At 42.6% G+C, this 57671-nt stretch carries 49 protein-coding genes (1 of these 49 running past the window's edge); 25 read left to right on the top strand and 24 right to left on the bottom strand.

The features are described 5' to 3' along the window. The first annotated feature begins 9 nt into the window (after positions 1–9). The 5 genes from ACEQZT_RS06955 (at position 10) to ACEQZT_RS06935 (ending at position 5477) form a co-directional block, all read left to right on the top strand. Positions 10–597 (top strand): HupE/UreJ family protein, encoded by a 588-nt coding sequence (locus tag ACEQZT_RS06955; RefSeq protein WP_370088596.1) that lies wholly within the window; start codon positions 10–12, stop codon positions 595–597. A gap of 21 nt (positions 598–618) precedes the next feature. Beyond that, a complete protein-coding gene (locus ACEQZT_RS06950) occupies positions 619–2865 on the top strand; it encodes a M1 family metallopeptidase (protein ID WP_370088594.1) in 2247 nt (748 codons plus the stop codon). Between the two features lie 92 nt (positions 2866–2957). Then, positions 2958–3752, top strand: coding sequence for a hypothetical protein (locus ACEQZT_RS06945; protein WP_370088592.1), 795 nt, complete (start codon positions 2958–2960; stop codon positions 3750–3752). A 13-nt stretch (positions 3753–3765) separates the two neighbouring features. Continuing rightward, the gene (locus ACEQZT_RS06940; RefSeq protein WP_370088591.1) at positions 3766–5145 is read left to right on the top strand and encodes a sensor histidine kinase; all 1380 of its coding nucleotides are present in this window, start codon (positions 3766–3768) and stop codon (positions 5143–5145) included. A 50-nt stretch (positions 5146–5195) separates the two neighbouring features. Beyond that, complete coding sequence (locus ACEQZT_RS06935; RefSeq protein ID WP_370088589.1) at positions 5196–5477, top strand: DUF427 domain-containing protein; 282 nt, start codon at positions 5196–5198, stop codon at positions 5475–5477. Here the strand turns inward: ACEQZT_RS06935 and ACEQZT_RS06930 are convergent. Then, complete coding sequence (locus tag ACEQZT_RS06930) at positions 5474–6673, bottom strand: DUF4105 domain-containing protein (RefSeq protein ID WP_370088587.1); 1200 nt, start codon at positions 6671–6673, stop codon at positions 5474–5476. The two genes, ACEQZT_RS06935 and ACEQZT_RS06930, sit on opposite strands and share 4 nt — an antisense overlap. A gap of 26 nt (positions 6674–6699) precedes the next feature. On the opposite strand from ACEQZT_RS06930, the gene ACEQZT_RS06925 reads away from it, so the two are divergent. Beyond that, positions 6700–7722 carry an SPASM domain-containing protein gene (locus tag ACEQZT_RS06925; protein WP_370088585.1) on the top strand — a complete coding sequence of 341 codons (1023 nt, stop codon included), beginning with the start codon at positions 6700–6702 and terminating at the stop codon, positions 7720–7722. A gap of 34 nt (positions 7723–7756) precedes the next feature. Continuing rightward, complete coding sequence (locus ACEQZT_RS06920) at positions 7757–9730, top strand: thiamine pyrophosphate-dependent enzyme (protein WP_370088583.1); 1974 nt, start codon at positions 7757–7759, stop codon at positions 9728–9730. Between the two features lie 4 nt (positions 9731–9734). Here ACEQZT_RS06920 and ACEQZT_RS06915 read toward each other — a convergent pair whose 3' ends face one another. Together ACEQZT_RS06915 and ACEQZT_RS06910 are read right to left on the bottom strand one after the other, a co-directional pair. After that, positions 9735–10130, bottom strand: coding sequence for a hypothetical protein (locus ACEQZT_RS06915; protein ID WP_370088581.1), 396 nt, complete (start codon positions 10128–10130; stop codon positions 9735–9737). Between the two features lie 2 nt (positions 10131–10132). Next, positions 10133–10747 (bottom strand): porin family protein, encoded by a 615-nt coding sequence (locus ACEQZT_RS06910; RefSeq protein WP_370088579.1) that lies wholly within the window; start codon positions 10745–10747, stop codon positions 10133–10135. A gap of 94 nt (positions 10748–10841) precedes the next feature. Between ACEQZT_RS06910 and ACEQZT_RS06905 the strand changes: the two genes are divergently transcribed. Next, positions 10842–11822, top strand: a complete 981-nt coding sequence (locus tag ACEQZT_RS06905; protein ID WP_370088577.1) for a gliding motility lipoprotein GldB — start codon at positions 10842–10844, stop codon at positions 11820–11822. Here ACEQZT_RS06905 and ACEQZT_RS06900 read toward each other — a convergent pair. Beyond that, positions 11811–13013 (bottom strand): glycosyltransferase family 4 protein, encoded by a 1203-nt coding sequence (locus tag ACEQZT_RS06900; RefSeq protein WP_370088575.1) that lies wholly within the window; start codon positions 13011–13013, stop codon positions 11811–11813. The two genes, ACEQZT_RS06905 and ACEQZT_RS06900, sit on opposite strands and share 12 nt — an antisense overlap. Positions 13014–13130: 117 nt before the next feature. On the opposite strand from ACEQZT_RS06900, the gene ACEQZT_RS06895 reads away from it, so the two are divergent. Next, entirely contained in the window at positions 13131–13676 is a 546-nt protein-coding gene (locus tag ACEQZT_RS06895) for a hypothetical protein (RefSeq protein WP_370088573.1), read from the top strand. On the opposite strand, the gene nth is transcribed toward ACEQZT_RS06895, so the two are convergent. The 3 genes from nth to ACEQZT_RS06880 form a co-directional block, all read right to left on the bottom strand. Beyond that, entirely contained in the window at positions 13671–14315 is a 645-nt protein-coding gene (gene nth, locus ACEQZT_RS06890) for an endonuclease III (protein ID WP_370088571.1), read from the bottom strand. The genes ACEQZT_RS06895 and nth overlap by 6 nt on opposite strands. 97 nt (positions 14316–14412) lie before the next feature. Then, positions 14413–14640, bottom strand: a complete 228-nt coding sequence (locus tag ACEQZT_RS06885; protein WP_370088569.1) for a hypothetical protein — start codon at positions 14638–14640, stop codon at positions 14413–14415. Further along, the gene (locus ACEQZT_RS06880) at positions 14615–15214 is read right to left on the bottom strand and encodes an RNA polymerase sigma factor (RefSeq protein WP_370088567.1); all 600 of its coding nucleotides are present in this window, start codon (positions 15212–15214) and stop codon (positions 14615–14617) included. Before ACEQZT_RS06880 ends, ACEQZT_RS06885 begins: the two co-directional genes overlap by 26 nt. A gap of 178 nt (positions 15215–15392) precedes the next feature. Between ACEQZT_RS06880 and uvrA the strand changes: the two genes are divergently transcribed. Beyond that, entirely contained in the window at positions 15393–18185 is a 2793-nt protein-coding gene (gene uvrA / locus ACEQZT_RS06875; RefSeq protein ID WP_370088565.1) for an excinuclease ABC subunit UvrA, read from the top strand. 13 nt (positions 18186–18198) lie between these two features. Here uvrA and ACEQZT_RS06870 read toward each other — a convergent pair whose 3' ends face one another. Continuing rightward, positions 18199–18600: a TerB family tellurite resistance protein gene (locus ACEQZT_RS06870; RefSeq protein WP_370088563.1), complete on the bottom strand. Its 402-nt coding sequence runs from the start codon at positions 18598–18600 to the stop codon at positions 18199–18201. A 170-nt stretch (positions 18601–18770) separates the two neighbouring features. On the opposite strand from ACEQZT_RS06870, the gene tpiA reads away from it, so the two are divergent. The 11 genes from tpiA (at position 18771) to ACEQZT_RS06815 (ending at position 37755) form a co-directional block, all read left to right on the top strand. Next, the gene (gene tpiA / locus ACEQZT_RS06865) at positions 18771–19535 is read left to right on the top strand and encodes a triose-phosphate isomerase (RefSeq protein ID WP_370088561.1); all 765 of its coding nucleotides are present in this window, start codon (positions 18771–18773) and stop codon (positions 19533–19535) included. After that, on the top strand, positions 19535–20359 hold the full coding sequence (prmA, locus tag ACEQZT_RS06860) for a 50S ribosomal protein L11 methyltransferase (protein WP_370088559.1): 825 nt from the start codon (positions 19535–19537) through the stop codon (positions 20357–20359). Before tpiA ends, prmA begins: the two co-directional genes overlap by 1 nt. A gap of 54 nt (positions 20360–20413) precedes the next feature. Then, on the top strand, positions 20414–25369 hold the full coding sequence (locus ACEQZT_RS06855) for a hypothetical protein (RefSeq protein WP_370088558.1): 4956 nt from the start codon (positions 20414–20416) through the stop codon (positions 25367–25369). Positions 25370–25437: 68 nt separating this feature from the next. Continuing rightward, positions 25438–26805, top strand: a complete 1368-nt coding sequence (locus ACEQZT_RS06850) for a dipeptidase (protein WP_370088556.1) — start codon at positions 25438–25440, stop codon at positions 26803–26805. Between the two features lie 3 nt (positions 26806–26808). Next, complete coding sequence (locus tag ACEQZT_RS06845; RefSeq protein WP_370088554.1) at positions 26809–28743, top strand: thioredoxin family protein; 1935 nt, start codon at positions 26809–26811, stop codon at positions 28741–28743. Positions 28744–28761: 18 nt separating this feature from the next. After that, positions 28762–30069: a peptidoglycan DD-metalloendopeptidase family protein gene (locus tag ACEQZT_RS06840; RefSeq protein WP_370088552.1), complete on the top strand. Its 1308-nt coding sequence runs from the start codon at positions 28762–28764 to the stop codon at positions 30067–30069. Positions 30070–30164: 95 nt separating this feature from the next. Further along, positions 30165–30842: an OmpA family protein gene (locus ACEQZT_RS06835; RefSeq protein ID WP_370088550.1), complete on the top strand. Its 678-nt coding sequence runs from the start codon at positions 30165–30167 to the stop codon at positions 30840–30842. Positions 30843–30858: 16 nt separating this feature from the next. Further along, positions 30859–32910 carry an OmpA family protein gene (locus tag ACEQZT_RS06830; protein ID WP_370088548.1) on the top strand — a complete coding sequence of 684 codons (2052 nt, stop codon included), beginning with the start codon at positions 30859–30861 and terminating at the stop codon, positions 32908–32910. A 62-nt stretch (positions 32911–32972) separates the two neighbouring features. Next, positions 32973–34373 (top strand): aldehyde dehydrogenase family protein, encoded by a 1401-nt coding sequence (locus ACEQZT_RS06825; RefSeq protein WP_370088546.1) that lies wholly within the window; start codon positions 32973–32975, stop codon positions 34371–34373. Positions 34374–34389: 16 nt separating this feature from the next. Continuing rightward, positions 34390–34791 (top strand): hypothetical protein, encoded by a 402-nt coding sequence (locus ACEQZT_RS06820; protein ID WP_370088544.1) that lies wholly within the window; start codon positions 34390–34392, stop codon positions 34789–34791. 78 nt (positions 34792–34869) lie between these two features. Next, complete coding sequence (locus ACEQZT_RS06815) at positions 34870–37755, top strand: AsmA-like C-terminal region-containing protein (RefSeq protein ID WP_370088542.1); 2886 nt, start codon at positions 34870–34872, stop codon at positions 37753–37755. Between the two features lie 20 nt (positions 37756–37775). Here the strand turns inward: ACEQZT_RS06815 and rodA are convergent, their stop codons facing one another. The 6 genes from rodA to ACEQZT_RS06785 all read right to left on the bottom strand — a co-directional run bounded on the left by rodA (position 37776) and on the right by ACEQZT_RS06785 (position 44524). Continuing rightward, positions 37776–39044, bottom strand: a complete 1269-nt coding sequence (gene rodA, locus ACEQZT_RS06810) for a rod shape-determining protein RodA (RefSeq protein WP_370088541.1) — start codon at positions 39042–39044, stop codon at positions 37776–37778. Beyond that, a complete protein-coding gene (locus tag ACEQZT_RS06805; RefSeq protein WP_370088539.1) occupies positions 39013–40836 on the bottom strand; it encodes a penicillin-binding transpeptidase domain-containing protein in 1824 nt (607 codons plus the stop codon). The genes rodA and ACEQZT_RS06805 overlap by 32 nt, the downstream gene beginning before the upstream one ends. Beyond that, the gene (locus tag ACEQZT_RS06800) at positions 40833–41348 is read right to left on the bottom strand and encodes a hypothetical protein (RefSeq protein WP_370088537.1); all 516 of its coding nucleotides are present in this window, start codon (positions 41346–41348) and stop codon (positions 40833–40835) included. Before ACEQZT_RS06800 ends, ACEQZT_RS06805 begins: the two co-directional genes overlap by 4 nt. Further along, the gene (gene mreC / locus ACEQZT_RS06795; RefSeq protein WP_370088535.1) at positions 41345–42145 is read right to left on the bottom strand and encodes a rod shape-determining protein MreC; all 801 of its coding nucleotides are present in this window, start codon (positions 42143–42145) and stop codon (positions 41345–41347) included. Before mreC ends, ACEQZT_RS06800 begins: the two co-directional genes overlap by 4 nt. A 7-nt stretch (positions 42146–42152) precedes the next feature. Beyond that, positions 42153–43184, bottom strand: a complete 1032-nt coding sequence (locus ACEQZT_RS06790; RefSeq protein WP_370088533.1) for a rod shape-determining protein — start codon at positions 43182–43184, stop codon at positions 42153–42155. An 89-nt stretch (positions 43185–43273) separates the two neighbouring features. Continuing rightward, positions 43274–44524 (bottom strand): TAXI family TRAP transporter solute-binding subunit, encoded by a 1251-nt coding sequence (locus ACEQZT_RS06785; protein WP_370088531.1) that lies wholly within the window; start codon positions 44522–44524, stop codon positions 43274–43276. Between the two features lie 242 nt (positions 44525–44766). Between ACEQZT_RS06785 and ACEQZT_RS06780 the strand changes: the two genes are divergently transcribed. Beyond that, complete coding sequence (locus tag ACEQZT_RS06780; protein WP_370088529.1) at positions 44767–46677, top strand: hypothetical protein; 1911 nt, start codon at positions 44767–44769, stop codon at positions 46675–46677. Here ACEQZT_RS06780 and ACEQZT_RS06775 read toward each other — a convergent pair. Then, positions 46674–46847, bottom strand: a complete 174-nt coding sequence (locus ACEQZT_RS06775; protein WP_370088527.1) for a hypothetical protein — start codon at positions 46845–46847, stop codon at positions 46674–46676. The genes ACEQZT_RS06780 and ACEQZT_RS06775 overlap by 4 nt on opposite strands. Positions 46848–47026: 179 nt before the next feature. Between ACEQZT_RS06775 and gdhA the strand changes: the two genes are divergently transcribed. Next, positions 47027–48376, top strand: a complete 1350-nt coding sequence (gdhA, locus tag ACEQZT_RS06770) for an NADP-specific glutamate dehydrogenase (protein WP_370088525.1) — start codon at positions 47027–47029, stop codon at positions 48374–48376. Here the strand turns inward: gdhA and ACEQZT_RS06765 are convergent. Then, entirely contained in the window at positions 48373–48969 is a 597-nt protein-coding gene (locus tag ACEQZT_RS06765) for a class I SAM-dependent methyltransferase (protein WP_370088523.1), read from the bottom strand. The genes gdhA and ACEQZT_RS06765 overlap by 4 nt on opposite strands. Before the next feature lie 9 nt (positions 48970–48978). Next, positions 48979–49353 (bottom strand): Hsp20/alpha crystallin family protein, encoded by a 375-nt coding sequence (locus tag ACEQZT_RS06760; protein WP_370088521.1) that lies wholly within the window; start codon positions 49351–49353, stop codon positions 48979–48981. Between the two features lie 203 nt (positions 49354–49556). On the opposite strand from ACEQZT_RS06760, the gene ACEQZT_RS06755 reads away from it, so the two are divergent. Together ACEQZT_RS06755 and ACEQZT_RS06750 are read left to right on the top strand one after the other, a co-directional pair. Continuing rightward, positions 49557–50144 carry a hypothetical protein gene (locus tag ACEQZT_RS06755; RefSeq protein ID WP_370088519.1) on the top strand — a complete coding sequence of 196 codons (588 nt, stop codon included), beginning with the start codon at positions 49557–49559 and terminating at the stop codon, positions 50142–50144. Between the two features lie 87 nt (positions 50145–50231). After that, the gene (locus tag ACEQZT_RS06750; RefSeq protein WP_370088517.1) at positions 50232–50891 is read left to right on the top strand and encodes a LiaI-LiaF-like domain-containing protein; all 660 of its coding nucleotides are present in this window, start codon (positions 50232–50234) and stop codon (positions 50889–50891) included. A 44-nt stretch (positions 50892–50935) separates the two neighbouring features. Here the strand turns inward: ACEQZT_RS06750 and ACEQZT_RS06745 are convergent, their stop codons facing one another. From ACEQZT_RS06745 to nadC, 7 genes are all read right to left on the bottom strand, one after another. Next, the gene (locus ACEQZT_RS06745; RefSeq protein WP_370088515.1) at positions 50936–53695 is read right to left on the bottom strand and encodes a prolyl oligopeptidase family serine peptidase; all 2760 of its coding nucleotides are present in this window, start codon (positions 53693–53695) and stop codon (positions 50936–50938) included. Positions 53696–53781: 86 nt separating this feature from the next. Next, positions 53782–54396: a LysE family translocator gene (locus tag ACEQZT_RS06740; protein WP_370088513.1), complete on the bottom strand. Its 615-nt coding sequence runs from the start codon at positions 54394–54396 to the stop codon at positions 53782–53784. Next, positions 54393–55415 carry a hypothetical protein gene (locus ACEQZT_RS06735; protein ID WP_370088511.1) on the bottom strand — a complete coding sequence of 341 codons (1023 nt, stop codon included), beginning with the start codon at positions 55413–55415 and terminating at the stop codon, positions 54393–54395. The genes ACEQZT_RS06740 and ACEQZT_RS06735 overlap by 4 nt, the downstream gene beginning before the upstream one ends. Before the next feature lie 5 nt (positions 55416–55420). Then, entirely contained in the window at positions 55421–55930 is a 510-nt protein-coding gene (locus tag ACEQZT_RS06730; RefSeq protein ID WP_370088510.1) for a hypothetical protein, read from the bottom strand. A 76-nt stretch (positions 55931–56006) separates the two neighbouring features. After that, positions 56007–56483, bottom strand: a complete 477-nt coding sequence (locus ACEQZT_RS06725) for a regulatory protein RecX (protein WP_370088508.1) — start codon at positions 56481–56483, stop codon at positions 56007–56009. 1 nt (position 56484) lies between these two features. After that, positions 56485–56964, bottom strand: a complete 480-nt coding sequence (locus ACEQZT_RS06720) for a YcxB family protein (protein WP_370088506.1) — start codon at positions 56962–56964, stop codon at positions 56485–56487. A 54-nt stretch (positions 56965–57018) separates the two neighbouring features. Next, positions 57019–57671, bottom strand: partial view of a carboxylating nicotinate-nucleotide diphosphorylase gene (nadC, locus tag ACEQZT_RS06715; RefSeq protein ID WP_370088504.1) — the 3' portion only. Its footprint extends 205 nt past the window's final position; only the last 653 of its 858 coding nucleotides appear in the window; its start codon lies beyond the right edge, outside the window; it ends in the stop codon at positions 57019–57021.

Here is a 57671-nt window from a genome sequence, read left to right as displayed (position 1 = left end):
CGCTACCCCATGAGTGAGTTTAGCTTGTATTACGGACTGGGCCTGGACCATATTTTGGATGTAAATGGCTATGACCATATCCTCTTCGTTGTGGTACTATGTGCCCTCTACCAGTCCACCGACTGGAAAAAAGTTTTGATTCTCATCACAGCATTTACCATTGGTCACTCCATCACATTGGCGCTGGCCACTATGCGGGTGATCAAAATCAATGCAGACCTGATTGAGTTTCTAATCCCGGTGACGATTCTTTTCACAGCCATATCCAACCTCTTCACAAAGGAGGAGCGAATCGCTGAAGGAAAAATCTGGAGGAATTACGGCTATGCCGGCTTCTTTGGGCTCATCCACGGGCTTGGTTTTTCCAATTATTTGCGTGCACTTCTTGGCAAGGACGAAACAATCATTCTGCAGCTTTTTGCCTTTAATGTAGGATTAGAGGTAGGTCAAATAATAATCGTTGGATTATTTCTGATCGTTAGCTTCATTTTCGTCGGAATTGGAGGAGTGAGCAGAAAAGACTGGAAAATGATCATCTCATCAGCAGTGGGTGGAATCGCACTCATGCTTATGCTGGACACCAATTACTTGAATTAAACATTATTAATTAAAGCAACTATGAAGAATAGCATTCTACTTATCGTAGCGTTTTTGGTAAGCACTGTGGTAATGGCACAGGATCGAAAACAAAAAGACACGGAGTGGGAACAAAAGTTTGAGCAGCTGGGAACCATGCTGCCTACCCCCAACACCTACCGAACGGCCTCAGGAGCTCCGGGGCACCAGTACTGGCAGCAAAAGGCCGACTATAAAATGAAGATTACGCTGGACGACAACAACCAGACGATCACCGGTAGTGAGACCATTACATATTACAACAACTCTCCTGACAACCTGGAGTACCTGTGGGTGCAGCTGGATCAGAATATGAGAGCGAAAGATTCTGACTCTCCTTTAGTTGGGCAGAGCAGCATGAGAGATACCTTGAGTGCTTTTGCGGTGTTCCGATTGACTGGCGATGAAGACTATGATGGTGGGTTCAAAATCAAATCTGTAAAGAGTGGTAGTAGCGACATGAGCTACATCATCAACAAAACCATGATGCGAATAGACCTTGCCAAGCCATTGAAGTCTGGCGAAAACATAACTTTCAGCATCGATTGGATGTACAACATCAACAACCGAATGACGGATGGTGGACGATCAGGGCTAGAGTACTTCGAAGAAGATGATAATTATCTCTACACCATCGCTCAGTTTTTCCCTAGAATGGCTGTTTACATCGACAATGAAGGATGGCAAAACAAGCAGTTTTTAGGTAGCGGGGAGTTTGCACTTACCTTCGGTGATTACGAGGTAGAGCTGACCGTACCTTCAGATTTTATTGTTGGTGCTACTGGTACCCTACAAAATCCCAATGAGGTACTGACTGCTGAGCAGAGAGAGCGATTTGAGCAGGCGAAGAAGAGCTATGACAAGCCCGTGATCATCGTAACCGAAAAAGAGGCGAGAAAAAACGAAAAGACTAAAGCGACTGGCACTAAAACCTGGAAGTATAAAGCTGAGAATGTAAGAGATTATGCTTTCTGTGCATCGAGAAAATTCATCTGGGATGCCATGGCTGTGAAGCTTAGCGAGGGCAATGAGCCATTGGCTATGTCTTACTATCCAAAAGAAGGAAACCCGCTTTGGGAAGAGTGGTCAACGATAGCAGTAAAGCAAACGCTTGAGACTTACTCCAAATTCACGATCGAGTATCCTTACCCGGTTGCAATCTCCGTTCACACGGCATCCATTGGTATGGAGTACCCAATGATCTGCTTTAACTACGGTCGCCCAGATCCTGACGGCACCTACTCTGATGCCAAGAAACACGGAATGATCTCGGTAATCATCCACGAAGTAGGACACAACTTCTTCCCGATGATCATCAACTCTGATGAGCGTCAGTGGACCTGGATGGACGAAGGCTTGAATACTTTTGTGCAGTATCTCACAGAGCAGGAGTTTGATGATAACTACCTCGATTACGAGTATCCATCAAGAAGAGGCCCTGCTCACAAAATTGTCGATTACATGCGAGGTGAAAATGGTTTGGTACGTCCTATCATGACCAACTCTGAGCAAATTCGTCAGTTTGGGTCCAATGCCTATGCTAAACCGGCAACAGCATTGAATCTACTTAGAACGACAATAATGGGTCCAGAGCTTTTTGATAAAGCATTTAAGACCTATGCAGAACGATGGGCATTTAAGCACCCAACTCCCGCTGATCTTTTCCGAACACTGGAGGATGCCTCCGCTGTGGACCTTGACTGGTTTTGGAGAGGATGGTTCTACGGCACTGACTATGTGGATGTAGACCTGGCAAATGTTCGATGGTTCCAGATGCAAACCGAAGAAAACGGACTTGAGACTAAGAACATCAAAGGAGCAGGTCAGGGCATTGATGGAAAGAACGACGGCAAAAAAGATTTTGGCAGTGCTCCTCAGCCATTTGTATTCCAGGAGTGGAATGGTGGCTTGGGTGAATATCGCCAGTCCATGGATCAGAATAAAATCAAGAAGTCAGCAGAAGGGAAAAACTTTTATGAGCTGACGCTTAAGAATCAAGGTGGACTGGTTACGCCCATCATCATTCAGTGGACTTATGTAGATGGTACAGTAGAGATGGAGAAGATTCCTGCAGAAATCTGGAAAATTGATGAAAAGGAAGTGAAAAAGGTTTTCATCAAGAACAAAGAAGTAGCTAAAATTGTGATCGATCCTGATCAAATGACTGCTGATGCGTATACTGACAACAATGTGTACCCACGATCAAACGAAGGTGATCGATTCGAGCAGTTTAAAAAAGGTAAGGATTGATCTATAAAAAAACGCAACCAACCTAAACTAAAGGGAGACTGTCATGGTCTCCTTTTTTTATTTCCTATATTTATTGGATTGATAAACAAGCTATGAAAAACACATTAATCCTATTAACTCTTATCATTCTAGCCTCATGCTCAACAGGGTCATCCTCGAGCGAAAGTTCAGATTCCACCGCAGTGGTAAGTGAGTTTATTGAGTACAACAATCCTCCTGCTGAAGGTTTTAATCAGGAAGGATCCGACCTTCTTGCCACCTTGCTTGCCGACAAATCTATGCAGGCCATGGGTGGAAGACAGGCGTGGGACAATACTCGTTTCATTAGCTGGAACTTCTTTGGTCGCCGAGATCATGTGTGGGACAAATGGACAGGGGATGTAAGAATAGAGGAACCGTCTAGCGATCTCACGATTCTTATGAATATCAATACTAAGGAAGGCAAAGTGATGAAGGGCGATACAGAAGTGACCGATTCATTAGATTTCTACCTTCAACGGGGCTATGAGCTGTGGGTAAACGACTCCTACTGGCTGGTGATGCCATTTAAGCTGAAAGATTCAGGGGTTACCCTAAAATATCTGAGAGAAGACACGACCCTGACCGGAGATCGTGCGGACGTTATAAGTCTGGCGTTTGAAGATGTGGGTGTCACCCCACAAAACGTTTATGAAGTATGGGTAGACACTGACTCAAAGTTGGTCACACAGTGGGCTTATTATCCGGACTCCACTGCGCTGGAGCCTCGCTTTATCACCCCTTGGGATGATTATAAAAAGTACGGTGACATTATGCTATCCGGAGACAGAGGAAAGTATGCGCTGACGGATATAAAAGTATTGGAAGAGGTGCCAGAAGGAACATTTGATGAATTTTCTATAAACTGATCGCTGGCTCAAAATGCTTCCTCAGCCAGTATTAATCGTCATTGTTCAGTATGTGGTGCAAGCCCTGATGGCGCTTGTTATCATGTTGATTTTGCGCAAGTTTTTCCGGCAGTATAAAAATGACTTTTTTAGATACTGGTCTTGGAGCTGGCTCGCCCTTTTTGTGAATATGATCGGTTCCTGCGTTGCATTGGCAAACGCATTTCTTCTCCCTCTCGACCATCCATTCAGACTAATCATCTCTATGATAACTGTTACGGCCAGTTTTTTACAGATAGCCTGGCTATATGCTGGTACTAAAGAAATCAGTCGCACACGGAAAATCAACCAAAAACAACTTCGACTCTTAACGATCCTCATTATTCCTATTTCAATCATTTTGGTGATGATCCATTTTCAAAATCCTGACGGAGGAGATTATAGAATTTTCTATCGGGTAGGAATAAAATCGCTTTTGGCCGGAGTAATTTTTGGTATCTGTGCCAGCATGCTTTGGAAAATCAGCAAAACAGGAATTGGAATCAGGTTTATCATCTTTTCCTTTCTGCTCTACGGACTTCTACAGATCAATTATTTTCTGGTAACGTTCTTTGAGATTGTTAACATCCCTTATGGAGTGGAGCTTCCATACTTTATGGGAGCCGTGGATTTATTTCTCCAATCCCTAATGGGTCTGGGGATGATCATCAGTGTACTGGAAATAGAACAGCACAACCTGAAAAAAGCCAATAGTGAACTAGACACCTTCCTATACCGATCCTCACATGACCTCCGAGCTCCACTTACTACCATTTCAGGAATTGTCTCCGCTATTAAGCTCACCGACGACATCCATAAAAAGGAAGAGTTTTTAGATGCCATCCAGGGCAGACTGGATCAGGCTGACAATGTGATCAGAGACATCATTACTTTAAGAAAAGGTCAAAAAACAGATTTGAGTATTGTTGAATTAGACCTGAAAGAAGAAATCACTAAGGAGTTTAATTCATTGATTGAGCCAAATGGCACTCATCCTAAAATAGAAATAACCAGCACTGAGAATACGAGAATCAAAACAGATCCGGCAAGACTTCATACCATCCTAACCAACATCTTATCCAACTCAATTAAGTATCATAATTACGAGACAAAAAACCCTCAGATCAACGTAGAAATCAAGAATTCTGAAAAAGGATATCACATTACCATAGAAGATAATGGGGCGGGTATAGATGAAAAACACCTCCCGAAAATCTTCGATATGTTTTATCGTGCGAGTAAATCATCGAATGGAACCGGGTTGGGACTATACCTCGTCAAAGATGCCTTGGAACATCTGGGCGGAAGCATTCAGGTATCATCCCAAAAAGGAAAAGGAACGACATTCGGCATTCATTTGCCCGATCATGCATAAACCTTTTCCATAAAAAGCTGATTATTTGTATATAACCAAACAGCAAAATCATGAAAGCAATTTGGAATGGTCAGGTAATAGCCGAGAGTGATGATACCGTAGTGGTAGAAGGAAATCACTATTTCCCACCTTCATCTATCAAAAAGGAGTTTTTCAAGGAAACGGATACACATACGTTGTGCCCATGGAAGGGAACTGCCAGCTACTACACAGTGGAAGTGAATGGCGAGGAAAATAAGGATGCAGCCTGGTACTATCCTGAGACCAGCGAACTAGCCAAAAATATCAAAGGATATGTGGCCTTCTGGAATGGAGTGAAAGTGGAAAACTAAGCTTTCCCGTTTGTTGACAGCTTCACCTTGGGCTTTCTCAGATGATATGAAAGGTAGAAACTTCGGAGAACAAGTGTCAAAACAAACGGCACCAATGCCTGATGAATAGGTTGCAGCAAAAATCCCCAGACTAGCAATAGACCGCAGTACCAATAGGCAAACACTTTAAAATATATTCTGAAGAAGTTTCTTAGTTTCTCTCTGGCTGTGAAGAAGATTAATGGGAAGTGGAAGGGTATCGCCCAGAGAATGTCCAGATTATTCTTAGACATATGCTCTGTGCCTATCCATAAGTAGACAACCCACCAGCCAACAAAACCTGCAAAACCAAAAAGGATTACGTCAATCCACTTTGTACGCTTCTCAAACTTGAGATTGCGGTGGGTGATAAGTCCTGTGATGAAAAAGAGGATTACAAAAAAATTGAAAGGGGTGATCAAGACTGAAAGCGAGCTTTCCTCGTCTGGTATAAATGCATCCACAGACTCTTTCACCAATGGTATCTCTTCACCATCTCGCTCAATTGTTGCGCCTGAAAAAGCCTTAAATATGTATGGAGGCAAAAACATATACTCCTCAGCTGTAGCTTCCTGATCCACCTCTGAGCCAAGTCCAATATCAATCCCAAAGTCACCCCAATCCTGTTGACCCAAGTAATCATTCATCAGCTGACGAAAGGTCTTGCCATCTTCCTTATAGGATAAATCAAAAGTGATCCTTCCTGGAAAATTCTCTTGAACAACATCTCTTATTTTCGTAGCACAATTGTCATACACATAATGATACAGGTACTCGGCGTTTTCGGGTTTGGCGTTGTTTTGCAGATAGTCGAAGAGTTGCTGTTTCTCCGCTTGAGTAAGATTGAGGTATTGTAGTTTGATATACCTTTTTAGGTATCGCTGCACTTTGTAGGCTCTATCCCAGTTGCGGACGCCCACTCGATATTTAAGCAACCCTTTGGCAAAATTGAGAAAGAAGTTTTCCTGATTGAAGTCGTATAGTCCGTAATCATAAAACCAATCGATCCCAATCTCCGGATCTACTACTCTAAAGCCATTGTGACCGAATGCAGACCATGGCTCACCCTGATACGGGCCAATGGTCACCACTGCGATTTCAGCGCTTTCAGAAAGCCTGAACTGAGCCTGAGTGAATGAAGAAATGAAAATTAGAAGGCCAAGGAATAAGAATCTCATGATTCAGGTGTTTACTTTGTTTCTTTATGTTGGTCAATCTACACGATAGCATTTCGCTCACTTCAAAGCTAACGCCAAAAAGGCTATCCAACGCCTTGAAAATCTGGCGAAGCTATCAACGATCACAACGATCAGGAAATCCAAACATTTCAGGCCTGCCTATCAGCATGGCCATAGAGCCTACCACAGCCTGCAACCTAAGATGCCCAGAGTGCCCTAGTGGATTACGTTCTTTTACTCGCCCCACTGGCAAGCTTAATGTTTCGCTTTTCGAAAAAATCATGCAGGAGGTGAGCGATCACCTGCTTTATCTGACATTTTACTTCCAGGGAGAACCCTATTTAAATCCACAATTTCTCGAAATGGTCGGTGTGGCTAATAGGCATAAAATCTATACCACTACCTCCACCAATGCTCACTTTCTTGATGATGAAAACGCCAGAAAAACAGTAGAGTCCGGTCTAAACAGGCTGATCATTTCCATCGATGGTGCCTCACAGGAAACTTATGAGTCATACCGAAAAGAAGGAGACCTCACGAGGGTTTTGGAGGGTACAAAAAATATTTTGAAGTGGCGCAAGAAGCTAAAATCAAAAAGCCCAAAAGTGGTTTGGCAATTTTTGGTCGTCAAGCCAAACGAACATGAAATTCCTAAAATCAAGCGGTTGGCAAAAGAGTATGGTGTAGATAAAGTAGCGTTTAAGACGGCCCAGATTTACGATTATGAAAATGGAAGTGATTTAATTCCTACCATAGATAAATACTCCCGATACAGACCCAACGCAGATGGCACCTTTTCCATCAAAAACGAACTGGAAAACAAGTGCTGGAAGATGTGGCAAAGCTGTGTGATCACCTGGGATGGACAGGTCATCCCATGTTGCTTTGATAAGGATGCTAACCACAGCATGGGCAATGTGTCTGAAAAATCATTTGATGAAATCTGGTTTTCAAAACCCTATCAAAACTTTAGAAAAGCCTTGTTAACCTCTCGATCAGAAATAGAAATTTGTAAAAACTGCACTGAAGGGCTAAAGGTTTGGGCATGATGCACTTATTTCGCACTTCAATTCACGCTACTTTATGAAATTCGATCGTAAAAATCGTACTGACGAAGAACTACTTGCCATACATAAGGAGTTGGTCACTCCCAGACTCATTGAAGAGAAAATGCTGATTCTCCTTCGTCAGGGGAAAATCAGCAAATGGTTTTCAGGCATTGGTCAGGAAGCGATTTCCGTCGGTGCGGCATTGGCCCTAAATCAGGAAGAGTACATTCTCCCGATGCACCGAAATCTTGGAGTCTTTACTACAAGAGGCGTTCCTTTTCAGCGACTATTCTCGCAGTTTCAGGGCAAAATGAGTGGCTTCACAAAAGGTAGAGATAGAAGCTTTCACTTCGGCACACAGGATTACAATATTGTTGGAATGATCTCGCACCTCGGTCCTCAAATGGGGATCGCAGATGGGATTGCGCTTTCTCACCTGTTGAGAAAAGAAGAAAAAGTAAGTCTGGTTTTCACCGGAGATGGTGGCACCAGCGAGGGGGATTTTCACGAAGCAGTGAATGTGGCGTCAGTTTGGAAGTTGCCTGTCATTTTCGTGATTGAAAACAATGGCTATGGACTTTCCACACCGAGTCGTGAACAATTCAATTTTGACTCGTTTGTAGTAAAAGGTCCTGCTTATGGAATGGAAGCTTACAGTGTTGAAGGCAACTCTATTCTTGAGGTTTTGAATGAACTGGAACCTCTTGTAGAAGACATCCGTAAGAATCCACGCCCAATCATATTCGAAGCAAAAACATTCCGTATGCGTGGGCATGAGGAAGCGTCAGGCACCAAGTATGTGCCAAAGGAACTCATGGAAAAGTGGGCCAAAAAAGATCCTGTCAAAGGATTTGAAAGCTTCCTGATCAAAGAAGGCGTTTGCACCAATGATCAGATTGCAGAGATCAGAAAAAGCATTCAAAAAGAAATAAATGAGGCGGTAAAAGGAGCGTTTGCCGAAGAAGCAATCTTAGCCAATGTGGAGACTGAACTGGCGGATGTTTATTTTCCTTATGAGCAAAAGATCATAGAGCCAAAAGGCAAGGAATCCGAGAAACGATTTGTAGATGCGATATCAGATGGTCTAAAGCAATCTCTGGAAAAACACCCTGAGCTCATTGTCATGGGTCAGGATATTGCCGACTATGGTGGGGTTTTCAAGATCACTGAAGGTTTTATGGAGCAGTTTGGAAAAGAGCGAATCCGCAACACGCCGCTTTGCGAAGCAGCAATTGTTGGAACCGGGCTGGGGCTTAGCATTGCGGGGATGAAGGCTGTTGTAGAGATGCAGTTCGCCGATTTCGTGACGGAAGGGTTTAATCAAATTGTAAACAATCTGGCCAAGATTCATTATCGGTGGGGCCAAAATGCAGATGTGGTGGTGCGGATGCCTACGGGTGCAGGTGTAGGTGCAGGTCCATTTCACTCTCAATCCAATGAGGCTTGGTTTTTTCATACGCCAGGATTGAAGATTGTCTATCCATCCAACCCTCACGATGCAAAAGGACTACTGGCGGCCGCCATTGAGGATCCGAACCCTTATTTGTACTTCGAGCATAAGGCTCTCTACAGGTCACTTTCTGGAAACGTGCCTGATGCCTACTACACAACTGAGGTTGGTAAAGCGGTGGTCAATAGAGAGGGTTCTGACCTTTCCATAATTACTTATGGTATGGGTGTACACTGGGCTAATAAGGTAGCCGATGAATTCGATGCTTCCGTAGAAATCATCGACCTGAGAACGCTACTTCCCTGGGATAAAGACACGGTGATGGATTCAGCCAGAAAAACCGGTCGAGTACTGGTTCTTCATGAAGATTGCCTCACCGGGGGAATTGGCGGAGAGATTGCAGCCTGGATTTCGGAACATTGCTTTGAGCACCTGGATGCACCTGTGATGAGAGAGGCAAGCCTCGACACACCCGTTCCATTTGCGGCAGATTTGGAGCGAGTCTTCTTAGCTAATTCGAGATTGAAGGAAAAGGTTGAAAGTTTACTGGCCTACTAACTGCTCACAAAACTGCATAAATAAGGAATCCTCCCAACAGGAAACTAAAAGGTGATATTAATCGCACTTTAGTCGGGGAGAGTAACGAAGCGCTCCATAAGGCATATTGGTGATGCAATCGCCTGGGAATGAGATAAAGTATAACCGACGTGGCAATCATAAAATATCCCAGGTAAAAAAACACTTGAGGATATCTGGATAAGTCTGAGTAAACGACTAGTGAAATTGCAGGTATAAGTCGAATAGTGATCTCAGCATAATTAATCAGGTTTGTACTAGCGGCTTTTCTGAGAACAGCCAATGCTTTTGAAGGTGTAAATAGCATTAAAAAACCAACGTAGATAATAAATAGTCCGAAAGCTATCACCACATATCTAGCTAGTTCATGATCCCAGCTCATTGCTAGAACTTCACACCCAAATCAATCGAGAAAACGGTGTTTCTAAGTTGGAGGTCTTCAAAGGCCGCCTCGGCTTCCTTCACGGTGTTTACCAAACCTCGCTGGTATGAAAACCCACCGAAAAGTGTAGTGTTGATGCCAGCACGATATTCTATGCCTGCCCCGAGAATAACCGGAATGTCTATCGGATTAAATTTTTCGACAGTAGTGTAGGAAGGATCCTCCTCTTCATTGAAAACTAAAATTTCGAGAGCCGAACCTATCTGAAGAAATCCTTTTACATCAGGAGCAATCTCATTGGTAAAAAGCTTAAGTGTAGCAGGTATTTGCAGGTATTGCAATTTATACTCTTCCTCCACTGTCCCGGTAGCATCCCGAAAAGCTACTCGTTTTGGCAGATAAATCAGTCCGGAGCTTAAAAAGTATGTTTCAGATAATGTTTGGTCAGCAACCAGACCCACAGAAAATTTCATTTTCGAGCCATCGTTTTCAACAGTCTGAGCTTGATTTTTAGCTCGGTTGGAAGCTACAACTGGTGCCAGCTTTAAGCCCAGCTTGACCTGTGCCATTGAACCAAATGATCCTAGAATGAAAAGTAAGAAAAGTAATTTCTTCATCGTTAATTTATTTTTCTGGAAGTGCAGAGATAAAAAACTATCTCACTGCCTAAACAATCTGAGCTGCCTAAATTTGCTCCCAAAAATAGATAGTATGCGAGTAGTCCTCCTAATGATTTGCCTTGTTTTCTTAGCATCATGCAATAGTCAAACTTGTAGAGATTCTGTTGACCCACAGAAAGTGATACTGGAAGTTCAGCGACTCGAACAGGATTTGTTTAGTTGCAAATCCGCAAAAGAGGTTGAAGCCTTTCTCAAAAAGAATCCGGACTTTGCACAATTCTTCCTGCATTCAGATCAGTATCCATCTGATTCAATTTTGGCCGATCGAATGTTTGGGTTAATTCAAAACCCATCCATTGATACGCTGTATCAAGAGTCAGTCGAGGCATTTAAAAACTTTGATGAGGTCGTACAAACGCTGGAAGAAGGTCTGGGTAGATTGAGGGTTTACTATCCAAAAGAAATTTCACCTCTGATACAAACTGCGGTGACAGGACTTTACAATGACCTATTTATTTCCAATGAGCACATTATGATCGGAATGGATTTTTTCATTGGAGAGGGTGCGTCTTATAAGCCTCAGCAAATCCCCAATTATATTTTAAAAAGGTACACCACAGATCACCTGGCTTCCAGCATTTTACAATTTATCTCCAGCCAGTTTATCACTACAAGCAACGGAGACGAAATGCTTGCCGAAATGATCGACTATGGGAAGTCATATTACTTACTTAGCAAAATTCAGCCATGCACACCAGAACGAATCTTGATTGGATATAGCGAAGAAGAATGGGAAGATGTGTTTGATCATGATGCAATCATCTGGGCAAACTTTATTGAAAATGAGCTACTCTATGAAACCAACCACCAGATGAAGCAGAAGTTTCTTGGAGAGCGACCAAATGTCTATGAAATTGGTGACAAGTGCCCTGGACGAATTGGTAGATGGCTAGGGTGGCAAATTGTAAATGCATATGCTGCAAAAACAGGTGCCACAGTAGAACAAATAATGGCAGAAAAGAACTATAACAAAATCTTTACCCAGTCAGGATATAAACCGTCAGGCGGTTAGGATATAAACCTCTGATTCTGTCACCTCAAACTTGTATTCGTTGTTGAGAATTTTTAGCAGTTTGGTTACCTGAATATCTTTATCGTAATAAAGTTCAGCTAGTTTGCGTCCATTTCGCTGGTACTTAGCCAGCAATTCCGGAGACTCTAAAAACACTTTTAGTTTTCGCACAAAGGCAGTCTTGGAATATGGATTGTGATGGAAGCCACATTTGTTCTTTGCGATTAAATTTTTGATCCAGCCATCAAAGTTGATAATGGTCAATTTGCCTGCTGCCAGCGAATCAAAGAATTTATTTGGACTGCCTGTACCGAGCACTTTTACATCTTTAAAAGAGACATACACGGCATCACTTTTTGCAAGTAGATTCTTCACACATTGTTTACTTGAGTGCGGATAGAAAGAAACATTTTTTAGTCGCTTAGCAGAATTCCGCAACCGCTTCATCTCAGATCCATACCCAATGACATTGAAGTGTACTGGTAACGCAGCATCGCTGCTCTGCTTCGCCGCATCCAAAAAGTACTCCAGATGGTTCGCCTTGCCGATCGCTCCACAATAGGTAATCTGAAATTTATTGTTCTCACTAAAATCTCCGATACTATACTCTGCCTCAAAAAAAGAGCAGTCAGCCATGTTAGGAATTACATACACTTTAGTATTTGGGCACACCTTCTCTATATAATTCCTTATTGAAGGGGATAGTGCGATAACTTTATCAGCCTCAAAGTAAAATCTCTTTTCCAGCGAATAAAGCCACTTCTTTACCCATCTATTTTTTATGACTCCCATTTGAACAGGTGCTTCCGGCCATAAATCACCTACCTCAAAATAATAGGGGAGATCCAATTCCTTTTTCAGATAAGTCGCAATAAACCCAGTGGTCAATGGGGTGGTCATCACGTAAGCAAGATCGTGCTTTGAGAGTTTTTTAGCTTCTTTTCTGGCGAACCTTACAAAAAGATAAAATGACCACAGGCGCTGGAAAAAACCATAACTATTGTCGTAAAGAACTGGCAAATAGTGAACTTCAATACCATCTACCTTTTTTACTTCATAAGCCGCATTGTGCGCAGTGATCATGGTCACTTCATGGCCAGCATCTACTAGTCCCTTGGCTAGATAGTAAGATCGGATAGAGCCTCCTTCCTCAGGAGTTTTAAAATATTGGTGGACGTATAGAATTTTCATTCTCACGGTAAAGATTAACCATAAATAAATAGATTTTTTTTCTTTTCGAAGAAGCTCATGAATCAATCGTTTTATTTAATTCGCAAACAGTTAACTGAATAATTACCTAATACCATTATGAAAAAAATAATTTTATCGATTTTTTTGACCTCCGCAATGTTTTTAGTAACCGCCCAGGAGGCAACTCAGCAAGGAAATGTTTTATTTGAAGTGGGCCTAACACCTCTCGGAACAGAAACCCTAATGAAAGGAAACAGTACGGGCTTTGCATTAATGTCTGTAGATGGATCAACGATCTTTTCTATAGGGGCAGAAGCTGGTTTCTTTGTTAAGGACGATTTTGCATTGAAGTTTGGATTAGGTTATACCGATTTGGACGGAACGAACTATTTCAGCTATAAACTCGGAATCAAACAATATATGAATGGAGCTGTACCTGTTCAAGTTGATTTAACCGGAGCGACCTGGGAAGATTTTGAAGGATTTGGGGGTTCTGTTGATACGCCAGATCCGCTCTGGCTAGGCCTTCAATTCGGTTATGCAGCTTTTCTTAGTGATGATATTTCGTTCGAGCCTACTTTGAGATATAACATTAGTATGAATCAGGATTTTTCAGATCAAAATATCCTGGAGCTTCGATTTAGCTTCGCAATTTTCTTATAAAAAATTCTTCTCCCAGTATTTACAGAAATGTGTGATCTCACATTTCTCACATTGTGGCTTTCTGGCTAGGCAAACGTACCTTCCATGTAAGATCAACCAGTGATGAGCTCGTGAAATATATTCCTCGGGGATGTGTTTCACGAGTTGCTTTTCCACTTCAAGTGGTGTTTTGGCAGTTTGAGTAACTAATCCCAATCTCTTCGATACCCGAAACACATGGGTATCCACCGCCATGGCAGGCTGATTATAAAGAACCGAAACAATTACGTTAGCCGTTTTTCTTCCTACCCCTTGCAGAGAGGTTAGCTCTTTGATAGTAGTAGGAATTTCTGAATTGAATTCTTCTACAAGTCTCTTACTAAGAGATAATAAATGCTTAGTCTTATTATTCGGATAGGACACACTGCGGATATATGGAAACAATTCGTCAAAGTGACTGGCTGCCATGTGTTCCGGGGTTGGAAAATCTCTGAACAGCGCAGGCGTAACTTTATTGATCCTTGCATCAGTACATTGCGCGCTCAGCACCACTGCAACAAGTAGCTCAAACGGATTGGAATATTGAAGTTCGGTTTCCGGTTGGGGATAAGATTCAGAAAAGTACTTGACGAATGCTTCGTATCGCTCCTTCTTGGTCATCGTCTAAAATTAGAATAGAATTTTGTGTCACACTGAGCTTGTCGAAGTGTTTATCTTAAAAAAACAGGTTTCGACAGGCTCAACCTGACAATTCTATCTAAATAGACTGAAGATTCTTCGAAGCGTACAATATTCTGGACACTACCGCCTCAGGTGCCTTCATTGAAAAATTTTCAATGAGCCCTTTCGCCTCATTTAATTCAACCAACCTTGCTCGGAGTTCCATGTCAGCACACAGCGATTCCCTCATCTCTAATCGCTCGTCCTCATTTACCTCGTCGTATAGAAATCTTACTAAATCATCTTCTGTAAAGGTTTTTGTCATACGCGTTTTGGGTTTGCTCAAACTTTTTTCTCAAGTTTATCAAAGCATACCTCATCCTTCCTAGCGCCGTATTGATACTTACATCTGTCGCATCAGCAATTTCCTGGAAGCTCATTTTCATGTAGTGTCGCATAACCAACACCTCACGTTGTGAGTCCGGTAAATCTTTGATGTAGGCTTTTAGAAGGTTGTAGGTATCTTGTTTAATATGTTCTTCTTCAATAGACGACTCTGAGAAATCGAGCGTATTAAACACGCTGCTTCCATCCTCCATTACGATCATCGGATAGCGCTTCGCTTTTCTGAAGTGGTCTATGGACAGGTTATGAGCGATTCTTAGAATCCATGGAAGGAATTTTCCCTCCTCGTTATACCTGCCGGATTTGATGGTACGTATAGCTTTAATGAAAACCTCTTGCAAGAGATCCTCTGCAGTGTACCTGTCTTTTACTATTAAATAAATGGTGGTAAAAACCCTGTCTTTATGACGATTGAGGAGTTCCTCAAATGCCTCTTCGTTTCCGCCAATGTAGCGGGATAGCAATTCGCTATCGTTCAAACTTGTCTTATTCATGTAATTCACCTGTTTGTTAACGTAGAGGTCTATATCATATTGTAGGGTTTAGGGTTAGAAATAATTTTACGCGGCAAGAATATAAAATTTAAACAACTCGCAAAAGTCTGCACCTTATTTTTGCGCCACTCGAACCGAATTCCTTAGTTAGTGTTTCATAGACAGGCATACCCCTAAAATGGTTGGAAAAATCGACGATCTGGATCCAAAAGAATACATCATCATCAAAGGTGCTCGGGTGAATAACCTGAAAAATCTGGATGTGGCAATACCCCGAGATCAGCTGGTGGTGATTACTGGTTTGTCCGGTTCGGGGAAATCTTCGCTGGCATTTGATACCCTCTTTGCTGAAGGTCAACGGAAATATGTTGAGAGCTTAAGTTCGTATGCGCGTCAGTTTTTGGGAAGGATGGAAAAGCCGGAGGTGGACTATATCAAAGGAGTCGCTCCTGCAATTGCAATCGAACAAAAAGTTTCTTCGCGAAACCCAAGGTCTACCGTTGGTACCACTACCGAGATTTACGATTACCTGAAACTTCTCTTTGCCAGAATTGGAAAAACAATTTCACCTATATCCGGAAAAGAAGTAAAGAAAGACACGGTAACTGATGTAGTGGATTACATACTCTCTCACGAAGAAGGGGCTAAGTTGATGATTACTACCCCGCTGAAGCAAAAAGAAAAACGTACGCTCACGAAAGAGTTTCAAATTCTGATGAGCAAAGGGTACAATCGAGTGCTTATCGACAAAGAAGTAGCTTTTATTCAGGATGTACTGGATAGTAAAGAAACTCCGAAGGGAAACGTTGAAATTCTCATCGATCGGGCCGTAGTTCAGAATGATGAAGCGACACAATTCCGTTTGGCCGATTCTGTGCAGACGGCATTCTTTGAGGGCGAAGGCGATTGTTTTGTTACAATTGTTGGTAAAGACAAAAAGAAATTTTCAGATCGATTTGAATTGGATGGGATCAGATTCGAAGAACCCTCTGTAAACTTCTTTAGCTTCAATAATCCGTACGGTGCTTGCAGAAGGTGCGAGGGCTTTGGAAGGGTGTTGGGAATCGATCCTGACCTGGTAATTCCGGATAGAAACTTATCCGTATACGAAGGAGCCATTGCCCCATGGAAGGGAGAGACTATGAAAAAATGGGCGGAACCGCTACTTCGTGATGGCATCCGATTCGATTTTCCTATCCACCGACCAATTGCCGAATTGACCCAGGAGCAATACGATCTCCTCTGGACAGGCAATGAATATTTTGATGGACTGAATAAGTTCTTCGCACACCTGGAATCCAAACTTCACAAGATCCAATATAGAGTAATGCTCTCACGATACCGGGGGAAAACCACGTGTCCTGATTGTCGGGGAACCAAGCTTAGAAAAGATGCGAGCTATGTAAAAATAACAGATCACTCCATCACCGATTTGGTGCTGATGCCTGTCAAAAAATTGCGTCCATTTTTCGACTCCATCAAGCTCAACAAGCACGATGAAAAAGTGGCTAAGCGGATTTTAGAAGAAATCAAAAACAGGTTGTCTTACCTCGACCAGGTAGGGCTTGGATACCTCACCTTAAATCGTCTGACCAGTACACTTTCTGGCGGAGAATTTCAACGAATTAAATTGGCTACTTCACTCGGCAGTGCATTAGTCGGTTCGATGTACATTCTGGATGAACCAAGTATCGGGTTACATCCAAGAGATACCGATCGTTTGATCGAGGTGCTGAAGACACTAAGAGATGTGGGCAACACAGTAATTGTGGTGGAGCATGAGGAGAAAGTGATGGAAGCCGCTGACCAAATCATAGATATCGGGCCCGATGCAGGAGTGTTTGGAGGTGAGCTGGTGTTTCAGGGAAAGACCTCTGAAATGAATGGAGAGACTAATTCATACACGTCAAAGTACCTTCAGGGAAAAGAGACCATTCCTGTGCCTGAGCGAAGGAGACCATGGAGATCTTCTATTCAAATTGAGGGTGCAAGAGAAAATAATCTCAAGAATATTGATGTCGAAGTACCACTCGGTGTTCTGACAGTTGTTACGGGTGTAAGTGGTTCAGGAAAGTCCACATTGGTAAGGAAAATATTACATCCAGCCATCGGTAAGCAGCTGGGTCTGCTTGGAGAGGCTTCAGGAAAATTCACAAACCTCACCGGCAACTACAAAAAAATCACGCAAGTTGAGTTTGTAGATCAAAATCCAATTGGTAAGAGTTCGCGTTCCAATCCGGTGACGTATGTAAAAGCTTATGATGCCATTCGTCAGCTTTTCTCCGAGCAGCCGCTTTCAAAAACCAATAATTTCAAACCTGCACATTTCTCGTTCAATGTCGATGGTGGACGATGCGAAGTTTGCGAAGGGGAAGGCACTGTAAAGATCGAGATGCAGTTTATGGCTGACCTCCACCTGACCTGCGAAAACTGTGGGGGCAAACGCTTCAAAAAAGAAATTCTGGAGGTCAAATACAATGACAAAAATATAGCGGATGTACTTGACCTTTCCGTGCAGCAGGCACTTGAATTTTTTGACGGAAACAACGCAATCACCAATAAGCTTCAGCCTCTTTTTGATGTTGGACTTGGATACGTGAAACTTGGCCAGGGATCAAACTCACTCAGTGGTGGAGAAGCACAACGAGTGAAGCTGGCTTCATTTTTATCCAAGGGTAGTAAGACGAACAACACAGATCACATTCTGTTCATTTTCGATGAGCCTACCACAGGACTTCATTTTCATGACATAAAGAAACTCCTGGATGCAATTAATGCATTGGTGGATGGAGGCAACTCTGTGGTAATTATCGAGCACAACACTGAGGTAATCAAGAATGCTGATTGGATCATTGACCTTGGTCCGGAAGGAGGTGAAGAGGGGGGTAATATTTGTTTTGCAGGAACCCCTGAAGAAATGATTAAGCTGGACGACAATTATACCGCACAGTATCTCAGGGAAAAGCTTTAAGGCTTTTTCTGAATCACCCTATCTCATAGTTTTTCATTCGATGATTGATTCTGCCAAAGCTTTGGTTGACATCCGTATTGCCATCTATAATTCCTGATAGGAATCCAATTGATTTTTCTTCGAACCCAAGCATTCTGGCCACCTTTTCACAAAACTTGATTTCACTGATCAGCACCTTCCCATCAATTTTCATGAGCTTGACCATATAGGTAAGAATATCGATCTTATCTTCAAAAGAGAGGTCTTTTATCAGGTTACTGGTTTTGTCCCCCTCCTTTAGCATCTCCTTCAAGTCTGTCATTGACAATCCTTCCAAGTCTGCCAATCGCTTGATAAATTCTTTTTCAGCACTATCGAAATCTCCATCCGCCTGCGCAATTCCAATCAGCGCTCTGAATTTTACTATGTCTTTCATGAATAACTATTAAGCCACCAAGATGATAATAAAGTGTTGAATACACATATATCTGAAATCAATTATCGATGAGGCTATTGTCTGAGTCTACGAGTGCAATCCCTCAAAACTAACTGTCGAAATACTGTCCAGGCTTAACTATCATTGCACCTGAAAAACTGACTTTTGACATGAGAAAGAAAATTGTAGCCGGAAACTGGAAAATGAATTGCACACTCCCCGAAGGAAAAAAACTTGCCTCGGAGGTAATTCACATGGTAGAAGACAGAGTGCAAAATGATGCACAGGTTATTTTGATTCCTCCATTCATTCACTTGACCGGTATATATAGTTTGATTGGCTCAGTGAGCAATATTTACCTGGGTGCTCAAAATTGCCATCAGGAAAGAGAAGGCGCATTTACAGGAGAGGTGTCAGCCTCCATGTTAGTTTCAGCAGGAGCTTCATACGTGATACTTGGTCACAGTGAGCGGCGCGAATACTTTGGAGAAACAGACGAGCTCCTTGCAGAGAAAGTCAAGTTTGTCCTCGATAACAATCTAACACCCATTTTTTGCTGTGGAGAAAAGCTAGAGACCCGAGAAGCAGGCGATCATGAAAATCTGGTAGGACAGCAAGTGGCCACAGCGCTTTTCGAATTGTCTGAAGATGAAATTAAAAACGTAGTAATTGCCTACGAGCCCGTTTGGGCTATCGGCACAGGAAAGACTGCCAGTGCCGAACAGGCTCAGGAAATGCATGCTTTTATCAGAAAGCAGATAGCAGCTAAATACTCTCAGGAAGTTGCCGAAAGTATTTCAATACTATATGGTGGTAGCGTGAAGCCAGAAAATGCCAAAGAGATCTTCGACCAACCCGACGTGGATGGAGGACTTATCGGAGGAGCTAGCCTGAAGTCAAAGGATTTTGTGGATATCGTAAAAGCATTCGATTGATGGAATTTATCACCATCAAAGTAACGTGCGATCCCGTTCTCATAGACGTACTCATCGCAGAGCTTTTCGAGGTAGGGTTTGACTCCTTCCAGGAGTTTGATAACGGATTTGAAGGTAGCTGTGAGCAAGAGAAATTTGAACAAGAGAAGGTAGAGATTTTAATCAATCAATTTCCAAATGTCTCCTTCACCATCAAGGAGCAGGAAAAAGTAAACTGGAACGAAGAGTGGGAGAAAAACTATGATCCCATAATTGTCGGAGACCGTTGTATTGTTCGTGCATCTTTTCACAAGCCTCAACCACAATATGAGTATGAGATAATCGTGACGCCAAAAATGTCTTTTGGTACAGGACATCATGCCACTACCTATCAGGTTTTGGACTATCAAATGAGCCTGGATCATAAGAACAAAAAGGTGTTGGATGTAGGAACCGGAACGGGCATTCTAGCAATCATGGCTAAGAAGCGTGGAGCTTCATCCATAACTGCCACAGATATAGATGACTGGTGTATTGAAAATAGTGAGGAGAATTTTGCGTTGAATAGCGTAAAGGACGTGAGGTTAATCAAAGGTCAGATCAATAATGTGGACGAAGGTATATTCGATATTGTGATAGCCAACATTAACAAAAATGTGCTGCTGGATCAGATTGGAGAATACTCCAGTAGATTACGAGAAAGTGGTCAGCTGATTTTGAGTGGCTTTTATGAAAATGATATCGATGATCTCGTAGTTGAAGCTGAAAATCACCAGCTGAAAAAACTAAGAACCACCACCAGAGATAACTGGGCAATGCTGGCCTTAGAAAAACGCTCCGTCTAAAACAGTCGTTTATTTACTGTTACAGTGCAGACTTATAAATATCTTTAACGCTCTATGCGCTCGCTCTTAATTTCAGTTTTGGCTTTCGTGCTTGCTGCTTCCATGGCTCATGCACAGCGATACTCCAATGACAAAGCGGAGTTTCGAGCTCAGGTTATTGCCAAGCTGAGATCCACTGGAACCGAGTCCGGGAACAAGATCGCATACGATTTCCAAAATGCATGGGACGGAAAGTTTACAGCCGCTCAACAAGACAAGGCGCACAAGATCGCATTGACCATGCAGAAAAAGGGATATCAATTTTACCCTTCTTTTTATCATTTTTTTACCTATCTGGCCTATTCGGTAACTCAGGAAAACCTACAAAGAGATCAGCTGGATAAAGTATTGGAAATAAATGAACAGGTTGTCCACACACTGTCAAAGTCAGAGTACAAAGAATTTGTTTACGGCCTGAATATCTATTTTGCTCGTCGCTACTTGAGCCTGGAAAAAAATCTTGCAGTGCAGGCAGGCGAAGGGAGTTATGAATTCAAGTTGCTGGATGAATACATTGATATCAAACCTGAGAATGAAGTAATAGAAGAAGACACCTCCACGCTGATCACCGAAGAAGAGATGCCGGTAATTGTGGAGGATACCTCCTCGGATGATGCCTGGGGGAATGGTTCATGGGGAGACTCCAATGATTCATGGGGTAACAATGACAGCTGGGGAAGTTCGGATGACTCCTGGGATACAAGCAATGACCCTTGGGCTGACAACTCATCTGATGACAGCTGGGGAGATTCCAATGATTCGTGGGGTAGCAACGATAGCTGGGGAAATTCCTGGGGTAGTGAACCGGAAGAGCCAGTATACGAAGCACCAAAAGCCGTTCGGCCTAGCTATGCTCCTGTCATTCCTGACTACCTCACACTCCGTCAATATCAATACCTGCATCCTAAACTGGAGGGTCCGGTAATTGAAATCACCAACTCCCGAGTGATCATGTCCACCCCATATGACTCCCTGAGAATAAAAAGTGTAAATGGGACATTTTTGCTAAAAAGCAGAACGCTTGCAGGCAAACAAGGATCAGTAGACTGGCCTGGGTTGAATAGAAAATTTAAGGGAGCTGTAGTGCAGCTGAAAGATTTTCACATCAAAAAAGACCGTTCGGATTTCTGGACCCCCAATGCCACACTTCAGTTTGATAAACTGATAACTGGTTCTGTGGAAGGGGTTTTTGAATACAAAAGCACAGCTAGACCAAAAAGAGCCCTCAATAGCTACCCAATCTTCACTTCCAACAATGCGAATGTGACCGTAAAGCTGAATGATGAAAAGCTCAGCTACACCGGAGGAATCCAGCTTAAGGGTAATCAGCTGTTTGGAAAGGCGGTTTCTCGCAAGCCTGGTACGCTCAAAATTCTTGACGGTAGAGGAAATACTGTCGTACTGAAATCAACTGAGTTTGCACTAGGCGATTCTCTGGTATCAATGAATAGTGGCTCCATCACCATTTTGCATGGCAGTGACTCCATCTTTCATAAATCCGTACGAGCAAAGTTCGACCTGAATACACGCGAACTAATGGTGCTAAGAAATTCCACACTCACACCTTATAAATCTTCATACTTTGATGTGACCATGAATGTAGACCTGGTAAAGTGGAATATGAAGCATGATTCCATTTCCATGGAAATAATGAATGGTAAAGATTTGCTACCTGCCACTTTTGAGTCTGAAGATTTTTTTGATGAGGTCAGGTATCAGAAGTTGGGTCGATTTTTAGATTTCCACCCAATCAATGCGGCTGTCTTCTACGCCAGAAAATACAACCTTGAAGAATTCTATGTAGGCGAACTTGCGCTGGAGTTTGGCATTGACGAGCGCTTTGCCAAAGGTGCCGGAAAAGTGCTCCAGCAATATGGTTTTGCAGATTATAATGCTACCACGGGCTATTTAAAATTATATCCAAAGGCATTTCACTATTATGACGCATCTGCCAAGGGAGTCGACTTTGATAACCTAATGGTGCCGTCAAAAATCAAGAATGGCTCTAATGCGCACATCAAGCTGGATAGTGGCAAATTGAAGGTGAGAGGTGTAAGTCGGTTTTACCTTACCACAGATTTTAAAATCTACGGAGAACCTAGAGACAGCACGGTTGTTTTGCTGAAAGGAAGGGATTTGGAATTTAACGGAATGATCCATGCAGGTGACTTTCAATACAAGGGATCAGGTCACCAATTTGACTATGAAGAATTCCTAGTGACCATGCCTCAAATTGACTCCTTGCGATTGACAGTGCCGTTAAAAGACACCACCAGTGCCGATGGCCGATATGAGCAAGTAGCCCTGAAGAATGAATTGACCGAGACATCTGGTACACTCTACATTAATAGCAAAGACAACAAATCAGGAGTAAAAGAAAACAGACGATATCCTTACTTCAACTCAGACAGTGAGGCCGTGGTATACTTTGATGGTAAAGAAGTCTTGAATGGCGCGTATGACAAATCCGTGAAATTTATCATTCCTCCTTTTGAGGTGGATAGTATCGAAAGAGAGGACGGAGAAAGTATCAGCTTCGATGGTACGTTCAACTCCGGTGGTATCTTCCCAACTTTTGCAGAGACACTTCGCATCCAAAAAGATCGGTCGCTTGGGTTCACTCACCAAATCCCAGCAGAGGGCTACAACCTGTATGGGACCGAGGCAAAAACCTATGAAGAAATTCGACTGAGCAACAAGGGGATGAGAGGATATGGACAGATTGATTTTCTCACCACCACCATCTACTCCAATGATTTCATCTACTACCCCGATTCAGTGACAACAGATGGTAGCGGTGGGGTAATTTCGCCAGGAACATACAAAGGAGCCAGCTACCCGGAAGCAGTACTTGGCGCATACGATATGTACTGGCTACCACGAAAGGATAGTATGTACCTCCGTACCGTGGGCGAGCCATTTAAGTTTTATAACTCCACCGCAGAGTTGGAAGGTCACGCCAATATCACTACCAAAGGTGTATATGGTGGTGGTGTCATGCTTACCAGAGGATCCAGAGCAGAATCAAATGAACTCAGTTTTAAGGAGTTTAAATATGGCGCAAGACATGCACAATTTGCAGTGCTAACAGACGATCCGACAAAACCAGCGATGGAAGGTGATGACATTCGATTGGATTTTGATCTGACAGACAATACAGCAACCATCCGACCCGAACGAATTGGAGTCGCAGCTATTTCATTCCCCTATGCTCAAATGAAAACCTCCATTACAGAAGCGGTGTGGGATTTGGAAGACTCCATTGTGACGATGACCAAGCCACCAAATATTCCTATCGAAGATTCTTACTTTTTCACCACCAGAGATGACCTGGACTCTTTGGCATTCAATGCCGAAAAAGCAATCTATGATATTAACACGCAGGAATTAAATGTTCAGGGTATTCCTTACATCATTGTTGCAGACTCAAAGATTATTCCCGAAGGTAATGAGACTACCATTTTGGCCAATTCGGTGCTTCAAAAATTTGAGAACGCACAGATCATCATTGATACACTCAATGGATATCACTACCTGGATCGGGCTTCTATTCGTATTTGGTCCAGAAATAAGTTTGAGGGAAATGCTTTCTATCAGCAGATTGTTGGCACAGACACTTTCGATATTCGCTTCGATAGCTTCGAACTTCAGGAAGTGCCCCTTGGGCCACCTGACAAGCGAGGAAGGGTGGCTACCCGATTAATGACAGTTTCAGGGGGTGAAGTGTTAGAAAATCAAAACCTGGTGATCTCTCCCGGATTTTTCTACAAGGGTTCAGTTATCATGTATGCCTCCAAACCGGCTTTGGAGTTAGACGGTTCTGTCAAATTGGATCTCAGTGATCCAAATTATAATCATTGGGTACAGTTTAAGCGAGTGGAGGGCGAACGTGATGTTCTGCTTCCTTTTGACAATGCCGTAATGGAGAGTGGAGAAAAAGCCATGGCCGGTATTCATTCCAATATCAGGGATGAACTTTACACCACCTTCGTGGAAACTAAAGAAAACAGCTCTGATATGGATTTCTTTACTGCCTCAGGTGAGCTTTCCTTTATCGATTCTACTAAAACGTACCGAATAGAAAATCCAGCGAAGACTAATGGAACCTCTTACCAGGGACACACAATGCTCTACATGGATACCATCAAGTCGATCGTATTTGAGGGTAAAGCAAACTTTATCAGTCCTGCCAACACGCAGATTCAACTGAAGTCCTCTGTGTTGGGTGTGGGAAATAAAGAGACCAATGAATATACGGCTGATGCCATGTTTGCAATGACTTTTCCGGCTCCAGCCGGAACTTTCGAAATAATGGCTCAAGATCTGATTGACATCATCGAGCGGATAGGTCCTCCGCTTGCTAATGATATTTCGCTAGAGCTTCTTTACAAACTTGCCAATATGACCAATGATGCTACGGCAAAACAGTATGAGCAAGCGAGCCTGAAAGACTACACATCGTTGGTTTCTTCTTCAAAAGAGCTTGAAAAGCAGCTATTGATCTCCGGAGTGAAAATGAAGTGGAATAAGGATCAGAAAGCATGGCATAATACAACCAAGCTTGCCATTTCAAACATTTACCAAAATGATCTGAACGCTAAACTGGACGGATTCCTTGAGATCAAAAAAGATGAATCAGGTGCAGAGGTTGTCAACCTCTTCATCCAGGCAGCTCCTGGCATTTGGTACTACATTGGCTACACATTCAACCAATTGATTCTATACTCCTCCAATAATGAGTTTAACGAACTGGTAAAAGCAAAATCTAATGTGGAAAGCTCCAAACCGGGCGAACTGATTATCGCCATTGGTGATACAAATGAGACCCTCGGATTCATCAACAACTTCCGTTTAAATTATTTTGGAATCAAAGAGCCATACAATCTCGTTTCACCCGATGATGTCAATCTTGAAGAAGAAAACTTTGATACCATTGAGGAAGATGATGACGATGGTTTTGGTTTTGAATAGCCATATTCTCCAATCCGCATGGTGAGCTACCAATCCTGAATTAAGTTTGCCAAAAAAATTCCTAAAACATGAGTGCTATTTCATACATAGAAGAACACAAAGAGCAATTTCTGAATGAGCTGTTGGAACTGCTGAAAATTCCTTCAGTTAGTGCAGACAAGAAATTCGCCGGAGATGTAAGAGCTGCAGCAGAATATCTAAAGGATCGTTTCACCGATCTGGGCACTCATGTAGAAATCTGCGAAACAGCCGGGTATCCAATCGTCTATGCTGAGCACATTATTGATCCAAATCTGCCGACCGTTTTGGTATATGGGCATTACGATGTGCAGCCTGCTGACCCTTATGAATTATGGGATTCACCTCCGTTTGAACCAGTGGTGAAAAATGAAAAAATATACGCCCGTGGATCTGCCGATGATAAAGGCCAGATGTACATGCATGTGAAGGCTTACGAAGCATTGATCAAAACCAATAGTCTGCCGTGCAACGTGAAATTTATGATTGAGGGCGAGGAAGAAGTAGGTTCAGAAAATCTCGAGCTTTTTGTTCGTGGCAACAAGGAAAAACTTGCTGCTGACGTCATACTGATTTCGGATACAGCCATTTTAAGTAATGACACGCCTTCAATAACCGTGGGACTCAGGGGTCTTAGCTACCTGGAAGTCGAGGTGACCGGACCGAACAGAGATTTGCACTCAGGTACATACGGTGGTGCAGTGGGCAACCCTATCAACACATTGTGCCAAATGATTGCCTCACTTCAAAATGAAAAAGGAGAAATCACGATTCCTGGTTTTTATGATAAAGTAGAAACTCTTTCTGATGAGTATCGTGCGAAAATGAATCAGGCGCCATTCAATCTGGATGAGTACAAAAAACATCTTGATATTAAGGCGGTGAAAGGCGAGGAAGGATACACCACCATTGAGCGAACTGGTATTCGTCCCACACTGGATGTAAACGGAATCTGGGGCGGATACATTGGTGAAGGTGCTAAAACTGTCCTTCCATCAAAAGCTTACGCGAAGATTTCCATGAGACTGGTTCCAAATCAAAACAGTAAAGAAATCACCGAGCTGTTCGTTAAACACTTCAACAGCATTGCTCCGGATCATGTGAAAGTAAAGGTAACGCCACATCACGGAGGAGAACCTTCGGTAATCCCTACAAATTCCATAGGATACAAAGCCGCATCGAAAGCAATGGAAAAAACATGGGGCAAAGAGCCGATTCCTACAAGAGAAGGAGGAAGTATCCCAATTGTAGCGCTGTTTCAGGAGGTACTTGGCCTGGATTCCATTTTGATGGGCTTTGGGCTCAATGAAGATGCTATCCACTCTCCAAATGAGAGCTATGGCCTTTTCAATTACTACCGAGGCATTGAAACGATTTCTCATTTCTATCAGTTTTTCACAGATATGTCAAAATCATAATTGATGAAGAAAGCACTAATCCTTACATCTCTTTTTCTTTTTGCACTCGCTTCCATTGGGCAGGTTCTAAAACCTATCAGCTGGAATGTGGCACTTTCAGAGCAAAACCCGGGTGTAGGAGACGAGGTAGAAATTAGATTTAGTGCAAAAATTGATAAGGACTGGTACCTCTATTCATCCGATTTCGATCCTGATCTGGGCCCAATGCTCACAGAGTTTTATTTCAATGAGAATGATTCCTATGAATTGATCGAAGGTATTCAGCCCATTGATGCCAAGAAGAAATACGATTCGCTTTGGGAGGGGGAATACACCTATTTCAAAAAAGAAGGGCTTTTTGTTCAAAAAGTAAAAATCCTAAAAGAGGACTTCAGCATTTCAGGAAACTATACCTATCAGGTTTGCTCAGATATTGATGGTAAGTGCATTCCATTTGATGATGAGTTTGCTTTGGGATCTAAAAAGACCAATAGTGACCTAAAAAAAAAGGATGAACCTGAGAAGGAAAGCAGCCTCTGGTCAATTCTGATTACAGCTTTTCTTGCTGGGTTAGTAGCATTACTTACGCCCTGCGTTTACCCAATGATCCCGATTACAGTCTCTATTTTTTTAAAGCAAAGTAAGACTCGAAAAGAAGGCATTGGCAAAGCACTTATTTATGGCCTTTCCATTATCGTTTTCTTCAGCCTCCTCGGCTTCCTTATTTCATTTATTTGGGGATTCACGGCACTAAATGAGCTGAGTACGCACTGGCTGTTTAACCTGATCATATTCTCCGTCTTTATCCTTTTTGCCTTATCGTTTTTTGGTCTTTTCGATATTACCCTGCCGTCAGGTTTGGTAAACAAAATAGACCGTCAAGCTGACAAGGGTGGGTTGATTGGCGTATTCTTCATGGCTATAACGCTTGTTTTAGTAAGTTTTTCCTGCACATTCCCAATTGTTGGTACGGCCCTAATCAATACACTAAGTGGGGGTAGCATCATGGAAGGGACCATGGCCATGTTTGGATTTTCCTTAGCCTTTGCCATCCCTTTCACTGGCTTTGCAATTTTCCCGGCCTGGCTTAAGTCTATGCCTGAATCAGGTGGATGGCTCAATTCTGTCAAAGTTGTTTTAGGATTTTTGGAACTGGCACTGGCACTTAAGTTTTTAAGCGTGGCAGACCTGGCATACCACTGGGGTATTCTGGATCGTGAAGTTTTCATCGCTCTTTGGATTGCTATTTTTGGTCTCCTTGGTCTTTACCTGATTGGAAAACTGAAACTGAAAAGCGATTCTGATTCGAATAAAATCTCTGTCGCCAGACTGATTTTAGCTGTTTGTACTTTTTCATTTACCATTTCACTTATCCCCGGTTTATGGGGTGCCCCGCTAAAATCGCTTTCAGGTTTTCTGCCACCGATGGCTACACATAATTTCAACCTACTACAAGCTGAAGCGGGTGGTAATACATGCGAAGAGCCAAAATATTCGGATATCCTCCACTGGCCACACGGCCTTGATGGCTACTTTGATTATGAACAGGCATTGGCGTGTGCCAAAGAGCAGGGCAAGCCAATCTTTATTGATTTTACAGGACATGGGTGCGTAAACTGTAGGGAAATGGAGCAACGTGTCTGGTCCGACCCGGCAGTGCTGAAGAGATTAAGTGAGAGTTTTGTGTTGGTTGCCCTATATGTGGATGATCGTACGATGCTTCCAGAGAGGGAGTGGTACGCATCGTCTTACGATGGTAAGGCCAAGAAAACGATTGGACAGCAAAATGCTGACTTCCAAATCACCCGATTTAACAACAACGCTCAACCCTTTTATGTCATCCTGAATGAAAATCAGGACATGCTAATTGATCCAAAAGCATATGATCTTAGCGTCTCTGCATTTGTGGATTTTCTTGATAAAGCCTTGGAAAACCATCGAAAAAACGCAGTTTTGTAGCGTCATCAAGCCAAAAGAATGAGGAAAACGAGAATTTGGTTAGTCATAACTGGACTAACAATCGCCATAATCTCAGTACTTTATTTACAATATCCCGACGTGGAGCCAGAGGAGCCGTTGGTGGAGATTGAGGTCGATTCATCATTGTTTCATATACCAACACTTTATTATGGCTACCCTGTTGACTCATTTGATATCGTAGAGGGGCGTGTGAAATGGAGTCAAAACCTTTCCGAAATTCTTTCAGCTTTCAATATTTCCTATCAGGATCTTCATACCCTTGCTCAGCGATCAAAAGATATCTACGACGTTCGCAAGCTTAAGGCTGGTGCAAACTACTCCATAATCCACAGCAGAGATTCGTTGAAAACTGCCCGTCAATTCATTTTTGAGCCCAACCCTACGGAATATGTGGTATACAATCTGGCGGATTCGATTTATGTAAATGTTCAGAAAAAGCCTATCAAAGTAACGGAAAGAACACTGGCTGCTGAGATCAACTCCTCACTTTACAATGCAATTTTAGATCAAGGAGCATCGCCAATGCTGGTCAATCAACTCGTAGATGTCTTTGCATGGCAGGTTGACTTTTTCCGAATTGCCAAGGGAGACAAGTTCAAATTAATCTTTGAAGAAGAAACCGTAGATGGAGAAATCGTGGGGATCAAAAGTATCAAAGGTGCCTACTTTGAGCACTGGGGAAAACCATATTATGCGATTCCTTACCAAACACCAGAAAAGCTGGATTTCTTTGATGAAGAAGGTAACAGCCTTCGGAAAACTTTGCTTAGAGCTCCACTTAACTATTCCCGGATTAGCTCAAGATTCTCCTTACGAAGATTTCATCCGGTTCAAAAAAGATATAAGGCACACTTAGGAACAGACTATGCAGCACCTACTGGAACGCCCATTCGAACAGTTGGGGACGGAGTGGTTTTGGAAGCACGCTACCACGGTGGAAATGGCAACTATGTGAAAATAAAGCACAACAGTAACTACACCACTCAGTACCTTCATATGTCAAGGATTGCTAAAGGCATCCGGCCAGGTACTACCGTAAAGCAAGGCCAAACCATTGGATATGTTGGTAGCACTGGACTGGCCAATGGCCCACACCTATGCTTTAGGTTTTGGAAAAATGGAAGACAAGTAGATGCCCTGAAGGTTGATTTACCTTCTTCCAGCGGAATCGACTCTACACAGATAGCTCAGTTCAAGGTCTATAGTGATTCCATCCGCTCTGTTTTGGATGGCATAGCTTTTGCAGAACCTGAATCATTGCTTGCAAAAATTGAATCAGAATCGGAAGAGAATCCCACCAATTAATCCTTTAAGATTTCCGATTCGTTTAGTAAAACGATACTATTCTTTAGTTTTTGCATTTAATTGAGTTATTTTGGGATAAATCATCCAAACATCAAATGCGAAAAATCTACTATGTCGCCTTTTTTTCGCTTGCTTTAGTTGCCACCACCACAGCCCAGGTCACCAGAGATACCTTGGTTTTAGTGCAGGGACAAATGCTGAAAGCAGCAGATTCTACTCCGGTTGCCGGAAATATTCTATATGAAAAACTGCCATACTATGATGACATGGGAATGGCTTCTACCAAGCCAGACGGTAGCTTTGAAATACAACTCATCAAAGGTGAAACCTACAACTTTTCAGTAAAGAAAAGTGGTTTTAAAAAATATAACCAGGAGTTACAGGTCAAAGGAAATCAGCGATTTGACATTTATGTAGAAGAAGATGTTGTGGAGCTTAGAAAGCTCGAAAACCTCATTTTCGCTCGTGGTAGCGATCAAATCTCACCTAGCTCATTCGAAGAGCTAAACGAACTTGCCATATGGATGAATGAGAATCCTTCCATCATAATTCAGCTGGAGGGGCACACAGATTTTGCTGGAAATCCTGATGCAAACATGCGTCTGTCGGAAGCCCGGGTAATTGCCGTGCAAGAATATCTCATTGACCAAAAAGTGAAAAAGAGCAGGATTTTCACCAAAGCTTTTGGTGGTAGTCAACCAGTGACCCAGGATCGATCTGATGAGGCGAAAGCACTCAACAGAAGAGTAGAAGTAAGAGTTATCCGTCGTTAAAAAAGACATTAGACACATGAAAAAAATCTACCTTTTCGTTTTTGGCTTGCTGGCGTTTTTTGCTGGTGAAGCTCAAGAGACAGTTGCCTGGGGAACTCAGGTAATTGATGTTTCTTCCGAATATTCTCCATATGAATTTTCAGCCATCCAAACATTGCACAGACCCAATGTGCTACCCAATGGCGGTGAAAACCCCAACTCATGGCGTCCGAAAAGCAAGGACAAGGAAGAGTTTATCATGGTCTCATTTCACACTCCAATCAAGGCCAAGCAAATAGCCATTGCAGAATCAGAAAATCCGGGTGCAGTAAAGGCTGTATATGGATATGATAGCGACTACAATGAATATTTACTTTTTGAACTCACACCACGTGAGCTACCAATCGAGTCACGACTTTTGAATTTGTTTTTTGAAGAAACACCTTATGCTGTTCAGGCTGTAAGAGTGGTTTTGGACTGTAGTGTTTCGGAAGGATACAATGCCATTGACGCTATTGGTATTTCTGCTTCTAATATTCCAATAAACGTACTGCTGAACCTAGCTCCGGGAGTAAATAGTGCTGTGGATGCAGAAAAGCTTAGCAGCAATGTGAATAGTGATTATGTGGAGCATAGCCCAATCATCTCACCAGATGGAAAAAAATTATACTTCTCCAGACAGTTTCACCCTGACAATGTGGGTGGAGTGAATGATGCCGAAGACATCTGGGTTTCTGAGCTGGATGAAGAAACCGGTGAATGGCTACCTGCAAGAAATGTAGGTCCTCCTCTTAACACAAAAGGTCCAAACTTTATTAGCTCCATGAGCAAAGTGGATGGTAAAGAAGTGCTGATTCTTGGAAACAGATATGGAAAAAAAGGAAGGATGTATACTGGAGTGTCCATGTCAATAAATGAAAACGGAACCTTCACCTATCCTGAGTCTATTGAAATTGAAAATGAGTACAATTACTCCCCGAACGCAGATTTCTTTCTTGTCCCTGGCGGCAAAGCAATGATCATGTCTGCTGAGCGTGATGACACTTATGGAGCAAGAGATCTATATGTTTCTTTCAAGAGAAACGATGGATCATGGTCTGAGCCTATGAATTTAGGAAGTGACATAAACACGATAGGAGAAGATGAGTCGCCTTTCATGGCTGAGGATGGTAGAACCTTGTATTTCTCCTCCGACGGGTATACCGGATATGGTGGGGCAGATATCTATGTGTCTTTCAAACTTGACGATACATGGAAACGTTGGTCAGAGCCCGAAAACCTGGGACCAGGTATAAATAAAGAAGGAAATGATGAATATTTCAGCATTCCAACCTCCGGGCAAAATTTATATTTTACGCGTGGGGAGAAAGGGGAAGATACAGATATCTTCAGCTTCAAGGTAGAGGACTTGTTTTCAGATCAGGTGGCTTCTCCGCTTGTGTCTTCTGTGGAGCACCTCGTTCCAAAGGACATTATTGCAACAGTGTCGGGTACTGTACTTGATGCTAAGACTGAGCAACCTATTGAAGGTGCAACTGTACTAATAGAGAGACTTCCTGATGGATTGGATATTGGGCATGCCGCAACCAATGAAACCGGAGGGTTTAAGTTCACCGTACAGGGCGGATGGCAATATGGGTTGGTTGGTGAGGCTGAGGGATATATCTCTGAAACGGAACGCCTGGACTTTGTTGATTTGAAAAAGTCAGATACTGTTGAGAAGCTGATTAGAATCTTCCCTATCCAGAAGGGAGAAACAATCGAGTTGAAAAATATCTTCTTTGATTTTGATAAGGCGGATCTGAAGACCGCTTCGTATCCTGAACTAAACAGAGTACTTGACTATCTGAAAAGGGGAACCATTGAAAAAATTGCGATCTACGGACACACCGATAGCGTGGGCGATGCAGGTTATAACTTAAACCTATCTGGAAAGCGGGCCAAAGCAGTTATGGATTATTTCATTAAAAATGGTATCAGCAGAGATCGATTATCCTATAAGGCATATGGAGAAACTCAGCCTAAGGTATCAAATGACACTCCTGAAAATCGCCAGATAAATAGACGCGTCGAATTCGTCATTCAGTAAAACTTAAAGATCCTTCATTTGATAAAGTCAGCTTTCGAGCTGACTTTTTTTATTTTTATACAATGGATACAGCCACGCAATCTCATATTCGTGAACTTTTTGAAGGAGTTAAGAAACATTCAGTAGCGCTTCGTACTTCTACTACAAAGCAGCGGAAAGACCTGCTAAAGAAACTTGAGCACTGGATTATGGCTCATAGAAAAGAGATACATGAGGCTGTTTTCCAGGATCTCCAAAAACCGCATCAAGAGACGGACTTGACGGAAGTATTTGTAGTCCTTTCGGAAATACGAAAAGCTCGAAAAAACCTGAAGCGATGGATGATGCCTAAAAAGGCTGCAACCAGCATTACTTATCTTGGCACCAAAGCAGAAACCTATTACGAGCCTAAGGGGGCCTGTCTCATTATTGCTCCCTGGAATTATCCTTTTCAGCTTGCCATAGGCCCGCTAGTTTCTGCCATTGCAGCTGGAAACACCGCCATCATCAAACCTTCCGAATTTTCTGAAAACACATCAGAGCTCATTAAACGAATGTGCGAGGATGTCTTCAAACCTGAAGAAGTCAGTGTTGTGTTAGGTGCAGTCGAGGAGTCTCAGGAATTGCTTTCCCTCCCTTTCGATCACATTTTTTTTACTGGCAGTCCACAGGTTGGGAAAATTGTGATGGGAGCTGCTGCAAAACATCTGGCCTCAGTAACTCTAGAGCTCGGAGGTAAGTCTCCAACCATTGTAGATAGGACAGCCAGCATCAAAGATGCCGCTCAAAAAATTGCCTGGGGTAAATGGCAAAACGCGGGACAGGTGTGTATCGCTCCGGACTATTTGTATGTACATGAAGATGTCAAGGAAAAACTCATCGAAGAGCTGGTGGTGCAATCCACTAAACTCTACGGAAGCAAAGAAACCTATGGAGCAATTATAAGTCGACACCATCACAACAGAATCAATGACCTGATGGCTGATGCCATTGACAAAGGCGCTGATATTGAGTTTGGTGGAAAATCTGATCGAGACAATTTAAGATTTACTCCAACGCTGATTTCCAATGTGTCCAAAGATAGTCGTGTGATGGAAGAAGAGATTTTTGGACCAATTCTTCCTCTTATCACCTATAGAGACATTAATGATGTGATTCAATTCATCAATGAAAAACCCAAGCCGCTAGCGCTCTATATTTTCTCAAAGAGCAAATCGATAATCAATAAAGTCAAAAAAGAAACAAGTGCCGGAATGATGACCATCAATGATGTGGTGCTTCAGTTTGCGCACCCTAATCTGCCCATAGGTGGGGTGAACAATAGCGGTATCGGTAAAGCTCACGGCCATACTGGTTTCATCGCTTTTTCCAATGAAAAAGCAATTGTGAAGCAAAGGAGAGGATTAACAATGGCAAAAACCGTATATCCACCATACTCCTCATTTAAAAAATTTATGATTGATTTCATGGTTAAGTATTTTTGACTCAGAAATCAACATGATGAATAAGTTACTTATTATCCCTATCCTAATCTTGGCAGCTTGTAGCAGTCCGTCTGATGAAAAAACTTCCAACCGACCATCTGAATGGTACGGTACTTGGAAAGCCGAATGGGAGACCCCACCAGAGTCTTATCCTGGCGTAGATGACATGGAATTTTATATGGATGGAGCCTTTGTTTTTTCGGCAGATAGCCTCACAGTCACGGCTAATGGATATCCTGATTGTATCTTTAATGTTGATACACTTTCTCACACTCAGATGTGGTATGTTTCTGGAGATACGCTATTTCTTTTAAATGAACCCGGCACACCAGGAATGACTTACCAGGTGGCTTCAAAATCTGAGGACCGTATCAAGCTTCAACTGATGGAGGACATTTTCGTTACGCTCACGAAGTAGTTGATCTTTCTGTTAAAAATGCGTTGCATCTTATTAGATGGGATTCTTTCTCATTAATTTGGTAGTAAAATAAATGCTATGAAAAAGTTTCTGATCGTAATAGGTGTTGTATTTGTCCTCCTCATTACTGCAATAATTGTGTTGCCGATCATCTTCAAAGATGATATTCGAAAGGCACTCGACGACTCAATGGCAGAAAACCTTAATGCCAAGGTTTATTATGATATTGACGGCATTAGTATCTCCCTGATCAAAAACTTCCCTGATCTGACAGTAAGCATGAGTGATTTTGGCGTTGTGGGTGTTGGTGTATTTGAAAAAGACACTCTGGCATCTGTCGGGAATTTTCAAGTAACTGTAGACCTGATGTCAGTCATCAGTGGTGAACAAATTGTCGTAGAAGAAATAGCATTAAACGACCCCAAAATCAAAGTGCTGGTTTTGCCAGACGGTACTGCCAACTACGATATAGCAAAAGCCTCTGATGAGCAATCAACCGAAGAAATTATTGAAGAAGGGGATACTTCATCAGATGAAGGTACTGGTGAGATGAGCATTGGCATTGAAAGATGGAGCATCAGCAATGCTCAGCTGAGGTATGAAGATCAATCCATGAAGTTCTACACTCTGCTGGAAGGACTGAATCACGAAGGATCTGGAGACTTTTCACTCGATGTTTTCGATATGAAAACGAAAACCACGGTTGATCGTGCCTCACTTGGATTTGAAGGAACAGAATATGTGTCCAACAAACGATTGGACCTGGACGTGACACTCAATATGAACTTGAGTGAGATGAAGTTTACGTTTAAAGAGAACCGAATTGCCGTAAACAATTTTGCCATGGTCGCTGATGGGTATGTAAGCATGCCCGGTGAAGATATCAACATGGACATCTCCTTCGGTGGTAAGGACATCAACCTGAAAAGCATTTTATCATTGATTCCGGGTGTTTATCAGGAGTACTTAAGCGGAGTTACTGCAGGTGGAACTGTAAATTTTGATGGGTACGTACGCGGTACTTTCAATGAAACATCTATGCCTAAAGTAGCGGCCAACCTGGGTGTTGACAATGGAAAAATTTCTTATGCGGATTTCAACATCCCAATTGAAAACATAACCATTAAATCGAGTTTTAACTACCCCTCTGCAGATCTGCGAGAGACCAGTTTTAACGTGGACAAGTTTGCTATGCTAGTGGATGGCGAGTCTGTAGAAGCCTACTTAAAATTTAAGAACCTGGAAGACTATCAGTGGGATTTGGGCTTTGAAGGAAATGCAGATTTAGAAAAAATCACCAAGATTGTGCCTCTTGAAGGAATGACCCTACTTGGAAAAATCAATGCTACACTAAAAACGGCAGGTAGAATGTCAGACGTTGAAGCTGAGAGATACGATAAGCTTCCAACCTCTGGAAGTATGACGATCAAGGATTTTCTATTCACAAGTGAGGAGTATTTACCTCAGGGTTTTGGCATTAGCCGTGCCAACCTCGCATTCAATCCTTCTGAAATTTCACTGAGCGAGTTTAATGCGACTTCCGGCAACTCAGACTTTAACTTGACAGGAAAAGTGACCAACTATCTTGCTTTTGCTCTTTCAGAGAATGAAATGCTTGTAGGTCGGATGGACTTCAATTCCAGATTGATTGATGTGAATGAATTCATGCCAGAGGAAAGTATGGAAGAAGAGGTAGCTGTCAATGAAGGAAGCGAAGATTCAAACTCTGAAGAGGCTCCTATGGAAGTGGTAAAGATTCCGGAAAACATCGACTTCACTCTTGCTTCATCCATTGACAAGATTGCTTATTCCAATATGCCAATAACCAACTTTAGAGGGAGGGTATTGATTAAAGATGGAGCCATCATCCTTGACAAAAACAGCTTCAACATGCTAGACGGTACTTTTGAATTGACAGGTTCGTATGTCACCAAAGATCTGGATAAGCCTAAGTATGACCTGGCCTTTAAAATAAAAGACCTTTCAATTGCCAATGCGTTCACCTCATTTGAAACTATCCAGAGCTATGTTCCTGTTGCAAAACAAGTGACCGGCAAGTTCTCCTCTGACTTCAAAGTAAATGGACTGCTTGGAGAAGATATGATGCCGATTATGGACGAGATTAATTTGTCTGGTTTGGTGAATATTGCCCAGGCTGCACTAGAAAAAGGTGAGTTCATGCAAAAGCTTTCTTCAGTAGCTGCGCTAAAGACAGGAGCCAATACACAACCCTCTCAAAAAATTACCTTGAAGGACGTGTTGGTTAGTACATCAATAAAAAATGGACGCATGTTCGTGGAACCATTTGAACTACAGGTTGGTGGACAAAAAGCTGTGGTTGGGGGTAACAATGGTCTTGATGGGTCTTTAGATTACTCAATGCTACTGAAAGATATTCCGACGGGACAAATTGGTAATGCGTTAAACAGTGCCCTTAGCTCTTTTACTGGAGGTAAAAAATTGGTTGCTGACAAAATCAATCTTAATCTGGGGATTGGAGGCACCTACGATGATCCCACGGTGAAATTGCTCGGGACAAGCTCCGCATCAGGTGGTGGGTCTGCCACCGATGATTTCAAAAAAGATCTAACGGCTAAGGTAGATGAGCAGAAAGAAAAGGCAGAGGCTGAAGTAGAAGCGGCAAAAGCAAAAGCACAGGAAGAGCTGGAAAAAGCGAAAGAAGAACAGCGTCAGAAAATAATGTCGGAGGCACAAGCTCAGGCAGATGCCATCAGAAAGCAAGGGAAAGCCAGTGCTGAAAAAGTAAGGAAAGAAGGATACGCAGCAGCAGATAAGCTGATCGCAGATGCCGGATCAAATCCAATTAAGAAGAAACTGGCTCAGGAAGCTGCCGCAAAAATGAAAGCTGAAGCTGATCAAAAGGCAAATCAGATAGAATCGGAAGCGAATGCTAAAGCAGATAAATTGATTGCAGAAGCAAAAGCGAAGGCAGATAAAATATAATTCTTCAGAGGTGGTGAGAGTCACCACCTCTGCAATACCTGCATACGGTGGGCATCCAGTTTCAAGAAGCTAAAAAGTAAAATTGTGAAAGCCCATAGCGATGACCCCCCATAGCTGAAGAATGGAAGAGGAATCCCGATCACAGGAAATAAGCCAATCGTCATACCAATATTTACTGTAAAGTGGAAAAATATAATACCCACCACTCCATAGCCATAAACTCGTGAGAAGGTTGATTTTTGTCGTTCCGCTAAGTGAATCAGCCTTAATAACAACCCCGCAAATAGCCCAAGTATGATAATGCTTCCTATCCATCCATGCTCCTCACCTATCGTGCAAAAAATAAAATCAGTTATTTGTGCTGGCACAAAATCAAATTTGGTCTGCGTCCCTTCCAAAAAGCCCTTCCCTGCAAACCCTCCTGAGCCGATCGCAATCTTTGATTGAGTCACATTCCAACCTGCGCCTAGTGGGTCGATGTTTGGATTGACCAATGAAAGCACTCGCTTTTGCTGATGCGGCTTTAGCACATCCGTAAGAATAAAGTCCACACTGCGAACGGAGAAAGTGATAATGATGGCGGAAACTATGATATACACGAGCCGCTTTGGCTTTCGTGCATTCAGTCCTAGTGCCAATAGCGTAACAATTGCAATGCCGGCAAGTAGCACGGTTTGGTTTACAAGTAGGGTAAGGATAAAAATTGCAAAAACAGAAATAGCCACGATTGGCAACAATGGAGGCATCCCTTCTCTAAACATTGGAACAGCCAGAGCTGCAAAGACCAAAGCCGTGCCAGTGTCCCCCTGGAGTACTGTGAGCGCCATCGGTAGGATGATAATCGCGAAGGAAACCCCAAGCGTATTTAAGTCTGTCAGCTTCCTTGTTGGTTGATCCAGATACTTAGCTAACGCAAAAGCTGTGGCAAACTTAGCAAACTCCGAAGGCTGCAATCCAAAACCCCCAATTCCAACCCATGATTTTGAACCGGCCACTTCTTTCCCCCCTATCAAGATGAAAAGCAGAAGGGCCACAAATATTCCATAAATGATATAGGCAAACGAGTCAAAGAATTTGTAGTCAAAGAAAAAGACGGTAAAAGCGATAGCAATAGATGTCAAAATCCAGATAAACTGTCTACCTGCACTGGTCCCAAAATCAAATAGACTTTGATCTATTTCAGGATCGTATTCTGCTGCATAGATATTCAGCCAGCCTGCGATCACAAGCGCCCCAAAGAGTAGGACAGACGCCCAATCAATTTTCTGCGAGAGTGGGTCTTGGCGCATTTTGAGGTAAATATCTTTCTTCTAAAACATAATCTTCCAGCCAGGTACGTGACACTTTGCCAAGTACATACTTTTCAGCAAGCAAGCTAGCAACGGATACCGCAGCACGGCCTCCTTGCCCGGCATTTTCTACATAAGCTGCTATGGAAATTTTTGGATCGTCCAGCGGGGCAAATCCCATAAACCCCGAGTGATCCTCTCCGTGTGGATTCTGAACGGTACTGGTCTTCCCCGCAAGCTTTAAGGGTTCGTAATAGCCCCGAATTCCGGATCCTGCTTTCACCACTTGTTCCATCCCCTGCACTACAGGCTCAAAATGAATTGGATCAAATGGAAGTACTTCTTTCTTAATGTTGGGATTTGGCCAACCTTCAATTTTATCTACCACATGGGGCGTAATAAAGTACCCTCGGTTTGCCAGAATTGCTCCCAGGTTTGCCATCTGAAGAGGTGTCACCAGCAACTCCCCTTGCCCGATGCTCAGCGAGGCAATATTGGAATACTTCCACCGCTTGGCTCCATACCACCGATCGTAATATTCGATGCTTGGCACATTCCCCATAATCTCATTCGGCAGGTCAACACCCAGGTGTCGTCCCAGACCAAACTCCTTCACATATTCTCTCCACTTCTCATAGCCTATTCTGGAATCTATAAAAGGACTCTCGTCTGCTCCTTGCTGCACCATCCGCCGCATTATCAGGTAGAAGTAGTTGTTGGATGATTTTGTAATAGCCCTTACCATATTGTATGGACCTGGTGGTGCCAGATCTCCAATGTTACTATGATCTACACGTATTATTTCATCAGCAGCAACCACACCTTCGTGCATCGCAATAATTCCCTGAATGGTCTTAAACATGGAGCCAGGAGGATAGCGAGCCTGAAGTGGGCGATTAAAAAGTGGTTTGTCCTCATTGCTGTTTAGGTCAGGAAAGTTCTTGCTCAAATTCTTTCCGCTCAAAAGCTGAGGATCATAAGATGGTGCTGAAACCAGCGCTAGGATTCTTCCTGTCTTTGGCTCAATCGCCACTACACTGCCAACCTTCCCCTCCATCAACTTCTCAGCATACTGTTGCAGCTCAAGATCAATGGTTAGGTGTATGTTTTCACCCGATTTTGGCAAGGTGTCATATTCTCCATCACGATAGTCGTCTTTTATGATTCCCTGCACATTCACCACTTTGTAGGTGGCTCCCCGCTTTCCTCGGAGGTGCTCTTCATAGGCCTTTTCAATTCCCCCAATCCCAATGTAGTCTCCCGGCTGATAGTAGTTTGTGGTATCACGGTTAAGGAAATTACTACTAACCTCTCCTACATAGCCTACCACATTCGCCAGTGATTTGGTATTGTAAGATCGTACGGTTCTTGGCAGCACATAAAACCCCGGGTAATTGATCAACTGATCCTGAAGGCTCGCAAAGAGTTCATCTGAAATTTGCTCGATAAATTTTGACGCCAGAATGGATGAGAATTTTTTCGCTTTTTTGATCTTCTCGTCAAATTCTTCGCGGGTGATATCAAGCAGCTGGCAAAAAACTGTGGTATCAGCAATCTCTGCTTCCTTCGGCACAATCATCAGGTCATAGACTGGCGAGTTGTATATGACAAGACTGTCATTATTGTCATAAACCAAGCCACGAAATGGATACTGGATAATCTTTTGAACAACATTGTTCTCAGCCGCTACTTTATAGTCTTCCTCTAAAATCTGGATGTAAAAAAGGCGCACTGCAAATACAATCACAGTAAAAAGGATAAGCCCACGAACCAATAAACTCCGCCCTCTCATATTCTCCTTCTATTGGGTGAAATAATGAAGTTGACCACAAAAATGACCGTGGTACTAAAGATAGCGCTGAAAAATATTTTTCCGAAGACCATTCCAAAAAGATGAAAGCCTCCGTTTTCGATAATGAAAATGATGAAATGGTGTACAAAGACGAGGGGAAAAGTAAAATAGAGGAACCCGGTCTTTTTCAGTGTTCCAATGTTGAGGTTAGTGAGTTCCTGCGTGTCATCATTTACCACGTTGAGCCAAAAATTCCTGATAAACATAATAAACACAGAAGCTGACGCATGAATGCCCGGAGTATTAGTAAACACGTCAACAAACAAGCCCGAAAAAAATCCGATGACCATCAGGTAGGATCGACTGAGGGATCTTGGTAAAAGCAGAAGAAAGCCCACATAAAAAAATGCAAAGGCCTTGTCGAATAACGTGATTCTATGAACAAGAGGAAGTTGAACCAGCAATAGCAGGACTACATTGAGAATCTGTTCTTTGATGCTGATACGTGTCATTGTATTTCTAATGAATCTTTCTCAGGTTTCAACAAATCTTTGATCACAAATACCTGGTAAAGGCTAGTGAAGTCTGTGGCCAGCTTCACCTTTGCTTCATAAAAGGTCATGTGTTCCTCCAGGTGCAGCTCATCCACAGTGCCTACGAGCACGTTTTCTGGAAAAACGGAATTAAAGCCAGAAGTTACAATCGAGTCTCCTTCCCTCAACTTAATGTGACGGGGGATATACTTTAAGCTGGCTCGGTCATACGCTTCCTGATCCCACTGCACCGTGCATTTTGTCTCGGTTCTTTTCACCTTTGACGACACCAAAAGTTTGGGATGTAGAAGTGAATAAATCGTTGCAAAGTTTTTGGTTACTGATTTTACCTGACCCACTACCCCTATAGCTGAGATCACACCCATCCCCACATCAATGCTATCATTTCGGCCAGCCGAGATGGTGACGAAATTCATACTCCTGTCAAACGTATTGTTGATCACACGAGCACCAATAACCTGGTATTGAGCCACTGTGTCCAGAAAGGATGGCCTCTCAGTCCGGAGCATTCTCAACTCCTGCTGCAGAGCTTCATTTTCCAGCATCAGTTGAGCATTTACCTCCTCCAGATTGAAGTAGTTGCCTATGTTGTTAGAAGTTTGTGCAATTGAAGCTACCGCCTCATTGCTGGAATTGAGAAAAGATGCGTTGTATCTGTTATTGAAGTTGATGAGAAGCCACGCACTTAGAATTTCCAGGCCAATAAAAACGGCTATTTCTCGCTGCTGATAAAGGAAATCTAAAAGCCTTTGCATTCACTTCTTAGGTCATTAATACTGCCTTGTATTGGGTCACGTTTTTCAGCGCTGCGCCCGTTCCTCTCACTACCGCTCTCAATGGATCTTCAGCAATGTGAATCGGAAGTTTGGTTTTCATCGCAAGTCGCTTGTCCAGACCTCTGAGCATCGCACCTCCTCCTGTCAAGTAGATACCATTGTCATAAATGTCTGCTGATAGTTCTGGCGGAGAAATCTCAAGCGCCTTTAGCACCGCCTCCTCTATTTTAGAAACAGACTTATCAATAGCGAAGGCAATTTCAGAATAGGAAATCTTAATCACCTTCGGAATTCCTGTCATCAGATCCCTTCCTCTAATTTCATAATCTTCGGGTGCATCATCCTCAAGTTCGGTGAGGGCTGATCCAACTTCGATTTTTACTTTTTCTGCTGTTCGCTCGCCTATCAAAAGGTTGTGCTGCCTGCGCATATAGTCCAAGATATCTTTGTTGAAGGAATCTCCGGCCACACGGATAGACTGGTCACAAACAATACCGCTCAAAGCAATTACGGCGATCTCAGTAGTACCTCCTCCGATATCTACTACCATACTGCCCACTGGCTGATCAATGTCAATACCAATTCCTATTGCCGCAGCAATAGGCTCGTGGATCATGTAAACTTCTTTTGCTCCCGCATGCTCTGCAGAATCTCGTACTGCTCTTTTTTCTACTTCCGTAATTCCTGAAGGAATACAAATGATCATTCTGTGAGATGCCGGGAAAAAGCTCTTTTTGCCTTTATCCATCATTTTGATCATCCCGCGAATCATATGCTCCGCGGCGTGGAAGTCGGCAATTACACCATCCTTTAGCGGACGAATGGTCTTAATATTTTCGTGAGTTTTTTCGTGCATCTGCATCGCCTCCCTGCCGATGGCCAGCACCTTGTTTGTGTTTTTATCGATTGCAATAATCGATGGTTCGTCTACTACTACCTTGTCCTTGCTGATAATCAGCGTGTTGGCAGTTCCTAAATCAATTGCTATGTCGCTTTGGAAAAAATCGAAAAGACCCATGAATGCTCGCTCAGAATTTGAAGCACGAATTTAGGCTCGATTTTGCATAAAAGCTAAAGCATTAGGGATTAGTGATAAAAGTTTCATTTTTAAGAAGTTGTGCGTTCAAGTTTGGCCTTGATTACACGCATTTTTCCACGTAGCTCATTTATGGTTTCCTTAGAAAGTTCCATGTAAATACGGAAGCTGTCATTTGCCACAAGCTTTTCTGCTATTAGCATTTCAAAAGCTTTATTTTGAGCCACCTGAACCCGCTTTACCATAGACATACCATCTGCTACTTTTTGCATCGAAGGAATCTTGTTTTTGATATTCATTAGATCCTCATAGAACTCATCAATCTTGTCCTTCTTCTTTTGGGCTTGCCACTTGGTAAGAGAAACTATGCCACTCCAAAGGGCAATAATTATGGAAAGGATCACCCCTCCCAGCTCTGCATAGCGTTCTATAAAGCTCGGCTCATCTCTATCAAGGAAGGTGCGAGCTCCCTCATGGAGGGGAATATTTAGCTTCGATTGGTCAAAATCTTCCCTCAACCCATCAAAAAGTAAAGGGTCGATCGAGGTAAAGATCTGTCTGTTGCGTAGCATCGTTTTGGTAAAGTCATTCACCGAAACCTCCAGCATACCTGAGCGCACCATCATCACCAAATCCACCGAAAGAGTAACAATCGGCTGCTGAGTGAAGTCCCAGTAAGCTCCTTGAGGAATTACGAACGGTTCTAATCGAGGGTACTTGAGCGCAATGCCTTCTACCACCGAGGCATTTCCAATATTCTCAACGTGATCAAAAGAGAAAAGCTTAAACCCTTGATAATTCTGCAATTCCCTTTTTGTGAAAAGGTTAGTAAGCTCAACTACAACGACACTTTCTGTCATATTGAAGGTGACATTAATTCTGGAAAGGTCTAGTCCATAAAAGTCAAACAAGTCCATCATCAGGTTATAGGTAGGAGACTCCTCCCTTCCTATGTAGAGTAGCTTGTCATACATCAGCGACTCAAATGAGGTGACATCAAGCCGTTCCTGATAAAAAATGTGAAGAACCTCCGAATAGACGGAGAAAGCTGAGTTTACTCCATCGCGATAATTCACATAGTTTTCAACTAAAGCGATATCGATCCTATTTTGCTCTAGACTATCCAGGTTAGCATCCGTCCCTACGCCCTCGACCAAATGTATGTCTACATTGTAAAACTCAGATTCGAGTAGCTTCTCCATTTTCTGAGCGATCTCCCGGTTGGGGCCTTCGTTGTTATAAATAAATGAGAAATGATTGGTTGTTGGGTTGCAGGAGATCAACAAGAAGGTGACCAGGCAAGGAAGAATTAACTTATTCATAACAGCATATTACGGCTACTTTAAAAATACTGCTAATTTTTAATGTCACCGTTTTGACACATCCCATTTTATACGTAAATATCACTCAGTCATTATTTTGCATTATTTTAGGGTGTAGTTTTGCGCCTGATTCAAATGATTAGCATTTTTTGAAAAAAAGAAAGTTTCTGAAATTCCCCCGCCAATTTGAAAGCTGTGGGAGTTGAGGATTCATCGGCACTGCAAAAACAGACAAAAGACGAATGAAAAAAATCTCCTTTTCGGATAAGCTTAAATATCGCTTCGATAATTACGTATCGCAAGGCACAATCAATATGATTAAAGGTCTCGCTATTATCACGATGATCTTTGTTTGCTTGTTTGCTGTCACTCTTTTAGCAATGGGGTTGCACCCGGATCATCAAGTCAATGATAGCTCGTTTGGCATCTTTGAATCGCTTTGGGTGAACCTAACTCACATGCTGGACCCAGGTACGGTAGGGGAACATGAAGACAACTGGCCATTCCAGCTTTTCATGATGTTTGTTACCATTTTGGGGCTGATCATTATTTCGACTCTCATTGGTCTTGTGTCAAATGGTATCCTAACAAAGCTTGAAGCGCTGAGAAAAGGCCGTTCATTTGTCATTGAAAAAGACCATGTACTAATCCTAGGGTGGTCTTCTAAGATTTTTACAATCATCCCGGAAATCGTGGAAGCCAATGAAAATCAGAAGCGTGGTGTTATAGTGATCCTTGCAGATATGGATAAAGTGACCATGGAGGATGAGATTAAAGATAAGGTTGGTAACACTAGAAACACACAGGTGATCTGTCGTACCGGAAATCCGATCGATGTGCATGATTTGCAAATTGCCAATCCATTTGATACGAAAGCAATTATCATCCTGGATAAGGATAATGAGAATTCAGATAGCCAGATTATCAAGACCATTGTGGCCATCGTTACCAATCCAAAAAGACGTCCTGAACCGTATCACATCACTGCGGAGATGGAGGACAAAAAGAACTTTGAGGTGGCCAAGATGGTTGGCGGTGATGAAGTGGAGCTTATCCTTTCAGATGAAATTATTTCCAGAATCATGGTACAGACCAGCCGTCAGTCAGGCTTGAGTGTGGTATATCAGGATTTGATGGACTTTGATGGTGATGAGATTTACTTTGAGGATGCTCCAAGCTTGGTTGGTAAAACGTTCCGTGACATTCTTTTTGCATACGAAGAATCCGCCATCATGGGAATCCAATACTCTGATGGATCAGTTGCTATCAACCCTCCGATGGACACTATCTTCAAAAAGGGAGATAAAGTGATTGGTATCACAGAGGATGATGACACCCTCGTACCAAGCCCGAATGCGAACATTGATCTTCAGGAGAGCAAGATTGTATACACCGAGCCCGAAGAACAAGAACCGGAAAAAATTCTAATTGTCGGTTGGAATGACCGGGCAAGATACATAGCACTGGAGCTTGACAACTATGTCCCTGCTGGCACCACAGTTAAAATCGTATCGAAGTTTGAAGACGCGAGACCTATTGTAGAGCGGCTGAGCAATCGTGTGAAAAACATCTCACTTGAGTTTGAAGTGAAAAACACAACAGGCCGGGAAACACTAGAAAATATGCACCTCGAGCAATATGATTTTATCATCCTGCTCTGCTATCAAAACTATTTCCCAATTCAGGAAGCTGATGCCCAAACACTAATCACACTTCTACATTTAAGGAACTTCACCGAGTTGCATGGGTATAAATATAAGATTGTGAGTGAGATGCTTGATATACGAAACAGGCAGCTTGCAGACATCACAAGTGCTGATGACTTTATTGTAAGTGACAAGCTTGTGAGCTTATTGATGAGTCAGGTGGCCGAAAACAAGTACCTGATGCGTGTTTTTGAAGACCTGTTTGACGCAGATGGGTCTGAGATTTACATCAAACCTGCAAGAGAATATGTGCAAGTTGGTCAATCGATGAATTTCTATACCGTATTGGAATCGGCGGCCAGAAAGAATGAAGTGGCTATTGGTTACCGTATCATTAGCAAAGCTAAATCAGCAGATGAGCAATACGGGGTTGTATTGAACCCTAAAAAATCAGAAGAATTTACCCTGGAAGAAAACGATATGGTTATCGTTCTTTCGGAAGACTAAGCATGCTTTAGAGCTTCCCTTATTTCTTTCATGGCTTTCCTTCGATACAGCCTTGTATTATGGCTTGTCGGCTTAATGTTTTTGATATAATCAAGAACATCGCTTTTCTGATGACCATTTAAATGCTGAACCGAGCTGATAATCTCATTTTCCAGTTTCAAATAATTCATTGTATTGTGGTTTATATCTAACCTAATTTACGATACTAGTGTTAGCCAGGTTTTAGGCTAATATTGTATTTCGACCAACACATCACTATTAAATATTAACCTTTGGTAATATTCCGTGATTTTACGGAAGGCGAATAGATAAAAAACCCCTAAATTCATTTCATCAAAACAACTAATCCATGTCTAATCATTCTAATGAAATTTCGCAATTCGTAGAAAGTGTTGCGAAGAAAAATCCTCACGAAACGGAATTCCTTCAGGCAGTAGAAGAAGTAGCTGAAACCGTCATACCATTCATTGCTGATAAACCTAAGTATAGAGACTCTAATGTTCTTGCAGCAATGTGCGAGCCTGAGCGTGTTTTCATGTTCAGAGTGCCTTGGCTCAATGATAAAGGTGAGCCACAAATCAACAGGGGCTACCGCATTCAGATGAATTCAGCTATTGGACCTTACAAAGGAGGCTTGAGGTTTCACCCTTCTGTAAACCTGAGTATTCTTAAGTTCCTTGCCTTTGAGCAGACGTTTAAAAACAGCTTGACCACTCTTCCGATGGGAGGTGGAAAAGGAGGGTCTGATTTTGATCCAAAAGGAAAAAGTGACAATGAGGTGATGAAGTTCTGTCAAAGTTTTATGACCGAATTGAGCAAATACATAGGACAGTTTACTGATGTGCCGGCCGGAGATATTGGTGTAGGGGGTAGGGAAATCGGTTATCTGTTTGGTCAATACAAGCGAGTGCAGGGCGAATTTACCGGGGTACTCACCGGTAAGGGGCTGCAATATGGGGGGTCTCTGATTAGACCAGAAGCAACAGGATATGGATGCGTTTACTTTAGCAAAGAAGTGCTGACCCACAGAAATGATGATCTTGATGGTAAGACTGCTGTGGTTTCAGGATCGGGAAATGTGGCTCAGTTTACCGTTGAAAAACTTATTCAAAATGGTGTTAAGGTGGTTTCTATGTCTGATTCAGGCGGAACGATCTATGATAAGGACGGCATCACTCAAGAAAAGCTTGAGTTTGTAAAAGAATTGAAAAATGTGAAGCGTGGACGAATAAAAGAATACGCAGATAAGTTTGGTGCGGCATTCCACGAAGGAAAAACGCCGTGGGATATCAAATGCGACATTGCCTACCCATGTGCCACACAAAATGAACTTCAGGGTGATGATGCTAAGACGCTGCAAAAAAATGGATGCATCGGAGTGTTTGAAGGAGCCAACATGCCATGTACAGCTGAGGCCATTGAAGTATTTAAAGCCAACAAAATGATGTTTAGCCCTGGCAAAGCATCCAATGCAGGTGGTGTTGCTACTTCAGGCCTTGAAATGTCTCAAAACTCACTGAGACTATCATGGACCAGGGATGAAGTGGATGAAAAACTAAAAGGCATCATGCAAAACATTCACGAAAACTGTGTGAATCACGGTCAGGTGAGCAAAGACTATGTAGACTATGTAAAAGGTGCCAATATAGCCGGGTTTGTGAAGGTGGCAGACGCTATGCTCGCACAAGGTGTGGTTTAAACCTTTCTAAGGCAAATAAAACTCTGCGCCCGCTGATGGTGGTGCACCAAAGTTCTCAAGGGTTCGATTTCTTCGAACCCTTTTTTGATTTCTGTATACAGATTAGCCGTAAGTGCAAAACGGACTTTGCTATCCGGAAACTCATATTGGCCATTCTCAAGTTCTTTTCCTAAGGTATTATCAACCACAGAATCCATGCTTACATACAACATGCCTCCAGGTAAAAGCAGGCTGTTGATCTTCTCCCACATTTCGAAGAACTGCTGCTGGGATTTGGCAAAGTGGAGCATTCTGGCACAAATGATAAAATCAAACTGTCTTGAGGTACTTGATTCAAGTATGTCAACTTCTTCAAAACGTGCCTTAGAGGAAGAAAGGGTCTGCGATAAGTAGGCAAGCATTCTTAACTTGGAGTTGTCGCTATCCCAGCCATGATAGTCATACCCATTTCGAATAAAGTAAATACCATTTCGTCCCTCACCACATCCAATATCAAGGACTCTCGCCTTCTCAGGAATCTTTCCTTTCAGGATCAAGTCCATGAGAAAAAGATCCATGTCTCCGAAGTGATTATTGATCTCCCGTGTATTCACTCAGGTAATTTAATGCCTGTAAATATCAATTTCCTTTTGAAAGCCTCCTGACATCTCACTGAATGGCATAATCACGATCAGTAGGTTTTCATCAAACTCTGCATAAATGTTCTCCAGCTCCACGTCCGCGGCTATTTTGATAGTTCCCAAAATATTGGGCAGGGTGTAGTCTGCCACATGAATGTTTTGGAAAACCAATAAATCACTCCCATTCACTTCAACTTTGATGTCATCCGGCTCCACGGAAGGCACACTCACCTCAAGCCGATAATGATCTTTTTCAGTTGTTGTTTTGAAGGTGGGGTAGATCGCTCCCCCATTTATTGAGTTCACAATATTGGCTGTTTCTGCCAGTCTCTTCGTTTCGTTTCTATCCACTCTCATACCTACTCTATATTTTCATTCCTCTACTCAAATCCTATTCCAAAAGGCTTTTGTAAACAAAACGTGCCACACTGGCTGGTTAGTTTAATAATGACAGTCATTTTGGCTGATTCAACATTCCATCCTAAAAAAGAAACGTTCCATCCGATTTTCTGTCCTTGCTAATATTCAAGATCATAATTTCAAACTCAAATATTAAACTCATGAAAAGGACTATTACTATTCTTTTGTTCTTAAGCTCTGTTGGTTTGCTTGCACAAAGCGAAAGACCCAAGACATTAATCGGAAATGACCCGGAAGACATTTCGGGTTTCGGGGGCGTACTATTCTCATTTATGCCTATTGATGGCGATCTCTCTACCCTTACTGGCGGTGGTGGTGCTGTGCTCTTCGATAATACTTTTTTCATTGGGGGCTATGGTCTCGGGCTTGCCGGCAACAAGGAGTTCGAGCTAAACGGAAATGATTATTCCACCAGCTTTGGACATGGAGGTTTTTGGCTTGGATACAACATCAAGCCGGATGACCTGCTACACATGGGAGTAGAAACGCGTCTTGGGTGGGGGAGCATCACCACCAAGTCATCGGCCACCAATGAGGAAGTAAATGAGGATGATGTGTTCGTCTTTAATCCTCAGTTTTTTGGTGAAGTAAACATTGCCTATTGGTTCAAAGTAAACGCAGGTGTTGGGTATCAAAAGACTATAGGAGTTGACAACAATTTCTTCGATGCTACTGATTTTGACGGGCCCACATTCGGGATATCACTGCTTTTCGGCTGGTTCAACTAACCGAAAAATGAGTTAAATTCCCGTTGAGCTTACATCCGAATTTAATTGAGGTACGAATTCGTATAACAAAACCTAACTAAAAACACCATGGCTGCATCTAATCACAAACGAGCTATCATTGGGCTCCTACTAGTAATTGTTGGTTCACTTTTTTTATTGGATAATTTAGGGTTCGATATTGATGTCCCTTATTATTTGTTTTCCTGGCCGGCGGTATTCGTCGTTTTAGGGATCATAAATCTGCTTTCAGGGAACCGACGTTCTTCTTTAATCTTCTTTGGACTGGCCACCATTTTTTACCTGCATTATTATGATGTGATCAATCTAAGAGATGTTTGGCCTGTGATTTTGATCATCATCGGGTTGTCCTTTATTCTTCGTAAAAAATCCAGACCTAAATCCGCTTCAGAAAGTTCAGAAAGCTATTTTGATGAGGTGGCTATTTTCGGAGGAACAGAGAAAAAATTTGTTTCTGAGAAGCTTGAAGGGGGTAAAGTCTCCTGCATTTTTGGAGGTTCAGAAATTGATCTAAGAGGGTCCAAAGCTCAGGACGGAGCTGTAATCGAAATTTTCTGCATGTTTGGGGGGGTGGAACTAATGCTGCCTGATGACTGGAAAGTAAACATGGATGCCACCGCTATTTTTGGCGGATTTAGTGATGCCAGAAAAACGATAACAGATAAGCCATCCGCGACAGTTCACATCAAAGGGTTCACCATGTTTGGCGGTGGTGAGATTAAGAATTGATCTAAGAAAAAAAGACCTGAGCTAATCACTCAGGTCTTTCTCGTTTACTTATCTCCAATCAATTCATAACCTTGCCTAATGCCCAGCTCAGTTGCCGGCACACCATCCCGCATCCACTTTGGCATTGGTGCCCCTTTCAGATAATAATCAAAAAACTGCGCCATTCGAATGTTGAAATCTATGCGATTTTGAACCTTCACAGGCCAGTGCGGTTCGCCTCGATAGTTGAGCAACCAGGCAGGTTTGCCCAACCTCCTAAGCGCACCAAAGTATTCAATGCCCTGATACCACGGCACAGCGCCATCTTCATCATTGTGCAAAATGAGTACAGGAGTTTGTACTTTGTCCACATAAAAGATCGGCGAGTTTTCAATGTATCGAAGCGGGTACTCCCATAAGGTACCGCCAATTCTACTTTGGGTTCGCTCGTACTGGAACATACGGCTCAAGCCGGACCCCCAGCGAATGCCGCCGTAAGCACTGATCATATTCACCACCGGAGCACCAGATTCTGCACACTTGAAAATGTTTGTTTCGTTGATCAGGTGAGCGATCTGATAGCCCCCCCAACTGTGGCCTTGCACACCGATATTATTTTCATCTACAAACCCTTTTTCAATCAGGGAGGTCACTCCCGGTATCACACAGTTATAGGCATCTTCTCCCGGATAACCCGTCTTGTAATTCACATTTGGATTGAAAATTAAATACCCTCTGGAAGCATAAAAGCTATAGTTGATGGTAGACCTGTGTGGAAATGGATCACGGTGATTGTTCAGCCCATCGGAGCTTTTTTCATAAAAGTTGACAATCATCGGGTACTTTTTGGTAGGATCGAACCCTTCAGGCTTTACTAGCATTCCTTCCATTTTTTGTCCGTCCAATGAGTTCCAATACACCAACTCTATCGTTCCCCACTTATAATCTTTCTGCTGCGGGTTGATGTCGCTAACCTTTTTGACTGACTTGAAAGACACATCAGTAGCAAGCAAATCAGGGAATGTTTGGAAATTCTCCTGTGTAAAAATCAGATTTTTATTATCCCGAGCTTTAGTAAAAGAACCGTATTGATAATCACCTGAAATCAGTTTCTCCGGCTTGTTTTTGCCGTAAGTGAAAGAAAAGATTGCTTCACTTTTGTCTCCTTCATAAAATCCGGATAGCAGCAGTTTCTGTCCCTTTTTGATAAACCGTTCTTCTCGGTCAAGCTTTATGTATCTATAGGTTAGTTTCTCGCCCCGTCCGTTTGGAGTTATTCTTTTGGGTGCGGTATTCATCGAAGGGTCTACTTCCCAAATATCATATCGATCATAAATAAGTACACGCTCATCATTCTCCGTCCAGCTCATTATGCCATACGGCCATGGGTCAGAAGGTGTATCATGGATTTCGTTGTAGAACGGAACCTGCAAGTTGTTTGTGATCTGAACAGTAACCTCCTCATCAAAAGAATATGCAAACCAGGCTGAGTCACTGTTGTTGTACCAATAGGCATACTTCCCATTGGGAGAAAGAGATACAAATCCCCGAACACCTTCATCAATCTTGGTCTTATTGCCCGTGTTAAGATCCAACCTGTACAAATCATTCAGCGTGTAACCTTCCCAGGTAATCAACTTTCGGTAGTTGTAGTCACTCAATGCAATGGCTGTCGTTCCATCCCCCTCATCACTAACTGCAATCCTGGAATAATCCGACCCTCCAAGCTGAACAAAACGATCTTTCTCTACATCATAATAGCTGAGATAGCCAAACTTCTGATCATCCTTCAGTTCATTTTCCTGATGCGTGAATAGGCGCTGATCCTGGTAGTTCCAAACCTCCACATTTACAATCTCATCGTCCAGCAAGGAGGTGTCTTGCAAAACAGGGAATTCCTTTACCTCAAAATATAATCGCTTCCCTGTTTCGGAGAAGTAGTTATTGTGATCCTTATTGACCATAAGCTGATCTAGATCCGCATTTCTCGCAATGGTCTTACTGCTGTCCCACTCAGTCTTGAAATAATGTAGGTGATAATCTCTCTGCAATGCTTTTGTGGTGTCCGTATCAGAAATGAATGTGAGTTGCTTGCCCTTTTTATCCCATGCCAACCTGGAGTATTCTCCCTTGGCTCTGAAAATCGGGTTAAAAGATTTCGCATCAAAATCAAATGTGTAAACCCCTTTAGCAAGCGTACTGTCATTACCAGTGGTTGTCAATGCGAGAGCCGCTCCTTCCTCTGCAATTTCATAATCCAGAACATATGGGAAAGTGTACTCTGTACCATCCACTAGATTCATTAGAACCAGGTCATAACCATTCTTTTTACTCCGTTTCTTCTCTTTCTTTTTGGCGGTATCAGGCGCAGGTTCATACAGATATACCACATAGTTGTCCCATTCTTTAGGAACTTTAAACGATTGAAGTCCACCAACTTTTTTAATGCCTTTTGACTCCAATGAATAAATCTTCAACGTGTCACCCGGCAGATCTTCTTCTTTGGTTTTCTTTCTTTTCAAGTCTCTGAGTTCATCATAATCCGGAGAAACCTTAAAAATCAGAAACTGAGAGTTGTTGGTAAATGAAGGATTGTAAGATCGATCATGTGAAAGCACCACCTCACCATTAAATCGATGTAGCATTAGCGATTCATTGCCATATCCATTTGGCTTCAGGGTATAAGCTATATGAGATCCATCATTTGAGATCAGTCGATCCTCTACACTTCGCCAGATGTTGTAAGCGTCGTGATCCAACTCCTTTTTTGTTTGCGAGAAACACAGGAATGGAAGTACAGTTAAGAGTAAAATGAGCTTTTTCATAGTAATTAATCTTCTTGGGATTTAATACTAATGAAAATTGATGAAGGTCACTATTGGAATAGTTATGAGCGGTGGTATGATGATTTTTACATCATCAATTTCCCCAAGAAATACACTCCCAACCCAAGCAGCAAAAACCCCGGTACTTTATGAACCAGGAATGGATTGTCGGCGATTTTAGTAAATCGTCTACCCGAGGCATTCACGGTAAGGAGTAAGCAAAACGTTCCGACAGAAAGTCCTAGCAAATACATCCAAAATCCATAGCCGTCTACATCTATCCAGCCATCATTTTCCAAATAGGTAGTGATGGCAAGCCAAAAAGGAATGGTCATCGGGTTAAGCAACCCTAAAATAATTCCTCTTAAAAAACCGTGTCTACCCGTGATTCGAGTGTCAACCTTCACCGAAGCAGATGTGGATTTAGAAAAAATGTTGAACAAACCAAGCCCGATCAGGGCAATCGCCGTAATGATCTGGAAGTAGCTGGAAATCGTTTGGTTATTGTTCAGGAAAATGTGGAACTGCACGGTGATGCCTGCATAAATAAATTCAACAGAAGAAGCAGCAAATGCAAAGAATACAGCCGCTCTTCGCTTATTCAAGATAGCCAGCTGCATGACGGATACATTGATGGTTCCCGGAGGGATGGACCCTATATAGCTAACAATAAAAGCAACAATGAGTGTTTGTAAAATCATGGATTGGCAAGCAGGCGATTGTACCTTTGGTGCGACTTCCACTTTTTGAAGCCCTGCTTAAAACTCCAGTAGGAATGTCCCCCTTTTCGATTGAGGCGGCAAATATCCGACAAAACCCCCAAATGCCAAAGGATGTCACGGTATGCTTTATGTAAGGGATAGCCCGGCTGGTAGATATGCCCTGGCTCAGCACCCGCCCCGTTCAGCTCCAGTATTTTAAAATTCTTAAGCTGTCTCAGGTCCTCATAAGACTGACACTTCAAATCAAACCTGCCAAAATAGAAATCCGGAATCTGATCTGCCAATGTGTTGAAAGCTTCATTCAGGCTATCATCTATTTCCTGGGTATCATTCAAAAACATAGTCCCACGGCAGTGATTCCCAATCGGCTCAACCAGCACCTCCTCATCACAGTCTGGGATTAACTCACCTGTCCTTTTGAGAAAATCACTATTCAAATTGGCAGTCATTTTAGCTCTGGTACTCCGCTTCAACAACTCTCTAATCGAAGACTTTCCATCTCCCACCACCTTTAAAAAATCCTTTCTGACAATGGAGGTCACTCGTCCTCGTTTATCCGGGTATTTCACATAAAACACACCCAGCTCCATCGGCAAATTCACCATTTCCTGAATTAGAAAATCAACGGGGCATGTCTTCACATACTTTTCCAGTGCAGCTTGGTCATTAATTTTCTCAACCCAGTTCCCCCGCTCCCCAATGTCCGGCTTGGCAATAACCGGAAACCCGATTCGTTCAGCCGTAAAAGAAGCACGTTCCAGATCACCCCTGACAATCAACTGAGTGTGGGGAATGTATTGTTCAGGAATGAGTTTAAAAATATCTGATTTCTTTTCACCAAACATACCGCCAAACTCGATACTGGGATTTGACGCTGTGAAGAAGAAAAAAGACCGATGTTTGAGGGCCAGCCACCCGTAATAAAAGAATACCGGAAAGTACAAAACGAAGAAGGGCCAGTACTCCCAATTTTTTAATCGAATGAGAAACTTCTTCAAGGTTGCTAGTTGGCTTTAGAACCTACTCTGTAACGAATTGTAGAGCTGGCTACCCCAAAGTTTTTAGGCAACTCAATATACCGGAGTGATTGCTTCACCGCCACCTTCAACAATGCCATGTGATGGATGGCGTGCTCAATATTGTAAGAAAGCTCACGATAAAAGCTGCTTTTCATCGATACATCACGCCCCTCCTCGTCTGAGTAGTTGGCTTCAAAAGTCAACTCAAAATCCGTTGTGTTCTTATTCAAAAAATCTGTGATTGATTCGATGACACTTCTGGCAAGTTTTGGGTCAGTCTCTATCAGCGTGTCATGCTTTCGCTGGTCGTAGTTTACTAAACCATCGCTTTTAGCCTCGAACAGGCAGATAAAAAACTCCAATGTGTGACGGATATGTTGACCAAAAGTGGAGCCGCTTAGCTCGGGAAGTGGCTTGGCAAAATCCCCTGATTTGCAGTCTAGAATTAATCGATCGAGTTGAAATAAGAGTTCCTTAGCTGATGTGTGAAGCATAAAATGTATTCAAATGGAAAAATAAACTTAAGGATTTTCCACCGTACTGATTTTATAATCACCGAAAAAAGTAAGGTTAGCGACCTTTTGAATCTAGTGAATTGATGGCTACCCAGATCAGATCCATCTCAAATCCTTTGCTGGCCAGATAGGCAGCCGTTTTTTGCTTTCTTTTAAACGGGTCATCCTTTTCCAGTTTATCCCATTTCGATTTAGCCAGATTCCTCAACCTTTGCTCATATTTCTGAGGATCAATTCGATCCAGTGCATTTTGCACCGCTTCGCTGGAAAGTTTGTGAGCAAACACATGAGCTTTGATCTTTTGCTTCCCCCAGGAGTTGAACTCAAACTTGTCATTGCAAAAAGCATTTGCAAATCGCTGCTCATCAACATAACCTTCTCTGGAAAGCTCTGCTACTAAAGCAGAAGCCTCTTCGCCAGTCAGTCCCCAGCTTTGGAGTTTTTCAAAAAGTTCGTTTGGAGATCGCTCGCGAAAGGCACAAAACCGGCCGGCTCGTTGCTTCGCTTCCTGGATGCCCAACTTACGAGCCATGCTATTTGTCGGCGATGTAGCCTTTTCTTTTCAGCACCGTTTCAATGAAACGAATCTCGTTATCGTTGTTGAAGGTTTTGTAAGGTAAGTGAATCAACTGCGCTTTGCTCGCAAAGAATGTAAACCCGTCTTTTCCTTTTTTTGCGCGCTTGATCTGATCCCATTTCATGGGCATACCCTGCTTCGCATTCATTTTAATCAAAATCTGTTGAGAAGAGATTTCATAAGAAAGCTTTTGAAACATGAACTTGCCTTGCTCAAGCTGAGTGATCCCTGCGAACTGGATCAACCAAAAAAGCATGTAAAGTGCCAAAGCGATAGAAGCTCCGGTGATCCACCAGTGGCTTGGAGCCAGAAAATAACCCGAGCAAATAGCAGCAAAAATCAAAAACACCCACCACTGCTGCTTTAGCGCAGCTTTGAATGCTATTCCAATGTATTTTTTAGTTGGGAGCTGGTATTTTTTAGTTCGAACAATCATGACTCTATCTCGCTTTTTCTACTTCAATAACTAATTACACCGCGAATATAGAATTTAAAACGCTTTGAGACTCATATCCATGCTTTTGTATGAATGAGTCAGCGCCCCTACCGAGATATAGTCAACGCCTGTTTCGGCAATTTCTGCGATGGTTTTTTCGGTGATTCCTCCAGAAGCTTCTGTTTCAAACCTGCCACCAATCATTTTGATTGCCTGCTTAATGTCCGAAGGAAGCATATTGTCCAACATCACACGATGCACCTGCCCTACATCCAACACCTGCTCAAGTTCTTTAAGGCTCCTCACCTCTATCTCAATATTGAGGTTGAGGTTGTTCTTTTCCAGATAAGCCACTGTTTGATTGATGGCATTTTTTACCCCTCCTGCAAAATCGATGTGATTGTCTTTCAGCATCACCATGTCGTATAGCCCAAAGCGATGGTTGACACCTCCGCCAATCACCACAGCCCATTTCTCAGGAAGCCTGAATAGAGGAGTCGTCTTTCGAGTATCCAAAAGCTTGGCCTTTGATCCTTTGATAAGAAGATTCATATGGTGCGTATAGGTTGCAATCGCACTCATTCGTTGAAGGCAATTCAGCACCAGCCTTTCTGTAGATAGAATTGATCGTGAACTTCCGGTAATATTGAATCCAACTTCGCCTGACTCAACCAAATCACCATCTTTTTTGATAAAATCAAGCTTGA

The organism is Ekhidna sp. (assembly GCF_964218185.1).
GTDB lineage: Bacteria > Bacteroidota > Bacteroidia > Cytophagales > Cyclobacteriaceae > Ekhidna.
The sequence above is the reverse complement of the archived record's forward strand: the minus strand, read 5'-3'. Positions and strand labels throughout refer to the sequence as shown.

Bases quoted from the DNA above. Each gene is read 5' to 3' on its own strand.
- ACEQZT_RS06955 (WP_370088596.1), top strand. From the start codon at position 10: ATGAGTGAGTTTAGCTTGTATTACGGACTGGGCCTGGACCATATTTTG.
- ACEQZT_RS06950 (WP_370088594.1), top strand. From the start codon at position 619: ATGAAGAATAGCATTCTACTTATCGTAGCGTTTTTGGTAAGCACTGTG.
- ACEQZT_RS06945 (WP_370088592.1), top strand. From the start codon at position 2,958: ATGAAAAACACATTAATCCTATTAACTCTTATCATTCTAGCCTCATGC.
- ACEQZT_RS06940 (WP_370088591.1), top strand. From the start codon at position 3,766: ATGCTTCCTCAGCCAGTATTAATCGTCATTGTTCAGTATGTGGTGCAA.
- ACEQZT_RS06935 (WP_370088589.1), top strand. From the start codon at position 5,196: ATGAAAGCAATTTGGAATGGTCAGGTAATAGCCGAGAGTGATGATACC.
- ACEQZT_RS06930 (WP_370088587.1), bottom strand. From the start codon at position 6,673: ATGAGATTCTTATTCCTTGGCCTTCTAATTTTCATTTCTTCATTCACT.
- ACEQZT_RS06925 (WP_370088585.1), top strand. From the start codon at position 6,700: ATGTTGGTCAATCTACACGATAGCATTTCGCTCACTTCAAAGCTAACG.
- ACEQZT_RS06920 (WP_370088583.1), top strand. From the start codon at position 7,757: ATGAAATTCGATCGTAAAAATCGTACTGACGAAGAACTACTTGCCATA.
- ACEQZT_RS06915 (WP_370088581.1), bottom strand. From the start codon at position 10,130: ATGAGCTGGGATCATGAACTAGCTAGATATGTGGTGATAGCTTTCGGA.
- ACEQZT_RS06910 (WP_370088579.1), bottom strand. From the start codon at position 10,747: ATGAAGAAATTACTTTTCTTACTTTTCATTCTAGGATCATTTGGTTCA.
- ACEQZT_RS06905 (WP_370088577.1), top strand. From the start codon at position 10,842: ATGCGAGTAGTCCTCCTAATGATTTGCCTTGTTTTCTTAGCATCATGC.
- ACEQZT_RS06900 (WP_370088575.1), bottom strand. From the start codon at position 13,013: ATGAAAATTCTATACGTCCACCAATATTTTAAAACTCCTGAGGAAGGA.
- ACEQZT_RS06895 (WP_370088573.1), top strand. From the start codon at position 13,131: ATGAAAAAAATAATTTTATCGATTTTTTTGACCTCCGCAATGTTTTTA.
- nth (WP_370088571.1), bottom strand. From the start codon at position 14,315: ATGACCAAGAAGGAGCGATACGAAGCATTCGTCAAGTACTTTTCTGAA.
- ACEQZT_RS06885 (WP_370088569.1), bottom strand. From the start codon at position 14,640: ATGACAAAAACCTTTACAGAAGATGATTTAGTAAGATTTCTATACGAC.
- ACEQZT_RS06880 (WP_370088567.1), bottom strand. From the start codon at position 15,214: ATGAATAAGACAAGTTTGAACGATAGCGAATTGCTATCCCGCTACATT.
- uvrA (WP_370088565.1), top strand. From the start codon at position 15,393: ATGGTTGGAAAAATCGACGATCTGGATCCAAAAGAATACATCATCATC.
- ACEQZT_RS06870 (WP_370088563.1), bottom strand. From the start codon at position 18,600: ATGAAAGACATAGTAAAATTCAGAGCGCTGATTGGAATTGCGCAGGCG.
- tpiA (WP_370088561.1), top strand. From the start codon at position 18,771: ATGAGAAAGAAAATTGTAGCCGGAAACTGGAAAATGAATTGCACACTC.
- prmA (WP_370088559.1), top strand. From the start codon at position 19,535: ATGGAATTTATCACCATCAAAGTAACGTGCGATCCCGTTCTCATAGAC.
- ACEQZT_RS06855 (WP_370088558.1), top strand. From the start codon at position 20,414: ATGCGCTCGCTCTTAATTTCAGTTTTGGCTTTCGTGCTTGCTGCTTCC.
- ACEQZT_RS06850 (WP_370088556.1), top strand. From the start codon at position 25,438: ATGAGTGCTATTTCATACATAGAAGAACACAAAGAGCAATTTCTGAAT.
- ACEQZT_RS06845 (WP_370088554.1), top strand. From the start codon at position 26,809: ATGAAGAAAGCACTAATCCTTACATCTCTTTTTCTTTTTGCACTCGCT.
- ACEQZT_RS06840 (WP_370088552.1), top strand. From the start codon at position 28,762: ATGAGGAAAACGAGAATTTGGTTAGTCATAACTGGACTAACAATCGCC.
- ACEQZT_RS06835 (WP_370088550.1), top strand. From the start codon at position 30,165: ATGCGAAAAATCTACTATGTCGCCTTTTTTTCGCTTGCTTTAGTTGCC.
- ACEQZT_RS06830 (WP_370088548.1), top strand. From the start codon at position 30,859: ATGAAAAAAATCTACCTTTTCGTTTTTGGCTTGCTGGCGTTTTTTGCT.
- ACEQZT_RS06825 (WP_370088546.1), top strand. From the start codon at position 32,973: ATGGATACAGCCACGCAATCTCATATTCGTGAACTTTTTGAAGGAGTT.
- ACEQZT_RS06820 (WP_370088544.1), top strand. From the start codon at position 34,390: ATGAATAAGTTACTTATTATCCCTATCCTAATCTTGGCAGCTTGTAGC.
- ACEQZT_RS06815 (WP_370088542.1), top strand. From the start codon at position 34,870: ATGAAAAAGTTTCTGATCGTAATAGGTGTTGTATTTGTCCTCCTCATT.
- rodA (WP_370088541.1), bottom strand. From the start codon at position 39,044: ATGCGCCAAGACCCACTCTCGCAGAAAATTGATTGGGCGTCTGTCCTA.
- ACEQZT_RS06805 (WP_370088539.1), bottom strand. From the start codon at position 40,836: ATGAGAGGGCGGAGTTTATTGGTTCGTGGGCTTATCCTTTTTACTGTG.
- ACEQZT_RS06800 (WP_370088537.1), bottom strand. From the start codon at position 41,348: ATGACACGTATCAGCATCAAAGAACAGATTCTCAATGTAGTCCTGCTA.
- mreC (WP_370088535.1), bottom strand. From the start codon at position 42,145: ATGCAAAGGCTTTTAGATTTCCTTTATCAGCAGCGAGAAATAGCCGTT.
- ACEQZT_RS06790 (WP_370088533.1), bottom strand. From the start codon at position 43,184: ATGGGTCTTTTCGATTTTTTCCAAAGCGACATAGCAATTGATTTAGGA.
- ACEQZT_RS06785 (WP_370088531.1), bottom strand. From the start codon at position 44,524: ATGAATAAGTTAATTCTTCCTTGCCTGGTCACCTTCTTGTTGATCTCC.
- ACEQZT_RS06780 (WP_370088529.1), top strand. From the start codon at position 44,767: ATGAAAAAAATCTCCTTTTCGGATAAGCTTAAATATCGCTTCGATAAT.
- ACEQZT_RS06775 (WP_370088527.1), bottom strand. From the start codon at position 46,847: ATGAATTATTTGAAACTGGAAAATGAGATTATCAGCTCGGTTCAGCAT.
- gdhA (WP_370088525.1), top strand. From the start codon at position 47,027: ATGTCTAATCATTCTAATGAAATTTCGCAATTCGTAGAAAGTGTTGCG.
- ACEQZT_RS06760 (WP_370088521.1), bottom strand. From the start codon at position 49,353: ATGAGAGTGGATAGAAACGAAACGAAGAGACTGGCAGAAACAGCCAAT.
- ACEQZT_RS06755 (WP_370088519.1), top strand. From the start codon at position 49,557: ATGAAAAGGACTATTACTATTCTTTTGTTCTTAAGCTCTGTTGGTTTG.
- ACEQZT_RS06750 (WP_370088517.1), top strand. From the start codon at position 50,232: ATGGCTGCATCTAATCACAAACGAGCTATCATTGGGCTCCTACTAGTA.
- ACEQZT_RS06745 (WP_370088515.1), bottom strand. From the start codon at position 53,695: ATGAAAAAGCTCATTTTACTCTTAACTGTACTTCCATTCCTGTGTTTC.
- ACEQZT_RS06740 (WP_370088513.1), bottom strand. From the start codon at position 54,396: ATGATTTTACAAACACTCATTGTTGCTTTTATTGTTAGCTATATAGGG.
- ACEQZT_RS06730 (WP_370088510.1), bottom strand. From the start codon at position 55,930: ATGCTTCACACATCAGCTAAGGAACTCTTATTTCAACTCGATCGATTA.
- ACEQZT_RS06725 (WP_370088508.1), bottom strand. From the start codon at position 56,483: ATGGCTCGTAAGTTGGGCATCCAGGAAGCGAAGCAACGAGCCGGCCGG.
- ACEQZT_RS06720 (WP_370088506.1), bottom strand. From the start codon at position 56,964: ATGATTGTTCGAACTAAAAAATACCAGCTCCCAACTAAAAAATACATT.